The following is a 56674-nucleotide window of genomic DNA, read 5'->3' as shown; positions in this document are numbered from 1 at the left end:
CATTCACAAAAGCCTGGTATCGCACGGAAATGGGCGGGACCCGTCCGGCCCCTGGCCGAGGGTTCCGCAACGCGGTATGCCAAGGACATGGGCACACGCCGCGCCTACGACAGTGATCTCACCGACGACCGGTGGGCCCTGGTGGAACCGGTGTTGACCGAGTGGCGCACCTAGCGCCGCCAGGCCGGCATCCCCGGCGGACGCCCGCCGAAGTACACCCTGCGAGACCTGCTCGATGCGATCTTGTACGTGGACCGCACCGGCATACCCTGGCGCTACCTGCCCCATGACTTCCCGCCCTGGGAGACCACCTACCACTACTTTGCGTACTGGCGCGACGAAGGCGTCTTCGCCAAACTCAACGGACTGCTGCGGCACCAGCTACGCGAGCAGGCCGGACGGAATTCCGAGCCCAGTGCCGGGGCCCTGGACGCGCAGAGCGTGAAGACCGGACACACCGTCCCGCTGGCCATTCAGGGCACAGATGCCGCGAAGAAGATCGTCAGCAGAAAGCGCAGCATCCTGACCGACACGCTCGGCATGCTGCTGTCCGTCCTGGTCACCACCGCCAGTGTGCAGGACTCCACCGCCGGCATGCCCCTGATCGAGCACACCTCCCGAACTCTGCGGCGACTGCGCAAGATCTGGGCCGACGGCGGCTACCGCCAGCACCTCGTCGAAAGCGCCGCCGCCTCGGCATCGGCCTTGAAATCGTCCAACGCAAGCCTGGGAGCAGGGGATTCGACCCCATTCCCCACCGCTGGCCAGTCGAGCGAACCTTCGGCATGGATCATGCTGCACCGCCGACTCGCCCGCGACTACGAGGCCCTGCCCGCCAGCTCCGGAGCCATGATCTACCTCGCGATGATCGACACCATGGCCCGCCGGGTCACCGGAGAAACCGTCCTAACCTGGAGAAACCCCACCCCTCAGGATGAGACACCCCGTCCGAGATGAAACCTCCTCTGATGCCACAGCGATTCCCGGCCTCCCCGCTGTTTACATCGATGTACATCCGGCTCTAGCCTGGCGCGGATTTCGTCCCCAGGAAGTTCCGCAGGAAGTTCCACTGAAAAGGAGAACGGTGTTGACGCTCTACCTGCTCCACACCTTTAGACGTCTTCGCTCCCACGTGGCACTGCTTGCCCTGATGGCGCTGCTCGGCACGGTGCTCACCGCCCAGGCGGTCGCGTCGCCTCCCACTTCGCCCGCCCCAGCGGCGAAGGCCGACCACTCCGTCACAGCCACAGGTACACCGTTGCGTGACGACACGGGGCTCTACCCGCGCACCGTCCGGCTCGCCCACAGCGGTGCCGCGAACGGCCGCATCCTCGCCGGCGTCACCACCTTCGACGGGAACAACGGCGTCGGCGCCATCCACGAGAGCACCGACAACGGCGCGTCGTTCCACGAGGTCGGCCGGGTCTCGGACCCCGACTCGGCTGCCGGCCAGGGACTCTGCTGCACCACCCTGTTCGAACTCCCGCAGCAGGTTGGCGAGTTGCCCGCCGGCACCCTGCTCTGGGCCTCCGCAGCCGGCCAGGACGAGCAGGACCGTCGAATGGCGCTGCGGATCTGGCGGAGCGACGACGTGGGCCGCACCTGGTCCCACCTGTCGTCGTGCGCCGTCGCCACCGGCACCGGCGGCCTGTGGGAACCGGAGTTCTCCATCGCCGCGGACGGCGCCCTCGTCTGCCACTACGCCGACGAGACGGACTCTGCTCACAGTCAAAAACTGGCGGCCGCGCGAAGTTACGACGGCATCCATTGGCAAGAGCGTCACGACACCGTGGCCAGTGCCCTGCAGACGGACCGGCCCGGCATGCCACTGGTGCGCAAGCTGCCCAACGGCACCTACTTCATGAGTTACGAGATCTGCACCCCCGGCGGCCAGTACCAGTGCGTGGTGCACTACCGCACCTCCGCCGACGGCTGGAACTGGGGGAACGTCACCGACCTCGGCGTCCGCCCCGAGACCGCTGACGGCAAGTACTTCCGCGCCACGCCGACCATCGCCTGGGCACCCGCACCGGACGGCGCGGCGAACGGGCGACTGCTACTGATCGGACAGCGCCTTCTCAACAAGGACGGCAGTGTCGCCGCGGAGAGCGGACGGACGATCCTCGCCAACACGCAGAACGGCAGCGGGCCCTGGTCGGAGATGGAAGCACCGGTCAACGTGTCCGACCCTCAGGTCAACTACTGCGAGAACTACAGCTCCCCGCTGCTGCCCTCGGCGGACGGCCGACAGGTTCTCCAGATCGCCACGGACTTCGACGGCACGGTGTGCAAGCCGTACTTCGCCACCGGCGCCATCACTCCTCGGTGACGGGTGTGACGGGTGTGACGTGAACGACGGGGGCCACGGTCACGACCGCGGCCCCCGTCACAGCGTCACACCGTCACCCCTGCTCTTCGATGGCGGCGGGTCGCGTCTGTGCTGCGCGGATCCGGGCGACATCGAGCTTGGTGGAGCGGTCGAAGCGGTAGACACCGTTCTGTTCCTGGAAGACGTCGGTCAACTGGGTGTAGCAGTAGCCGAACATGTCAGGATCGCGCAGCAGCGCCTCGGTGAGGCCACTGAACCTGGCGTGGAACTCGCCCTCGTCCCGGACCCGTTCGCCGTAACCCCAGGACTGCGTCCGGTCCTCGCCGGACAGCTCGGCCGCCGCCTCGGGATCCCACCAGATGCCGCCGAACTCGCTGACGAAGTACGGTTGCCCCGCGTACGGCAGTGAATAGGCCGCGCCGCTCTCGTGGGCGTTGACGAACGGTTCGCCCTTCGCGAGCCCGGACATCAGTTGCCGGAAGGCCGCCGGGTCCTGCTCATAGTGGTGAGCGTCGTAGATGTCGGTCTCGGCCACCCTGTGGGCGTAGCCGGACGCGTCGATCACCGGCCGGGTGGTGTCCATGGCCTTGGTGGCCAGGAACATCGCCCGCGTGACGTCGTCAAGCTGGGTGATGCGGTCGTGCAGCTTCTGATACGTCTCGTTCAACGGGCACCAGCCGATGATCGAGGGGTGTGAGTAGTCGCGTTCCAGGGCCTCCAGCCACTGGGCGACGTAGGAAGCGTCGGGCTTCTGGTTGTCGCCCGAGGAGCCGCCGGTCTCACAGCCCCAGTCGCCGAACTCGCCCCAGACGAGGTAGCCGAGGCGATCGGCGTGGTGCAGGAAGCGCTCCTCGAAGACCTTCTGGTGCAGCCTGGCCCCGTTGAAGCCGGCGGCCAGGGCCAGTTCGATGTCACGGATCAGTGCCCCATCGGTCGGCGCGGTCATCAGCCCGTCCGGGTACCAGCCCTGGTCGAGAACGAGCCGCTGGAAGACCGGTCGACCGTTGAGCAGGACGGCCTTGCCCCGTAGTCCGACGGCGCGCAGTCCGGCGTAGCTTTCGGCGCTGTCGACCACCTCCCCGCCGGCGTCGAGAAGTTCGAGGCGCAGGCCGTACAGGTGCGGGTCGTCCGGGCCCCACTCGCGGCGCCGATGCTCGGGCACCGGCAGGTGCAGGCGCGGGGCGAGGTCCAGGTCCGCACGTGCCTCGGCCCGGCTCACCTCGCCGTCGCCATCGGTCAGAACGGCGCGCACCCGGTGGCCGGGCCGGTTACCGGACAGCGGTAGTTCGAGGAGGAAGGCAGAACCGGCGAGGTCCGGCGTGATCCGAGGTCTCCGCAGATGCGTCTCCGGCACCGGCTCCAGCCACACGGTCTGCCAGATGCCGGTGACCCGCGTGTAGTTGCAGTCGTGGTTGGCGTACTGGACGGCCTGCTTGCCGCGTGCCTGCGGGCCGGACCTGGGGTCGCGGGCCCGGACGGTGATGACGAGCTCCGCGCCCTCGCGGGTGATGTCGCCGAGGTCGGCGGTGAACGGAGTGAAGCCGCCCCGGTGCCGGGCGACCTCCTCGCCGTTCGCCCAGACAGTGGTGTCGTGGTCGACCGCGCCGAAGTGCAGCAGCACCCGCCGCCCTGCCCACTCCGGCGGGAGGGTGACGGTCCGCCGGTACCAGACGGCGTGGAGGAAGTCCGTGTCACCGATGCCCGAGAGCTCGGACTCGGGCGGGAAGGGAACAAGTATCTCGTCGCGCAGTTCCCGGCCGAGGAGACCTCGTTCCAGGCCGCTGTCCCCCCGGTCGCGCTCGAACTGCCAGGCGCCGTTCAGGTTGAGCCAGTCGCGGCGCGTGAACTGCGGTCGCGGGTACTCCGGGCGCGGTACGGAGTGAGTGGGCACACATGCTCCAGTCGATCGATGGGGTGTCGGTGGGAAGTGGGGTCAGGAACCGCCGAGGCCGGTGGTGGCCACGGAGTTGACGATGCGGCGCTGGAAGAAGAGGAACACCACGATCAGCGGCAGCGCGGCCAGCAGCGCGGACGCCATCCCCGGTACGTACTGGACGCCGTGGGAGTCCCGCACCGTGGCCAGACCGACCGGGAGGGTCATCAGGTCCGAGTCGTTGGTCACGATGAACGGCCACATGAAGTTGTTCCACGCCCCGATGAAGACGAAGATCGCCACGGCGGCCACGATCGGCCGCGACAGGGGCAGGATCACCGACCAGAAGACTCGGAATTCGGAGGCTCCGTCGATGCGGGCCGCCTCCTCCAGCTCCTGGGGGATGCCGTCGAAGAAGCGCTTGAGGATGAACACCATCATGGGGGCGACCACTTGCGGCAGGATGACTGCCGCGTAGGTGTCCACCAGGTCGAAGAGCAGCATCTGCTTGAACAGCGGCACGATGAGCAGTTGCGGCGGGACCATGATGGCGGCCACGGTGACGGCGAGCAGGGCCCGGCGCCCGCGGAACGTGCCGCGCGAGAAGCCGAACGCCGCGAGCGTGGAGACGGCCACCGTGACGAGGGTGACCAGGCCCGCGATGAGGACGCTGTTGAAGGCCCAGACGGGCACGTTCCCGCGTTCCAGGATCTGTTGGTACGCGTCCAGGGTGAAGGCGCCCTTGAACGGGGAGAGTCCGGGCTTGGAGACGTCCTGTTCGCTCTGTACGGACGTGGCGATCGCCCACACGAACGGCAGCAGCCAGACGGCCGCCAGGACGACGAGCGCGGTCCCGGCCAGGGCTCGGGGCAGCCGCCCGTGGCCGAGGAGGAGCGGGGAGCCGGCCGCCTCCCGGGGACGCCGCGACTGGAAGGGCGTTGAGTAAGCGGACACGGTCAGTCCTCCGGGCGGAAGAGGCGGAGCTGCACGAGCGAGACGATGATGATCAGCGCGAAGAAGAGGTAGGAAACGGCCGAGGCGTAGCCCAGCCGGTAGCCGGTGAAGCCGACGTCGTAGACGTATTCGAGGATGGGACGGGTCGAGCTGTTGGGGCCTCCCTTGGTGAGGATGTAGATCTGGTCGAACACCTTGAGCGAGGCGAGGATCTGGAGCATGGCCACGAGTCCCGTGGTCCGGCGGAGCTGCGGCAGGGTGATGGACCACAGCCGTCGCCACGCCCCTGCGCCGTCCAGCGCGGCGGCCTCGTCGAAGGTCGTGGGCAGCGACTGGAGGGCGGCGAGGTAGAGCAGGAAGTTGAAGCCGACCGTCCACCAGACGGTGAGCGCGGCGATCGCCCACATCGCGACGGACTCGTCGGAGAGCCAGCCCACCGGCTCCATGCCGAGCGTGCCCAGGAGCTGGTTGGCGAAGCCCAGGTCCGGCTGGTAGAGCCAGGACCAGATGAGTGTCACCACGGTCACCGGCAGCAGGTAAGGGGCGAAGAACGCCAGCCGCCAGGCCCACTGCCCGGCGATTCCGCTGTGCACCAGCAGCGCCATGGCCAGCGCGACAAGAATCAGCGGCACGCTGGAGACGGCGGTGAAGAAGACCGTGTTGCCGAGGCTGCTCCAGACGTCCGGATCACCGAAGGCCTCGACGTAGTTGTCGAAGCCGACGAAGGCCGTGTCGCGCAGCGTCAGTGAGGAGTCGGTGAAGCTCATCCAGAGTCCCTGGACGATGGGCCACACCAGGAAGAGGACGAACAGCAGGAGGAACGGCAGGACGAAGACCAGGCCCGAGCCGGGGGCGCTCAGGGAGCGCCGCCGTCCGGTGCGGCGGGAGCGGTCGGCGCGGCGGGGCGCCGGTCTGGTCTGCGGACCGGTGCCGGGGGGTGCGGTGGTGGTCATGGGAATGGCTCCTTCGACTCGTCAGGCCACCGGGTTGGGTTGCTTCAGCAACGTGTCCGCCTCGCGGACCATCAGCCGCACCGCCTTCTCGGCGGTGATGTCGCCCAGCAGCGCCGACTGGAGCGGCTGGCACATCCCGACCTGGAAACTGGAGGCGGCCCCCGTGAACCAGTTCGGCGGATCGAGGACCGCCACCTTCCCGGCATCCGCGTACGAGGCCTGCGGCTTCAGGGCGGCGTACGCCGGCTTGGCGAGCACCGGCTGGTACGCCGGGATGTGGCCGGCGCTCGCCCAGGTCAGGCTCTGCTTCACCATCTCGGCGACGTACCGGTGCGCCTCGCGCCGCCGGGCCGGATCGGGTGCCTTCTGGTGCGGGAGGACGAAGCTGTGGCTGTCCGCGTAGACGGCGGGCCGGTCGAAGACCTGGGGGAAGGGCGCGGCGCCGAGCCGGATGTCGGACTCCTTCAGCGTCGGCAGCTCCCACTCGCCGAGCATGGCCATGCCGCCGCGGCCGGAGGTGAACATGGTGAGACCCGCGTAGTAGTCCAGGTTCCTGGGATTGGTCTTGCCGTCGAAGAGCCGCTGCATGAACGACACGACCCGGGTCGCGGCATCGACGTCGATCCGCGGCGGGCCGCCTTCGGGGAGGGTGAAGGCGGCGCCGGTCTGGGCGTAGAGGGCGGCGAACAGGCGCCAGTTCTGCGCGGTGTCGTTGATGTGTCCGAACACGATGCCCGCGTGGCCGGTCGCCTCGGCCAGCGCCTTACCGGCGTCCAGCATGGCCTCCGGCGACCCCATGGGCGCCAGCTCTCCGGAGGAGTCGAGCAGGCCCGCCTTGTCGGCGGCGTCCTTGTCGTAGAAGACGATGAAGGGGTGGACGTCCAGCGGGATCGCGTAGACGGACCCGTCGTGCTGGGTCCGCTTCCACACCGCGGTGGTGAAGTCCGTCTGTGTGACACCGAACTCGGCGAGCAGGTCCAGGTCGAAGGGGTCGAGCAGGCCGCCCGGGGCGTAACCGGCCAGCCGGGACAGGTGCAGCACCGCGACGTCCGAGGACCGGCCGCCGGCGGCCGACATGGCCAGCTTGGTGTAGTAGGACGGCCCCCAGTCCAGGATCGTCCGGTCGACGTCGAAGCCCCGTCCACTTCTGGAAACGGCTTTGATCATGTCGTCCATCAGCAGGCCGTCGCCGCCCTGGAACAGATCCCAGACGCTCAGGGCGGTGGAGCCGGAGGCCGAGGCCGGGGAGGCACATCCGGACAGCGAGCCCGCGCCGAGCAGCGCGCCCGCTCCGGCCATGCCCGCGCCCAGCAGGCGACGGCGGGAGAAACGGCCGGCGGCGGACGCCGGAGGTGGAGCGGTGACAGGGGGTCGCGCAGTCATCATTGACCTTTCGACGGCCGGACACGCGTGTGGGACCCGGCGGCGGACCACTGCCGAGGTGGCCCTCCGGGCCCGGCAGGCAGGGCGCGCACCTGCTGACGCGGTGCGGTGGCATGTTTTTACATCGATGTACATTGGCTGTAAAGAGTCCGCGGCAGGGAGCCGGTACGGAGGGGCGACGCACAGCGGGCCCCGGCCCGCCACGATCTAGACTCGGGGCCGACGCGGGGCAGAGAGGTGGCCGGTGGTACGACCGAAGATCAAGGACGTCGCACGACACGCAGGGGTGTCCGAGAAGACGGTGTCCAATGTGATCAACGACTACGTCCATGTCTCGGCGCGGACCCGGCGAGTGGTCCAGGAGGCCATCGACCAGCTCGGCTACAAGGTGAACCTGGCCGGCCGCCACCTGCGCAAGGGCCGCACCGGCATCATCGCGCTGGTCGTCCCCGAACTCGACGTCCCCTACTTCGCCGAACTCGCCTGGCACGTCATCCGCGAGGCCGAACAGCGCTCCCTCACCGTGCTGATCCACCAGACCGGCGCGGACCGCGACCACGAACTGGCGGCCCTGACGGGCTTCGACTCCACCTTCGTCGACGGAGTCATCCTCAGCCCGCTCGCCCTGACCGCCGACGACCTGCGGGACCGCACGGGCACGCCACCAACCGTGCTGCTCGGCGAGCTGCTGGAGGAGGGCGCGGACCACGTCGCCATCGACAACGAGAAGGCCGCGCGGGAGGCGACCGAGCACCTCATCGGTCTCGGGCGCCGTACGATTCTCGCCGTCGGCGGCCGGGACGACGCGGGCCTCGGCACCGCGGAAGCCCGCACTCGCGGCTACCGCGCCGCCCTCGCCGGGGTCGGCCTCGCCCTCGACCCGGCCGCACTGCTGCCCGTGCGTTCCTTCCGGATGCCCGACGGGGCCGAGGCGGTGACCCGGGCGCTTCGCGAGGGCGCCCAGCCGGACGCACTGCTCTGCCTCAACGACCAACTGGCGCTGGGAGCGCTGCGAGCCCTCTACGAAAACGGGGTGCGGGTGCCCGAGGACGTCGCCGTGATCGGCTTCGACGACGTGGAGGGCGGACGGTTCAGCACGCCGACGCTGAGTACGGTGGCTCCCGACAAGGCCGCAATCGCCAGGATCGCCGTCGAACTACTGGCCCGCCGAATGGACGAGGCCACCGACCGCACCCCCACGGAGACCTCCTCGGCCGCGGCCCGCTCCCCCCAGGACCTGGTGGTGGCCCACAGGTTGGTGCTGCGCGAGAGCACCGAGGGTGCCGTGCGGCACCCACAGGGTCCGTAGCGGGTGGTGGCGGTGAGCGTCGCGGTCTCGGGGTCGTGGTGGCACTCGATCGTGCAGCGGCCCAGGTGGGCACGTAGTCCTCGCCGTGGCGGGCGCCGTAGCCGCCGTGCGGCAGAATTTCGTTGATTGCGGCCACATCGGCTTTGCTCAGCGTGAGATCGGCGGCACGGCGTGCGCCCTGCGGACGGTTTCGGGGCCGGCGACGTGTCGGCGACCTTGCGGATGTTGTCCGGGCGGCTGTCGAGGGCGACCCCGATCTCCTCGGGGGCAGCGACATGTCGAAGCCGAGCTTGGTGGCCAGGACGACCCTCCTCGCGGAAGTTCTTGACGGCCCCACCGAGCAGCTTCTCGTTGGAGCCGGTGCCCCAACCGTAGAACTCGGGGGTGTCGAGGAAGGTGACACCCAGGTCGTGGGCGCGCTGGATTGCGGCAATGCCTGTGGGGGGTGTGAATTCCACACTCATGGACGCGACGCACGAGAGGGAGGCTGCACGAAGGGGGGCGCCGCACCCAGGCAGGCCTGATGTCCTGTGCGGAGGCCGCACCGGGACGCCGGGGAGATGAAGCGCCATGCGCGGCCTGCGGTCTGGACCGCGCCGGCGGCTGTGCGCTGGGGCGCGCCGGCTTTGACCGAGAGCGATGCGAAGACGGTCCGTCGCCAGGCAGGTTCCTAGATTCCGGCGAGGACGGTGGGGTCTCCCTGGGTCCAGGCGTTGTCGACGGTGACGTGGTGGATGAGCCAGACCTCCCCGCTCCTGACAAGTTCGACGTCGTAGCGGTTGGTCATGAGGACGTGGCGTGAGTGGTCCTCTCGGGGCAGGTGCTGGCACGCCACGATCGCCTCGAGGCTCGCCCTGTCGCCGTCCAGGCTGACGCGCGGGTTGCTCACGGAGTGCGTGGTGTCCAGGTGGCCGAGCGAGGCCAACAGGGCTGCGGCGATGATCTCGCGGCCTTCCACCGGCGGGTACTCCTGGCCGGCCTTCTTCGTGGCCGGACCGAAATCGGCTACTGCATCGTCTGTGAACGCGGACGAGAGAAGTTCCTTGTCACGCAGGTCGAGGCCGGCTGCGTAGCGGTAGATGGTCTCCACCACGGCGAACTTGTCCGTGATTGCCGCGGTGGAGGTGCTGCTGCCTGTTGTCGACATGGTGCTTCCTTACTTGGCGGGCCGATACACGATCAACCGTAGACCGCTAAACGACAGGTGTCGAATAGCGGTAGCGTCGAGAACGAACCCGACCGAAGGAGCGACATGTCCGACGTGAATCCCCTCCCTCGCCGGCGCCTGCGACGCGCCCTTGGCGTACCTGCCGATGGCCGGTTCTCGGCGACTGCCCCAGCGACCCGGGGGTGCAGCGCTGTGATCACCCTCGAAGTAAAGTGCGCCCATGGTGAGTGATCAGCCCCCGGCAAACGACGCGGACCCGCGCTTCACGCGCTCGCGACGGGCGATCGCCGATGCACTTGCCGACCTCATGCAGCGGACACAGTCGTGCCCCTCGGTCTCCGCCCTCTCGGAAGCTGCCGGCATCCACCGCGCCACCTTCTACAACCACTTCGACTCCGTCGAAGAGGCGGCAGTATTCGTGATCGCAGACGATTTCCGCTCCCTTCACGACCTGAACATCAGCGATCGGCGGATGGGCGCGGACCCGACCGCCGTGGCAGTGGCGACGCTGAACGCCATGCTCGACTCCCTCAGGCAGCGCAGAGGCCTCTTCCTGCTGGCTTCGACCTGGCAATCGCCGAGCGGACTGATGGGGATCGGCGACCTTCTCCTGGAGCAGCTCCGCGCTCTTCGGCGCGACCTCGGCGCCGACGAGCGGGAATCCGGCCCGCACAACTCCGTCGAGGACGTGTTTACCGCCTCCGGCGTGCACGGAGTCTTCTCTGCCGCCGTCGGGGGCATCACCGACTGCGACCCGGAAGAGATCGCTGTCCGTCTGTACGCCCTCCTCCCCGACTGGATCCGTCAGCCACCGCAGTCGCCGACGACCTGAGCCGACGGCTCGGCGCCGTTCGTGAACCACGACGGCCCGCCGCCCGCCTGAACCCCGGGCGGCGCCTGGTCGTCCGGTCGGAGCGGACCCGCCCCTGCCCTGTCGGCGCCCCCGCGGCTTCCATCAGAAAAGGGACTGGCCTACGCCCACTACATCCCCGTCAGTCAGCACAGCTGAGGCGCCGGCGGAACGAGAGCGTGGCCTCACAGAATGATGCAGAAAGGGTGCCCCGCCGGGTCCAGCATGACTCGCCGGCGCTCGGGAAGCGGTTGCACCTCCGCTTCGACGGCTCCCAGCGCGATGAGCCTGGCCTGGGTGGCATCCAGGTCCTCCACGCCCAGTTCGAGGTGAGCCTGCTTCGGTACGGAGGAGTCCGGCCAGCTGGGGGGCTGGTAGTCCTCGACGCGGTAGAAGCCCAGCCCGGGTGCCCCTTCACGGCCCAGCAGCACGAAACCGTCGGTGGAAAGAGTGACGGGCAGGCCGAGTGCCTCACCGTAGAAGCGGGCCAGCTCGGCAGGGTCGGGACAGTCAAAGGTGACGGCCAAATAGCGGATCGCAGGATCGGTATCGGTATGGGTGCTCATCAGAGGACTCCTTGCTGGCGGGGCAGGCCACGCGCGGTGATGCCTGCCGTTCGGCGGTGCCGGGCTGGGCCGGCCTGTGATCGGTGCGACACCGCGCTCACTGTGTGCCCACTTCACCGGTCGGAAAGTCCGGGTTCGGGCCCTCGGGCATGCTCTGCAGGGTCCGCTGCAGGCCGTCGCCGATGCGGTCCATGGTGGCCTCGTAGGCTTCCGGCATGTCGACGTCGAGCCGGTCGGCGAGCACGAAGACCCACCACAGGCACTCGGCCAGCTTGTGCCGCAGTTCGGCGTCCACGTCACCGTCGATGCCCCAGGTGCGCTCAGCGGCGAGCACCAGGCGCCCGACGTAGGCCGCGTCGTTGGTGAAGCCGAGCGCGAGCTCGGGCAGGGTCCAGGTCCGGCCCAGTACGCGCTGCTCGATCTGCTCGTACTGGGCTCGGACCTGCAGTGCTTTCTCATCGGCCTCGATGAGGCCGGCCTTTTCGTCGCGTTCCGGCGTCTCGTTCACTAGGTGTCCCTCCGGGGAGATGGTCGGTGTCATTGACGACGCTAAAGGCAGGTGGACGTAGCCGGTGATCGCCTACAGGGGCCCGGAGACCGCCCGGCTTCCCTCCGTGCCGCACGTCACGGTGTGTCTGTGGGAGCCAGTTCGAATTCGGACCGCTCGGACTCGACTCCGTTGATCTGGAGGGAGATTGCATGTCGCCCGGGGTAGTAGCGGCGTGTCGTGATCGGCCGGAACGAATGCTCCCGCATCACCTCCATCTGTGCGCCCGGTTCGAGGGTTCGGGTGGTCAGTTTGAAGGTCTTGCCGGTCCGGTTTCCGTTGGCCTTGCGGTGATGCACGATGTAGGCGATCGTCAGCCGCGCCGCAGTATCACCTACGTTGCGGATCGAGGCGGTGAGCTGGACGCTCTCACCAAGAGGGACGATGTCCCGGTCCAGCCGGGGCCCGACCACGTCCAGGACGGCGGGAGCGAAGCCGAGCAGTTCCAGTGCCCCGAGGTGGCCGCGCTTGATGAGCGTGCGCAGCCCGTGCCGTACCAGGCGTTCCGTGGTGGCATCAGGACTGTCCAGCCAGCGGCGCGCCGTGTCGACGACGAGCTCGGGGTGGTCGCGGCTGAGGTCGTTGAGGTGGTTGGCGACCGAGCGGCGTACGTATGCGCTCTCGTCCCGGTAGAGGGCGTCCAGGATGGGGACGGTCGCTCCGGGACGGGCCAGGATCTGTGGCACACGTACCGCCCAGGGCAGATAGGGACGGGTGCCTTCGGAGGCGAGCCTGCGCACGTCGGGGTCCGCCGATCCCGTCCAGTCGTCCGCGATGGCGCGGAGTGCCCGGTCGAGGTCGTGTCGCAGCAGTGTCCTGATCGCGAACTCGGAGGAGAGCCGCCCGGTGAGGTCGGCGAGGAGCGCCATGGCGTCGTCGAAGGGGGCGGTCTCGCCTTCCTGGACGGCGCGGGTGGCGAGCGCGCTGGTGACCGGCCAGATCAACCATCCGGTGAACTGAGGTGCATTGTCGCGGGCCGTTCGTACTGTCCGGGCGAGTGTGCCGTAATCGCCCGGTAGGTCTGTCAGCAGTGCGTCGCGCAGCAGGTCGGCGCGCTGTCTGAGTGGCAGCGGGCCGATCTGCCGTGCTGCCGCGTGCAGTGCCGTGAGGGTGGCGTCCGGAGCGGCGGCCCGGATGGCGTGCGTGAGGTTCTGCACGGTGTGGCGGCTGATGAGTTCGTCGGCGAACGGCATGCTGGTCTCTCCGTCATGTGACGTGGTGCAGCGCGGTGGTGAGCTGCCGGTCCATGCTGTCGTGGTCGATCGTGGCGCGGACGTGAGAGTCGATAATGCGTCCGTCGCCGGTCTCGACGATGCGTCGCCACAGGAAGCCGAACTGTCGCTTCAGGTAGGCGTCGATGTCTGCGTTCGCCTTTACGAAGTCGGCGGCGGAGAGGCCCGGGACCGGGCGCAACGTGGTGATCTCAAGTGTCTCGGCCATGATGTGTTCCGTTCTCGTCACGCAGTGCTGTTGATGGCGGTCAGCGGACGAACGCCTTGGCGGACAGGCCGTTGACCGTGGTGTCACCCTGCTGGAAGCCGACCATGGACTCGATCATGCTGTGGGGGTAGTCGAGGGTGACTGCCGTGAGGCTGTTCAGTTCGGTGATCTGCGCGTCGGTGAGCGTGACGTCGAGCGAGGCGAGATTGGCGGCCAGCTGCTCCTGTGTCCGGGCGCCGACCAGGGTGGACGTCACCTCGAAGCGCTGCCGCACCCAGGCGAGCGCCACCGCTGCCACTGTCGTACCGAGGCTGTCGGCGATCTCCTGCAGGGCGTCGAGGAGGACGAAGGTCGGTTCGCTCAGGTAGGAGGCGGCGTACGCGGTGCGCCCTGAACCGGCCACCTGGGTGGCGGTGCGCGAGTACTTGCCGGTCAGGACCCCGCTGGCCAGCGGACTCCATGGTGTGATGCCGAGTCCGAAGCGGCGGGCGGCTCCGAAAGTCTCGCCCTCGACGCTGCGGGCGAGCAGGGAGTACTCCACCTGGAGTGCGGCGACGGGCTCCCATTCCCGCAGCCGGGCGGTGGTGGCGGCCTCGGCGACCCACCAGGCGGGCGCGTTGGACAGGCCGATGGCGTGGATCTTTCCCGCGCGGACCAGATCGGTGAGGGTGGACAGGGTCTCCGCGACGGGAGTGTGCCGGTCCCACTGGTGCATCCAGTAAAGGTCGATGTAGTCGGTGTTCAACCGGCGCAGAGACGCGTCCAGTTGGGCGCGGATCGCCTTGCGGCCGGCACCGCCGGAGTTGGGATCGTCGGCCGCCATGCTGCCGCCGAACTTCGTCGCCAGGACGACGCGGTCACGGCGGCCGGGACGCTGGGCGAAGTAGCGGCCCAGGGTCTCTTCGGAAGCGCCGCTGTTGTACATGTTGGCGGTGTCCACGAAGTTGCCGCCGGCGTCGAGGTAATGGTCCAGCAGCCCGAACGAGGTTTCTGGGCCGGAACCCCAGCTGCCGTCGTCGAAGTTCATGGCGCCGAAGGCCAGAGGGCTCACGCGGAGCCCGGAGCGGCCGAGGGTGCGGTACGAGGTGAGTGACATGGTGTTTCCTTCTGGGTCTCGCAGTCTCAGAACTACGGATGCGGACGATGGTCCGCGGTGGGGCGTGGACTCCACACTCGCCGACAGGGCCCCGAAGAGGGAGGTTGCGCGAGGGCGGGTGTGCCACACCCAGGCCATTCGGTGAAGCAGGTCCGTGCCCCGGGGTGTCCCCTACAGGTCCTTGATCTGCGAGTCGCCGACGGCGAGAGCCAGTTCGGGCCCGTAGGCGGAGGAAGGCGACTGGAAGCCAGGCGTGAAGGAACCGGCCAACACACGGCGGGCGATCTCCACGGAGGAAAGCTGGGTGAACCGGTAGCCGGTCGGTGTGTCGATCAGGGAACGGACCACGCTGCCGTCCCGGCCGGTGACCTCGGCCACGACCTTGCTGCGTCCGACTTCCCTCTCCTGGGCGGTAGGGCCGTCGGGCAGCGTCGAGAGGTCCAGGTCGATGGGGAGCGGCCGGCCGACCTGCACGTACACCTCGATCGAGGGGATGCCCGTGGCGTAGTGGCTGGTGATCAGGTCGCCCATGGACACGGATACGCACTCTTCCGGACCGTCGTCACCGAAGTCGAACGAAGCGGCCTTGGGCTCCGGCAGCGCGACGATGTCCCCGTCCTTGCGGACCAGCACGCCCAGGTCACCGATGCCCTCGGTGGCGCTGACGATGGACCCGCGGGAGAAGAGATTCAAGCCTTCCGACTCCTCGGGGGTCGCGCTGAGGAGCTTGAGCGCCAGGCGCAGACCGATGGGCTCGTCGACGCGTGCCGCGGCATGCGCGGCCACGCAGTCGCTGGGCACGACGTCCCAGCCGGCGCCGGACATGACCATCACGCCGGCGGCCGCGGCCTCGGCGTGCCGGGAACGCGCGGTGGCGAACACGTCGTATTCGGCGGTGGTGTCGAGGTAGTGCACACCCTTGTCGATGCAGGCGTCCATCAGCGGGCCCGCGGTGCGCTGGAAGGGGCCGGCGACGTTCAGGACCACGGTGATGCCGTCGAGCGCGTCTCGCAGGAGTGCGGGGTCATCGACCGTGAATGCCCGGCTGTCGACACCAAGTTCCTCACCGAGTGCCTTGACGCGCTCCTGGTTGCGGCCGGCCACGACGACGTCGAGGCCCGACTCCTTGGCGTGCTCGGCGACGAGCTTCCCGGTGTAACCGGTGGCTCCGTAAATCAGCAGGCGGGGGGTGGCTGACATGATGCGCTCCCATGAACAGGCAATGAGGTGGGACTGCGGGAAAGGCCCGTCCCGAGCGGTGACGCGCTCGGTGCTGTGTGCCTCGCATCCAGGCTAGGAGCAGATCCGGACACATACGGTCCTGGTCTCCCACCGGTCGCCGCGTGACCCTCCCGGTCGTCACGAGCGGCTCGTCACGGCTGCTCGTCGGCTCCCTGCCGGCCCGCTTCGTTCCCTCGGTACAGAGCGTCGAGCCGGGCGAGCAGCGCCTCGCGAACGGAGGCGGGGGACAGCACCTCCAGCGGCGTGCGCAGGCTCAGGAGGTAACCGGCGAGCTGGTCGGGGTCGGACCCGCCGATGCTGATGACCGTCGCGTTCGGCCCGTCGGGTTCATGGGTGGCGACGATGGGTGCCACCAAGCGCCGGGCGTCGTCGTGGGACAGCGGAAGCCGGACGCGGGCGAAGAAGGGATATCCGGTGCGGGTGATGGTGTCGGAGACCAACTGCGCGGCGTCCGGGGTGTCCGGCACCTCGACCACCTCCCCGGTGGACTCGGCCTCCACCACCCGGTCCGCACGGAACGTCCGCCAGGCCGACCGTTCGACGTCGCGGGCCACGAAGTACCAGTGGACGCCGGTGTACACCAGGCGGTACGGATCGACGCACCGGACCGTGGTGGTGCCATGCATGTCGCGGTAGGTGAGTGTGGTGCGCTCGGAGGCCCGGCAGACGGAGGCCAGCAGCAGGAGCACGTCGGCGGACGCCCGGGGGGTCTCGCAGCGCGGGGTGTGTTCGACGGTGGCATCGAGCCCCTCCAGCCGCCTCGCCATCCGGGTGGGGAGGATCTGCCGCAGCTTCAGCAGTGCCGACAGTGCTGCCGGGTCGGCACCCAGTGCCGCTCCGTGTGCGGCTTCCCTGAGCGCCACGGCTACGGCGAACACCTCGTCGTCGTCCAGGTTCAGCGGCGGCATGCGGTTGCCCGCGCCGAAGCGGTAGCCGCCGCCCGGCCCCGGTACGGACTCCACGCCGTAGCCGAGCTCACGCAGCTTGTCGACGTCCCGGCGCACCGTGCGCTCGGTGACGTCCAGCTGTCGCGCCAGCTCCGCATTGGACCAGGTGGGCCTGCTGGACAACAAGGACACCAACCGAAGCAGCCGAGCGGAGGTGGTGATCATGGAACGAACCTATCCGGAAGCCGTGAGCGGGGCGGCCCCGCGTGGGTCGGAGCTGGCGCGGAGCTCTCGCACACCGCGGTCGCGGCGCCGGCAGGACATCACGCGATGGTCGCGCCACGCTCGGCGGGCGCCACGAGGGACGCGACCGCCGCGGCGCTCGCGCTGCCGGGCTCGGGAACGCCGACCAGGAGCTGCTGTCCTGGAGCGTCGTGGACGTCGAAGGTCTGGTACGTCAGCTCGATACGGCCGGCGCCGGGCAGCACGAAGACCTTGTACGCCCGGGGCATGCTCTCGACCTCGTTCTCCTGCCACACCCCGCGGAAGTCCGGTGATTCCTGCGACATTTCCGCCACGAGACCGCTGATGCCGGGGTCGTCGGGGAACCGGCCCGCGTGCAGCCGCAGCGCGTGCACCGTGGCGCGCGCCACGACGGGCCACTCGACGAAGACCTCTCGTGCACGAGGATGCTGGAACAGCACCCGGACCGTGTTCGAGGTGCCCTCGAAGGGTGCGAGAAGTGCGGTGGCGACGGCGTTCTTCGCGAGTACGTCGAAGGCGGGGCTCAGCACATAGGCGGCGGCTGCGGGAAAGGCGTCCAGCAGGTTCAGCAGAGAAGGATGGGCCAGGTCACGGCCCCCGGCCGAGGTGAGCGCGGGGTGAAGGCCCGCCAGCCGGAAGAGATGGGTCCCTGCGTCCGGCGTCAGGCGCATCACCCGCCCCACCGCGTCGACCACCTGCGGTGAGGGGTGGCGCTCGCGCCCCTGTTCCAGGCGCGCGTAGTGGTCGACGCTCACGCCGGCGAGCACAGCCACCTCTTCCCGCCGCAGGCCCTTGACTCTTCGGCTGCCACCACCGGCGAGCAGACCCACGTCGGTCGGTTCGGTGCGGGCGCGGTTCGCGCGCAGGAAGGCACTGAGTTCGTTCCACGGCTGCCGCATTTTCCGACCTGCCGGTTGGGGCGAACGGAAGGGTGACGTAGGGACCGGAGCGGCGGACACCGCCCCCACTACCGGGCTTTGCGCCCGTCCTCAAGGAGGGCGGAGACAGTCCGCATCAGTGCTCACGCACCGATTGCGGATCATCCAGGTCTCCCCCAGCCATCGCACCGTCCCGCAGGAGGATCAGCACCGCGGTGGTGTGCTCGCTGTCGGTGCAGCCCGCAGCGGTCGCGAGGTTCAGGACCGTCTGCCGGAACCAGGTCCGGTGGGCCTGGACCGCCCGCCGGACATGCCCCGTGCCTACCCCGCTGAGTTCGCACCCTTGCCATCAATTGGTGCGGTCGGAGACGGTCTGGACAACGCGATGATGGAGTCGTTCTGGTCCTCGATGCAGATCGAGCTGTTGAACCGCAAGCGGTCGAAGCCCGGGACGAGTTGGCGAACGGGGTCTTCGAGTACATCGAGGTCTGCCACAACCGACAGCGGCGCCACTCAGCACTGCGTTACCGCACGCCGGTCGAGTAGAACCACTCTCCGAGAACGACACCACCCACGCCTCCAGTTAGCCACCATAGCTGGAACCCAAACCGTGGGGCAGGTGGTCGGCCTCGACGGCTCCGGGCCGACGGCGACGCAGCTGGTGGCCGGAACCGGCAACCCTAAGGTCGAGCGGCACGGGCCCCGCCTGGCGCATGTACCGGCCCAGGACGTTGTCGGCAAGACCGGGTTCCCCGCAGCATCCGGATGGATCACCCCAGGCTGGGGTATCCCCTGGGCGAGCTGCAGCCGACGCAGCGCATCGCGGAGTGCGAAGTTTTCGGACCCTACGCCGAGTTGGATCCAGGCGAGACCATGCGCCTGGACACGTCCGTCCTCCTGGGTCCACTCGGTGGAGCGGTGACCGAGGTCGGGCCGTGGGGCTGGTGGCACCTGCCGCCCGCCGCCGAGACCCTGCAACCGGGAGCCGGGACACAGCTCGGCGGCCGTGCTCGCGGGGATCCCACTCGACCTCGGCGCGTTGCCACCGCTGCCCGACGTAGCTGCTCCTGAGCCTTCGGGCGGGGACGGCACCAGTCGTCCAAGGCCCCGCGCTCTGCGAGCTGTTGCTGGTCACCCGGTGGGCGCCAAGTCCTCGAGGCTCCGGCCTCGCGTCTCGGGGACGAGCGTCGCCGTGAAGACCAGGGCGAGCAGGCAGATGCCGGCGAAGAGGAAGAAGGTTCCGGAGGCCCCGATACCGTCGACGAGGACGGGGAAGAACTGCGAGACCAGGTAGTTGCCGCCCCAGAGCGCGAAGGTCGCCACGGAGGCGGCGACGCCGCGGACCCGGGTGGGAAAGATCTCCGAGATGATCACGTAGGCGACGGTGCCGAAGGAGACCGCGAAGAACCCCACGTAGGCGAGGATCAGAACGAGAAGCAGGGCGGCGTTCGGGTGGGCGGCACGGAAGACCATCCCGGTACCGGCGAGCAGCACCGTCATCGCGGTGGAGCCGACCAGCAGCAGTGCGCGGCGGCCCACCCGGTCGATGAGGCGCATGGACACCAGGGTCGCCACGACCAGGACGACGCCGATCAGGACGGTACTCATCATGGCGCCGTCGGAGCCGAAGCCGGCGGTGCGGAACACCTCGGGGGCGTAGTAGAAGATCGCGTTGATGCCGGTGATCTGCTGGAAGAGTGCCACGCCGACCCCGACGACGAGCATGCGGCGCAGTGCCGGTGCCAGCAGCTCGCGCAGTCCGGCGTGTTCCTGGGAGAGTGCGCCCTCGATGGCGGTCAGTTCCGAACGGGCGTCCTCCGGCGTGGCGTTGACGTGTTCCAGGACGGTCAACGCCTCGTCACTGCGGCCCTTTCGGGCCAGCCAGCGCGGACTTTCGGGCACCAGGAAGAGCATCAGGAAGAAGGCGACCGCGGGGATCACTCCGAGGGCGAATATCCAGCGCCATCCCTGATCGATGTTCCACGCTTCGCTGTTGACGTGCGCGATGACCGCGCTGACGGCGAAGACCACCAGGTTGCCGATGGTGTTGAAGAACTGGTTGAACGAGACGAGGCGTCCGCGGACGGCGGCGGGGGCGACCTCGGCGATGTAGAGCGGGGCCACTGTTGTCTCGGTGCCGATCCCGATGCCGACCAGGATGCGGAAGAACACCAGCCATCCGGAGGTCGGGGCGAGTGCCTCGCCGCAGGCGCCGACGAGGAACACGAGGGCCGTGCCGAGCATGACCTTCTTGCGGCCCACCACGTCGCTGAGGCGTCCTGCGATCACCACGCCGATGACGCAGCCGACGACGATGCTGGATGTCACCCAGCCCAGGCCGCCGGGGGTGAGGTGGAAGCGGTCCTGGATGAAGCCGGTGGCGCCCGAGATGGCGCCGTTGTCGAAGCCGAACAGGAATCCACCGACGGCGGTGACCATGGTGATGACGACGACGTTGGCCATGTGTCCGCGCCCGTTTCGGCGGCGGGGACCGTCGATGGAGCCGGTGCCCCGAGCCGTGGTGGAGCCGGCCGGGGAGGATGTACTGTCCATCAGGACCTCCGTCCTGGAGGGCCGCAACGGCCCTGGGGTGGTTGTCGGTGTCACATGTGGCGTGGGTGCTCGCCGCGTGCGCAGGTCAGTCGTCGATGCGGCGGACGGTGACCCGGTCGTAGAGGGAGCGGACGGGATGGTCGCTGGACAGTCCCGCGGTGAGTGAGGCCGCATTGGAGGCACCGCAGGCGGCGGCGACGCGCAGATGACGTCCCCAGCCGCGGTCGGCGGCGGTGAGCAGGCTGTGCACGAGCCCGGCGCAGAACGCGTCGCCGGAACCCACCGCGCTGCGGGTCGGGACGTCGGGGGCGGTCACCTCGTACGTACCGTCGGGGGTGAGTGCCAGCGTGGGGCGCGGTCCGTCGGTGACGATGACGCATCCGGTGCCACGGTCCCGCCAGATTCGAGCGGCGGCGAGCGCCGAGCTGCCTGCGTCGGACACGGCGGCGAGTTCCTCGGCGTTGACCTTCACGACGTCCGGGCAGGCGCGGATCCCGGCGGCGAGGGCCGGGCCATGGGCGTCGAGGACAGTCAGTACGTGTCCAGGTGCTTTCGCGGTCCACTGTGCGTACAGGTCGTACGGGGCGCCTGGGGGCAGGCTGCCGGTGCAGACCAGCGCCGCGGCGTCGTTGGCTGCCCGTACGAACACCGCCTCCAGGGCCGCGAGTTCACCCTGGTCGATCTCCGCGCCCGTGGCGTTGTACACCGTCGCGCCCTCCGGGTCGGCGAGGTCGACGAGGACCTCGTTGACCCGGGTGGCGCCGCGGGTGGTGACGAGGCCGGCGGCGAGTTCCTCGGTGTCGAGGAGGTCGCGCAGCAGCTGTCCGGTGGGTCCGCCCGCGAATCCGAACAGGTGCGGCGTCGGGTGCGCGGCGGGAGTGACCGGCGGGTCGGTGGCGAGGCTCGCGAGGACCCGTGCCACGTTGACCCCTTTGCCGCCGGCGAGAGTCTCGCTCCGGGCGAGGCGGTGCACGCTGCCGGGCTGGTTGCGGTCGACGACGAGGAGCCGTTCGATCGCGGGGTTGACGGAGGCGATGGCGATGACGGTGTTCACTGCGGGCCGACTTCCTTGTTCTCGGCGGAGTTCAGGGGTGGTGCGCCTGCCGCGCCGGGCAGTACGGCGTCCAGGGCGATGCGTGCGGCGGACTCCGCCACCGGCTCGGGCACCGTGCGCACGTCCAGGTCGATGCCCCACCGCGCCTGACGGTGGGCGGCCATCTCAGGGCGGCGCCACAGTGATCCGGCGAGCGCCACGGTGTCCGGCTGGATGCCGGCCAGGGCGCACATCTCGCCCAGGACGGTGTGGGTGTGGTCGGCGACCCGGTCCAGGGCGTGGCGGACGAGATCGGCGGCGCGCAGACCGGGAGCGAGCCCGGAAATGCTGAGCAGGCCCTCGTCCGAGGTGTCCGGGCCGGCGAGGTCGACGTGCAACGCGGTGTCGGGACCCGGGGGTTGGGTGGCCAGGGCGACGAAGAGGGCGTCGAAGTCGCCGTCGTAGAACAGGTCGGCGAGCAGCTGGACCAGCTTGCCGGTCGGAGTGGCGCTGCCCAGGAGGTACCCCTGGGCCGACCAGGAGCGGCTGTGGTCGATGCCGAGATCCCAGGCGCGGCGCTCGGGCGCGTAGCTGTCGGAGGCGACCATCAGGTACTCCGAGGTGCCGATCGAGTCCAGTACGCGGGCCCCGCTGTCGCGGTGCACACCGTGGGCGGCGACGACCTGGTCGTGGCCGCCGATGACAACGGGGACCTCGCCCGCAAGTGTCACTCCGGGTAGTACGTCGGGTCGCAGGGCGCCGGCGATGGCCCCCACCGGCAGCGGCTCGGGGAACATCGTCGGAGTGAGGCCCAGGCGGTGCATGACGTCGGGCAGTGGCTCCAGTGTGACCAGGTCGAAGCACTGGCTGTGCGTGAGCTGGGCGGCGGCCGATGTCCAGCGACCGGTCATCCGGTGCACGGCAAGGCTGCCGAAGTCCACCCAGCGGGCCGTGGAGCGCCATACCTCCGGTTGTTCGGCCCGCAGGTGTGCAGTGCGTTCGGGAGTCTGGGCGGGGCGGTGGCGCATGCCGGTCGCCGTGTAGTGCTCGTAGGAGTCGAGGAGTTCGGCGGTGTCCGGTGTCAGAGCGGTCCGCGGCGGGTTCTGCCACCACGCCAGAGACGGATGGAGCGCCTGCCCACGCGTGTCCACCGGCACGGCCTCTTCTTGTCCGAAGCTGGCGACGCACACCCCGGCGAGCGCTCCGTGGGGGTGTGCGGTGGTGGCCGCGTATCGGGTGACGAGTTCTCGGGTGCGGGTCCACACCTCCTCGGCATCGTGGAAGGTGAGCCCGTCACGGGTGACGGTGGGGGTACGGATGCGGCCCGCGGGCAGGACGGCTCCCTCGTCCGTGACGCCGACCGTCTTGAGGTGGGTGGTGCCGATGTCGATGCCGAGAAACCACATTGTTTCCGGGCCTCCTCACGCGTCGGGGTGCGGGCCCGCCGGTGTAGCGGCGGCGGGGTGGGAAGAGCGGATACGGCGTCAGTTCAGTCCGAGCTTGCCGGGGTTGAGGACGCCATCCGGGTCGAGGGTGTTCTTGAGCCGGCGCAGCAGGAGGTGGCTCGCGCCGAGGGACTGCCGGGTGTACGGGGAGCGTGCAAGTCCCCCGCCGTGGTGGTGCGAGAGTTCGGCGCCGTGCTCGAGGGCCACGTGCATCGCCGTCGCCCAGATCTCACGGAGCCGCTCCACCGCGGCGCTGTCGGATTCCGCGTGGCCGCGCAGGATGAGGTACAGGGAGGTGCCCTGGGTGTACACGTGGGAGAAGTGGCCCAGGACCTCGTCGGCGAGCGGGGCCAGCGCCTCGGCCAGCGCGTGGTACAGGGGCAGGATGCCGCGCCAGGTGTGGGCGACCTCGATGGTCTCGGCGAATCCGCCCTCCTGGTCCAGCAGCGTCTCCACGGAGGAGAAGTCGAAGCGGCGTCCCATCCACTTCTGGGCCCCTTCGGGTCCGGTGGGGGTACCGCCGTACTCGGCGGCGATGCGGCCCAGGGCGTCGAGTTCGGCGCGGGCGACATCGTTCGGCCCTTGCGTCCCGGCGAACATCACGGCGGTGTCGACGGTCTCGTCCTGCAGTGCGTGGCGCGCCTCCACGGGGTCGTACAGGCGCAGCAGGAACGGGCGCAGTCCGGCGGCCGCCTGGGCGCGCATCACCGCGACGCCGGCCTCCACCGAGGGCAGGGTGTACGTCTCCAGAAGACGGGTCTCGGGCAGCGGGAACACCTTGAGGGTGACGGAAGTGATCACGCCCAGCGTCCCTTCGGATCCGAGGAAGAGACGGCGCAGGTCCGGGCCCATGGCCGCGCGCGGCGACGCCGTCAGGCGCAGTGTTTCACCGGTGGCGAGGATGACGGTGTAGCCGGTCACCAGGTCTTCGATGCCGCCGTAGTACGAGGAGAACTGGCCGGTCGCGAGTGTCGCGAGCCAGCCGCCGACGCTGGAGCGGTACAGGGACTGCGGGGAGTGACCGAGGGTGTAGCCGCGAGCCTGGAGCGCGTCCTCCAGCTCGCCGCCGTTGCAGCTCGCCGAGGCGGTGACGACCAGGTCTTCCTCGTCCAGCTCGTGCGAGACCGGAAGCGCCGAGAGGTCGAGGACGATGCCGCCTCGCACGGGCAGCGGCTGGCCGGTGACGGACGAGCCGAGGCCGCGCGCGGTGACGGGAACGTCGTGCTGTGCCGCGGTGGCCAGCACGGCGCGGATCTGCCCCTCGTCGGCGGGACGGACCACCACGTCACCGCGGTGCTCGTGCCGCTCCAGCCTGGCGAGCTTGGTCGACAGGGGCCAGGAGTCGTGACTGGAGGAGGCGAGGGACGTGTCGTCGGTGCGGACGGCCTCCGGCCCCAGCACGCTGGTCAGCGTGGCCAGAGTCGTGGACAGGGCTGCCATGAGAGCTCCTGGGTTGCGGGAACCGGCGTTCGTTGAGGGCGGGTCGGTCTCGGCACCGCCGGTGGGCCGGAGCGGCTCGATTGACAGCCGCCGTTCCGGATCCTAGGCTCAAAATGCAATTCTCCGCAAGCTGCATATTCAAGGAAGCGAGTCACCATGGACGCACGGACCGGCAAGAAGATCAGGCTCGGACGGCTGGTGCGCCCCGAGAGCGGACGGGCCGTCGTGGTGGCCGCCTCGCACAGCGTCAACAGCGGCCCCACCGAAGGACTGCGCACTCTCGACGAGATCCGCGCCGTCTTCGCCCGGATGCGCGGCGCCGACGCGATCATGGTGACGCCGGGCATGGTGCCGCACGTGGAGTCGACCTTCATCGGGCGCGACCGGCCGGGCCTCGTCCTGCACCTGGACTGGAAGAGCCACGCCCGCGGCGTCTACACCCCGGGCGCCGACGGCCGCAGCGAGGGCGTGCTCGCCCAGCTCTCCGACCTGGAGTCGGTCGCCGCGGCCGGCATCGACGCGGTGATGACGTACCTCTACCTCGGCCAGCGCGACAGCCGCTTGGAGCGAGCGGAGATCGAGCGCAACGCCCGGATCGTGCGCGACTGCGAACGCCTCGGCCTCGGTGTCATCATCGAACCGCGCTCGGCCCTGGAGGGCGACGACCCGGACGCGCTCAGCGCCAAGGTGATGAGCGCCTACTGCCGTATCTCCGCAGACATCGGCGCCGACCTCGTCAAGGCACTGTGGCCCGGATCGGCCGAGGCCTGGCAGGAAGTCACTTCCAGCACCTATGCGCCTGTGCTCCTCGCCGGCGGCAAGGGTGGCGAGGACCCCGAGGACACCCTGCGCCTGGCCGCCGACGCGGTGGGAGCCGGCGGCGGGGGCGTGATGTTCGGACGGCGGGTGTTCCGCGCGCCCAGCCCCGAGGCTGTGTTGTCCGGGCTTGCGGCGGTCGTCCATGATGGGATGTCCGCCGACGCGGCCGGGAAGTTCCTCGGCTGACCCACCATCAACCGTCCCGTGGCCCGTCAACTCGGGCCGCGGGAACCGGAATACGCGAGAGCACACGCAGACCTGATGACAGTGACCCCCAGCACAGCCGGTGATCCGACGGCAGCCATCGCCCGTGACGCGCTACGCGTCGGCACCGGCGGCCGGCTCCCCACCACCACGCACTACCAAGACACCTTGGGCGTGGGCTCCGGGACCGTGCAAAAGGCACTACGCACCCTGCGCGACGAACACGCCCTCGCATTGGTGGCCCGGGGACACCAGGGCACCTTCGTCACCGCCCTGGACACCGGCAAGCTGTGGTCGGCGGCCCGCCTCGCCCCCGTGCACCTGCTCCTGCCGCCGAACGCGCCCCTCGAAGCGACCCATGTCGCCCGGGCGGTGGCACGAGTCTTCGCCGACTCGGGCATCCTCACCACCATCGGCCATCAGCGGGGCGCGGAAGGCCGGTTGGCGGCGCTGGGCCGCCAAGAGGCCGACCTCGCCCTCGTATCGGCGGGCGCCGCCGATGACCTGCTCCGGCCCGGCAGTACGCAGGGGCATCGCTCAATCAGTCTTGGCGAGTGCACCTACTACGCTCCAGGCACCCTGGTCACGGTCTCCCGCACGGACAGCACGGCAGGCCACCGCACCGGTCCCCTGCGCGTGGCCCTCGACCCGGCTTCCGACGACCACCGTCGACTCACCGAGGCCCAATTCCCGCCGAACGGCGTGCAGTACGTGGAGACCGACTTCACCCAGGTGCCTCGGGCCGTACTGCTCGGCACGATCGACACCGGCGTGTGGCACACCGTGGACACCCTGATCCCGCTGGAGGCGGCCGGGCTGGGCACGACGCCGCTCTCCACCCCCGAGGCGCTCCAGCTGGCCGCGGCCATCTCCGCCGCGGTCCTCGTCTCCACCGAGGACAACCTGCCCGGGATCCTCCTGGAGCGCGCGGCCCCCGAAATCGCGGCGCCTCGCCCTTCTGACAACTTCACTGCCGCCGTGCCCCATCCGCCCATCCGGCTCGACGCAGCCCAGTAGCTCCGTCAGACGGGTACATACGGCCCGCCGGCCGTGGTCGATGCCGCTTCACGACAGCGACGGAGGCCGTCGTCCGACCGCTCGGCCGCTGGTGTCAGCGCTGCAGACCGGCTGCCGTCGGCAGGAACGGCGCGGCGGCGGACGCAGCGGCAGCGCAGGTGGCGCGCGGTACGGCGCCGTCCCACGGTGTCCCGCCCGGAATTACCATTTCGGCTCTGGCCTGCAGTTTCTTCACGCGAGGCAACAGCCTCAACGGCGCCTGGGATGGATCCTGACCCTTCAGTGAGAGTAGACAGTGACGGCATTCCCTTCAGGCGATCGTTCGATGTTCCCGCTGACCCCTCGGGCACTTACCCGCCTGACCGCCACCGACCTTTCACGCGTGGCCGCGCGTGACCGTCAGCGCCTTAACGTTGAGCGCAGCCGGGTGAGTCCTGCAGCGGCCGAGAAAATGACCACTCCGACTCAGTCCATTGAAAACATGCTGATGGAGCGGGAGGGGCTGGTGAACGTGCTGGAATCGGGGTGGGCCTCGGAGCGCCAACTCCGCATTGATGACTACCTTTTCGCACTCGACATGCGTGCCGCCCCGGAAGAGGGCCTGCAGGAAATCGAGGGCGCCCCCCCGATGGAAATCATCGAGGTATCGGGGCAGCTCGACAGCCGGTTCCTGACTTGCACAGTGAAGGAAGCGAGCGGGCCCGGAGCAGGTATTCTTGGCGACTTCCTGCAGGCGTTCGCCCGGCGTTCCCCGGAATGGCTTTGGGATCGTCGACCGCGGCTGCTGCCCTGACCACCCCGAACGATCTGACGCCGGCCTTGCCGGAAACCACGCAAGCGATGCCATGGTGCGGGCGGTGGGAGTTGTGCTCTTCGTCCTCAACCAACGTGGCCCACCCCACAGCTGACCTCTGACAGGTGATCCTGACAGGTTGCCAGTTGACCTTGACCGTTCCTAGTCACCGCCGCCGCTGGTGGAGCTCCGGCGTCGGTCCTTCTGGGAGTGACGCACCAGCTCGCCCGCGGCGAGAGTTGCTGTCGCTACGCCGCGGACCCAGCGGGGTCCGCCGCGCGCCGCCCACACCACACATGCACACCCACCGACGGTGAGCGCCAAGATGCATAGCAGCACCAGAACAATCATGTTCTTCCCCTCCGCGTCCAGCCCTACGGTCTTACCGATCGTCTCAGGCCTGGAGAGCCTCAGACAATGCCCGAGCGACGGCGTGCGGCCACAAGGCTCCGGAGGCCACGACTCGGTCTCGCAAGACTCGCAGACTGATGCGCTGCCCCTCGTCCTCGACGTGCCAGGCGTTCATGCCCTGACAGGTCTTGGCGCCTCGGACCACGGCTCCTGCCTCGTCGGCCCTCCTGTAGGGGGTGCCGCCGGTTTCCGCAAGAATGATGCCGCCGCCTTCCCGTGCGTCGGCGTCTCGCTCCTCCCTCTGCCCGGGGTCCGTACGGTGAGTGGTGTAACTCCCGTGTAGGCAGCGACAGTTGATGACTGACGTGACAGGTGGCACCGAGGCGAAGGCCGACGGGGTGAGCCTGACCGGCGAGGGCGGGCTGCTGCAGCAGCTGACCAAGCGGGTGCTGGAGTCCGCGCTCGAAGATGAGTTGACCGCCCACCCGGGCCACGAGCCCGGCGAGCGGGCCGAGGGCGGCCGGGAGAACTACCGCAACGGACGGCGTGCGAAGAAGGTGACGACCGAGCTCGGGCGATGCCCAGCGTGCGTTACGACCCCCGCGGCCTCCGGTCGCCGATCGCCGCCCTGGGCGTCGCCCTGCGCGTCGCGGCACGCGCGCCGGCGGCGGACCTGGCCGCGACGCACTGAGCCCCTGCCGGCACCGCCGCCGGAACAGGTGTCGCCCCGCCGAAGCAGCCCGACCCTTACGCTGTGAACATTTTGCTTAAACAGCGAACATTTTATTGACGCGACGTAAAGCGAGATGCCATTCTCCACGACACCGCGCCTGACTCCTGCCGTGCCCCTCCACCTCGAGTACGACAGCGGCTCGCCACACCTGCCCCTCCAGGACAGGCCCGCAGCGCTCGACGAGAAGCCCGTCGGCGCGCCCGGGTCCCGGCGAGAACGGTGAGCGACCGCAACTCTCACGCTCTCCTCGCTTCGGCAGTCGGCCGAAGCGGCCCCGCCCGACGGCGGGGCACTTCACCTTCACAGTCAGGGAGAAGTAATGACTGGCAACAACGGGACGACGACGTCCCACAGCCCCACAGCGGGGGCGGCCCGGAAGGCGGGCTACGCGGGGACGCTGGCTGCCACCTGCTGTGCGGTGTTCGTGGCGCAGGTAGCCAACGCACTGCCGGTGTCCCTCCTCGGACTCTTCCAGGAGGACCTGAACACCCACGGCTCCCAACTGACCTGGATCACCGCGGCTTTCATGGTCGCGGTGGTCTGCTTCGAATTCACCTTCGGCGTGCTCGGCGACCTGTTCGGCCGCAAGAAGCTGATCTCCGCGGGAGCGGGCCTCGTTGCCATCGGCAGTACCGTGGCCGCGGTCGCGCCCAACGTGCAGGTCCTCTGGATCGGTGCCGCGCTGAACGGTCTCGGCGCCGGCGCCTTGTTCCCCGGCTCGCTCACCATGCTCGTGTCGGTCACCCGCAACGCCCGGGAACGCGCTCACGCCGTCGCTCTGTGGAGCGGGTTCCTCTCCGCGGGCGCCGCCGTCTCGCCCTTCCTCGGCGGGGCGTTCGCCAAGGTCGGCTCCTGGCGTGGCTCCTTCTGGGTGCTCGTCGCGGTCGCCGTGCTGAGCATCGCGCTCACGCTTGCGCTGACCTCCGAGTCCCGATCGCCCGAGGGCCGCGAGCTCGACATACCGGGCCAGATCACCTTCGCCATCGGCCTCATCCTGGTGCTGTACGCGGCCGTCGAGGGACCCGAGTCGGGGTGGGCAACCCTCCCTGTCATCATGTCCGCCGTCCTCGGGCTCTGCTTCCTCGCAGGCTTCGTCCTGGTCGAACTGGGCGCCAAGTCCCCGATCTTCGACCTGACCCTGTTCCGGAACCGGGCCTTCACGGTGGCGTCCGTCGTCGCGGTCATCGGCATGCTCGCCTTTCTCGGCGCATGCTTCGCGACGGCCATGTGGCTCGGACCGGTGCAGCACCAGGACCCGCTTCGCGTCGCCATCCCGTTCCTGCTACTGCAAGGGCCCGCGTTCGTCCTCATACCGGTCGTCTCCCGGCTGTTGCACCGGGTCGCCCCGACCTGGCTGCTGACCTCGGGCTTCGTCCTGATGGCCGTCGGCTGCCTCCTGTGCACCCGGCTCGATATCACCGACCTCGGCCTGACCCCGTTCGTCGCGCCCGCACTGCTGATCGGTGTCGGCTTCGCTCTGTGCGTGAGTTCGGTGACGGCCGTGGCGCTGGACAGCGTGCCCCCGCGGCTGGCGGGCATGGCGAGCGCCACGACCAACATGCTCCGCGATCTGGGCTTCGCGCTCGGCCCGGTCGTCGTCACCTCGGTCGCCCTCAGCAACGCGGGAACGGCGTTCGCGTCGAAACTGAACGTCGCGGACCTGCCGGCGGAGCAGCTGGGAGCCGCGCGCGGGATCGCCGCGGAGGGGGGACCCATCGCCGTGAACAGCCTGCCGCACGGCGCTCCGGGGTCGGCAGCGCACGGCCTCGCCCTCGACGCGCTGGGCAGCGGCTTCAGCACCGCCTTCCTCATCTGCGGCACCGCGGCCGCCCTGGCCGCGGTCCTTACCGCCGTCGGCATGATCGGCGTCCGCCCCCACCGCACCCCCACTCGGTCCCCGGCCGAGCCCTCCGCCACCGGTCGGGGCGACGCCCCCGAACTCGCAGCGAAGTAGCAGCCCTTCCCGGCCGGTTCGGGCTTCCGACTCCTATCGGAAGCCCGAACTGGCACCTCCACGTCAGGTCAAGGGCATGTAGCGCGCTCGTGAGCGCTCCGGCTGCCGGCGCCTCTCACGCGATCTCGCCGCGGCCCCGGGAAATCAAGATGCGCACCCACACTCCCCACCCGCGATGAAGGACTCCGGGCCGCCGAGTCCTCCCGCGAACTCACCCGCCGGTGCCTCCTTCGAGGCAATCGCGAGCCTCGACTCCATCGACCGCACGAGCAGCGACAAGGCTTCCAGAACCTTGAGCCGGTCGTCGCCGAGCGCGGCCAGCAGGGCCGACTCCACTCTCAGGACGCACACCCACCCCACCCCCACGAACACCTTCCTGCACCGCCTGCGGGCCGGTGAACGACAGGTCGGCCTCTGGCTGGCGCTCGCCGACGCGTACCCGGCGGAGATCCTCGCGGGCATCGGCTACGACTGGCTGCTCATCGACGCCGAACACGCCCCCAACGACGTGCGCTCCGTGCTCCGCGAACTCCAGGCGATCGACAGCGCCGCAGCGAGCCTGCCCGCCGGCCGCCCCCGGACCGAGGCCGTGGTGCGCCTGCCGTCCGCGGACCCCGTCACCGTCAAGCGATACCTGGAGATCGACGCCCGTACCCTCCTCATCCCAATGATCGACACGGCCGAGGACGCCGCCGCAGCTGTCGCCGCGACCCGCTATCCGCCGCACGGCATCCGCGGCATGGGCAGCGGCCTCGGGCGTTCCTCACGGTGGCGCCGGTTCGAGGACTACCAAGCCGCCGCCGACACCACGACAGGTGTGATCGTGCAGATCGAGTCGGCGACCGCTGTGAAGAACGCCGCCGCCATCGCCCGTACTCCCGGAGCCGACGCCGTCCTGCTCGGCCCCTCCGACCTGGCCGCGTCCATGGGCCACGCGGGCAACCCCGGTCACCCCGATGTCGTCGCGGCATCCTGCGCAGCGATCCGTGCGGCCCGCGCCGAGACGTCTCCCGCCGGAGTAATGGGCTCTGCCGCCCACCTGCCCGACTGGCTGGCCGCCGGGGCGCGTTCTTCGCCGTCACCTCCGACGTGGCACTGCTCGCGAACGCCGCCGCTGACCAGTTGCAGCAGGCACGCACGGCGGCTGCCGCGCCGGACACCGGCCGGGCGTCCACCGCGGTGTGGCGCGCCAGGCTCCTGATACCCCAGCCCGGGTCTGTGTAGCGATCGGTGGAACTCGGTCGGGTTGATCTAGCTGCGACCGGCGGTGAGTCGGCCGTCGAAGGTGATGTCGAAGGCTTGGAGCGCGGCCTTCCAGCGCATGGTCCAGCGTTTGCGTCCGGTGCCGGTGGGATCCAGGCTCATGACACGGCCAGGTAGACACACTTCAGAGCGGCCTGTTCCGTGGGGAAGGGCCCACGGGCCGTCACAGACCCGTACGGATGTGAACGTCCTCGCGCTCGGCCAATAGCCGCCGGATCCGCTCGGACGCCACCGCGCCAGGCGCGTCCGAGCACATCCGGCCCAGTCACCTGCCGAACCCGGCCGTCAGGCCGCTGAGCAACTGCCGGCGGCCGAACGCGTACAGGATCAGGAGCGGCAGCGTGGTGAGGACGACAGAGGCGAGAACGGCGGGGACGTTGACGCCGTGCTCGCCGCTTTGGAAGGTCCACAGGGCCAGCGGCAGGGTCCGCATGTCGGGGCTCTGCGTGAGGATCAGCGGGAGCAGGAATCCGTTCCAGATGGTCAGCGCGTTGAAGATGCTCACGGTCATGATGGCGGGGCGGGTGAGCGGGGCCGCGAGGCGCCACAGGGTGCCCCACTCGGTGGCGCCGTCGACCCGCATCGAGTCGAACAGTTCCTTGGGCACGTCCCGGATGAAGTTGGCGAGGACGAGCACGGACAGTGGGATGGCGAAGGCGATCGACGGAAGGATCAGCGCCAGCAGGCTGTCGTACAGATGCAGCCTGATGATGATCAGGTACACCGGGATCACCGTCGCCTGCAGCGGGATGGCCAGGCCCATGAGGAACAGGCCGTTGACCGCGCGCAGGTAGCGGGCGCGGCCGCCGCGCACGATCGCGTAGGCGGCCATGAAGGAGATCGCAACCGCCGGCACCACCGCGCCGACGGTGACCACGACGCTGTTGACGAAGTAGCCGACGAAGTCGTTTTCGAGGACGAGGCGGTAGTTGTCGAGAGTGGGGTCGCCGGACGGGACCAGCGGGTTGCTCGCGTAGTAGGTGCTCTGGGCCTTGAAGCTGGTGATGAGCGTCCAGTACAGGGGAACGGCGACTATGACGAGCCAGAACCAGCCGGCCAGGCCGCCGAGCCAGTTGCGGCGCTGAGTGGCTGGGCGGGGGCGCCGCTCGCGACGGGCGGTCTCTTCCTGACGCTGTGCCTTGGTCAGTGTGGTCGTCACGTCAGGCTCCCTCGAGCTGGCTCGCGGCGGCATCCCTGCCGCCGAGCCGGCGCAGCAGCAGGGCGAAGGCGAGACCCACCAGGACGAGGATGACCGCGATGGCACTGGCCGGACCCATCAGGTTGGCCTGGAAGCCCCGCTTGTACATGTCGAGCGCGAGGACCCGGGTGGCGTCTCCTGGTCCTCCCTCGGTCAGGACGTAGATCAGGTCGAAGAAGGTCAGCGATCCGACCACCATCAGCGTCGACGACGTGATGATGGTGTATTTCAGCTGGGGCAGCGTGATGCTGAAGAACTGCCGGATCCGCCCGGCGCCGTCCAACTGGGCCGCCTCGTAAAGGGACTTCGGAATCTGCTGCACACCACCCTGGTAGATCAGCGAGTGGAAGGGGACGAACTGCCAGGAGACGATGAAGATGACGACGCCGAAGGCGAGTCCGGGCCGTCCCAGCCAGTCCTTGCTGAGCCAGTCGACGCCAAGTCCCGCGCCGAGCCCGAATGTCGGGTTGAGCAGTGCCTTGTACGCGACGGCGATCGCGGCTGAGCTGAGCATCAGCGGGATGAAGTACACCACTCCGAGCAGCGCCCGGTAGCGCTGGCGTCCCGCCATGAACGTACCGAGCAGAATACTGATCGGCGTCTGGAACGCCCAGGACGCGATCATCACCCCGAACGTCACCAACACCGCGTGCGGCAGGCCGGGGTTGCTGAGCACGGACCGCCAACTGGTCAGACCCGAGGGGTGGATGGCGCCGATGCCGTCCCACGTGGTGAAGGACAGGGCGAAGACGCCGACGAGCGGGATGACGGCGAAGCCGACGAAGACCACCAGCGCCGGCGCGGTCAGCCACGGCAGGATGCTGCGCCGACCGCGACGCGGCGGGTGGGCGGTGAGCGAGGTCATGTACCGATGACCTTGTTCATGTTGGTGGCGAACTGCTTGGGCGAGATGGACAGTTGGAACAGCTTGGCGATGTTGTCGAGCAGCGTCTCCGCCGCCGTCGGGCTGAGCGCCTGGTCCCAGGACTGGCTGAACGTCTTGGCCTTGGTGGCAATGTCGTACGTGAACTGCAGGAAATCGGCGTCCTTGGAAGCGGCGAGCAGTTTCTCCGTGCCCACCTTGACCGGAACGCCGCCGCCGTCGATCCACGCCTTCACTTCGGCATCCTGCAGCATGCCCTTGGCGAAGAACTCCTTGGCGATCTTCTTCTCCTCCGCGCTGGCCTTCGAGGAGATGGACAGGTACTCGCCGGGGTTGCCGACGGTATTGCTCGGATCGCCCTTGCCGCCCGCGACGGACGGGAAGTTCATGTAGCCCAGGCCGCCGCTGGAGACGAAGTCACCGCCGTCGTGCTTCTGGATGCCGTACGACCAGGAGCCGTGCAGCATCATCGCGGCCTTGCCGGTGTACAGGAGCGCCTGGTCGGCATTGGAGTCCGCGGTGATCGACGAGAAGCCCTTGACGAAACCCTTGGCCTTGACCAGGTCCTGCACCATGCCAAGGGCCTTGATGGCGGCGGGGTCGGACCAGGCGTTCTTCTCGCCGTCGAAGATGGCCTGGAACACCTCGGGGCCGCCGATGCGGTCGAAGAGGAACTCCAGCCACATCATGTTCGTCCACCGGGACTGCCCGCCGAGCGAGAACGGGGCAATGCCCTTGGCGTTGAACTTGGGAACCAGGGACATGATGTCGTCCCACGACTGCGGCGGCCTCACACCGGCCTTTTCGAAGACCTTCTTGTTGTAGTAGAGGAAGATGGGCTGCACCCGCTCGACGGGCATCGCGTAGATCTTGCCCTTGACGGTCGCCGCGGGGAACGAGGTGGGGAACAGGGTCTTCTTGACCTCGGGGTGCTGCTCGAACCACGGGGTCAGATCCTCGACCTGGCTCGCCGCCACGTAGCTGCGCAGCGTCCCGCCGCCCCAGCTCTTGATGATGGTGGGCGCCTTCCCGGCGCCGATGGCGGTCTTGATCTTCGTCTTGAACGCGTCGTTCTGGAAGGCGGTGCCGGCGATCTGGCTCTTGGGGTGGGACTTGTTGAAGGCCGCCACCGTATCGGCCCTGACGCCCTCGTCGGGCTGGCCGCTCAGGTACCAGTAAGTGGCTCCCTTGCCGCCGGCACCGTTCTTGCTGGGCCCTGAGGAGCCGCAGGCCGCGAGCGCCGCGGAGAGCGGGACGCCGGCGGCGATGCCGAGGGCGGTCCGTCTTGAGACGGGACGTCGTGAGAGGGGGATTTCCATATCTGTTCTCCGCACTCGGGAGCCGTCGGCAGCTCATGAGCCACCGTGAAAACTTTTCGAAATCCAACCAGCGTTTAGCTCTGTGAGTGCAAATTAGGTAGCGGGCACGGGGGTGTCAAGGCATGCGCAATAACGTTGTGGGGCAAGGCACTTGTGCGTAGCGTCCGGCAGACACGACGCACACAGAAGCCGCGACAGACATCGAAAATGTTTCGACACGCTGCGGCTGAGGACAGAGGAGGATGCGCATGTCCGCAGCTGATTCACTTGCCGGGAAAGGGCAGGTCTTGCCGCGCTGGCAGGACCCGGTGCTGCCCGTGTCCGACCGGGTCGACGCACTGCTCGCCGAGATGACGGTGACGGAGAAGGTCGCACAGCTCGGCAGCCGCTGGCTCGGCAACTTCGTGGGGCGCAAAGCGGCCGACGACGGCGACACCGGTGACGGGAAGGCCGGTGACGGGAAGGCCGAGCGACCTCAAGTGGCCCCTTTGGAGGCCGTGTTCGAGGAGGCGGGGCGGGTTCCGCTCGAGGAGGCGGCGCAGGACGGGCTCGGCCACCTCACGCGGGTGTACGGCAGCCGTCCGGTGAGCGTACAGAAGGGCGCGGACCTGCTTGTCGCGCAGCAGCACGCGGTCGTCAAGAGCTCCCGGCTCGGCATCCCGGCCCTGGCCCACGAGGAGTGCCTCACCGGGTTCAACACCTACGGCGCCACCGTCTACCCCGCTCCGCTTGCGTGGGCGGCGGCCTTCGACCCGGACCTGGTGCACCGCCTCGGCGGGGCGATCGGGAGGGACATGCGGGCGGTCGGAGTGCACCAGGGGCTCGCACCGGTCCTGGACGTGGTGCGGGACTACCGGTGGGGCCGGGTCGAGGAGACCATGGGCGAGGACCCGTACCTGGTGTCGATGCTCGGTGCCGCGTACGTCAGCGGGGTGGAGGGCGCGGGTGTCATCACCACCCTGAAGCACTTCGCCGGGTACTCGGCCGCCCGCGGCGCCCGCAACCACGGCCCCGTACCGATCGGCCGACGCGAACTGATGGATGTCATCCTGCCACCGTTCGAGACGGCGATCGCGGTGGGCGGTGCCCGCTCCGTGATGAACTCCTATTCCGACATCGACGGAGTACCGGCCGGAGCCGACCCCTGGCTCCTGACCCAACTGCTGCGCGAAGAGTGGCAGTTCACCGGCACGGTCGTCTCCGACTACGGGTCGCTGGCGTTCCTCTCCGGCCTGCACGGGGTCGCGGCCGACTTCGGCGAGGCGGGCGTGATGGCGCTCGGCGCGGGCATCGACGTGGAGCTGCCGGACACCCTCACGTTCGGCCGGCACCTGGAGGAACGGGTCCGTCGTGGCGAGCTTGCCGAGTCCCTGCTCGACCGGGCGGTGCGCCGGCTGCTGACCCAGAAGGTCGAGCTCGGCCTTCTCGATCCCGGTTGGACGCCCGAGGGTTCGGTCGCCTCGGCCGCGGCAACGGACCTGGACTCACCGGACAACCGGGCCCTTGCGCGGGAGTTGGCCGAGCGATCCGTCGTGCTGCTCGACGAGGGCAGCGCGCTGCCGCTCCTCGACGCGGATGCGGGGCGTGCGGCGCCGGGGCGAATCGCCGTGGTGGGGCCGTGCGCGGCCGACTCGCGCACCCTCATGGGCTGTTACGCCTTCCCGAACCACGTTCTGCCCCGCCACCCCGGTCTGCCGCTCGGCATCTCCGCGCCGACGGTCGTGGACGCGCTGCGCGGCGAACTCCCGGACTCCGAGATCGTCTTCGAGCCGGGGTGCGACGTGCGCGAGGAGGGCCGGTCCGGCTTCGCCGCGGCGGTGGCCGCGGCCCGCGAGGCGGAGCTGTGCATCGCGGTGGTGGGCGACCGCGCGGGTCTGTTCGGAGCAGGCACGTCCGGCGAGGGTTGCGACGTGGAGGACCTACAACTGCCGGGTGTTCAGGCCGAGTTGCTCGCGGAGCTGTTCGCCACCGGGACGCCCGTGGTCGTGGTCGTGCTGTCCGGTCGCCCGTACGCGCTCGGCGAGGTGCATCCCCGGGCGGCCGGCCTCGTCCAGGCGTTCATGCCGGGACAAGAGGGTGCGGCGGCGATCGCGGGTGTGCTGACCGGGCGCGTCCAGCCGGCGGGCCGGCTGCCGGTGCAGATTCCGCGCCGCCGGGGCGGACAGCCCGGCACGTATCTGCAGCCGCCGCTCGGCGCACACACGCAGGGCATCAGCAGCGTCGACCCGACGCCGCTGTTCCCCTTCGGATTCGGCAGGTCGTACACCACGTTCGAGATCGGGGACCTGCGCGTGAGCGCGCACGACATCCCCACCGACGGGGAGTTCACGGTGTCGGTGCTTGTGCGCAACACGGGTGCCAGGTCGGGGCGCGAGGTCGTCCAGCTGTATCTGCGCGACACCGTCGCCCAAGTCACGCGACCCGTACGGCAGTTGACCGGCTTCACGCAGGTCGACCTCGATCCGGGGGCGAGTGCGCGCGTGAACTTCCGGGTGCACGCCGACCGGACCGCGTTCACCGGACGCGATCTCACCCGGATCGTCGAACCCGGCGAGGTCGACGTGCAGGTCGGCACCTCGTCGCAGGAGCTGCCCTGCCGGGCTACCGTACGGTTGACGGGCCCCACCCGGGAGGTCGGCCACGACCGGCGGTTCACCACACCGGTGGACGTCACCCCGGAGTGGACGTAACCCTGGAAGAAGCCGATGCCACCGCACGCTAGACGCACCACCCTGGCGACCATCGCCCGCGAGGCGGGGGTCTCCGTCGCGACCGTGTCCAAAGTGGTCAACGACCGCAGCGACGTGGCGCCGGGGACCCGTGCCCGGGTGCAGGTGCTGCTTCGCGAGCACGACTACCTGGCCCCGGTGTTCCGGCACAGCGAGGCCGCGAAGAACCCGACGATCGAGGTGCAGTTCAACAACGACCTCAAGACGTACTCGGTCGAAGCCCTTGAGGGCATCATCGAAGCCGCCGCCGAACTGGGCACCTCGGTCGTGATCAGCAAGTCATCACCCGCCCCGCACTGGGCGCGGGACCTGGTGTCGGCGGGGCGGCACGCTCTCATCGCGGTCACCAGCATGTACACCTCCGCACATGTGAAGCAGCTGGCCAAGGCCGGACTTCCGCTGGTGGTCCTCGACCCGCTCCACCTGCCGCACAGCCAGGTTCACAGCGTCGGAGCGACGAACTTCGCCGGCGGCCTGGCCGCGACCGGGCATCTGCTCCGTCTCGGCCACCGCCGCGTCGGCTATCTCGGCGGACCGACCATGGCCGTGTGCAACCAGGCCCGCATGCACGGCTACCGCGCCGCCCTGGAGGCAGCGGGCGCCCCGACGCCCAACACCTACGTCCGGCACGGAGCGTTCACGCACCGAGCCGGCCTGCTCGGCGCCACCGCGTTCCTTGGACTGGACGAACCACCGACGGCGATCTTCGCGGGCAACGACGAGATCGCCCTCGGCGCCATCGAGGCTGCCCGAACGTGCGGCCTGCGCATCCCCGAGGACCTGAGCGTGGTGGGCTTCGACGACACACACCTGGCCCGGATGGCGTCACCGCCGCTGACCACCGTGCGCCAGCCACTGCGCGAGATGGGCGGCGTCGCGCTGCGCACCGCGCTGCGCCTCGCGAACGGCGAGCGGGTCGAGTCCCACCACATCGAACTCGCCACGGAACTCGTCGTACGGGCGTCGACCGCGCCGCCTCAGGAAGAGGCGTCGACGCGAACGTAGGTACGCCTGGCCTGCATCAGCCCCTCGTTCGGTGTTCACCGCTTCGCTGGTCGATTCACAAGCAACGGAAGCATCGACGCGCAGCTTCTCGCCCGGCAGGACTGGGACCCTCGCCGACGCCGACGGATGCGACCGTGCAGATACTGTCCGACCGGTTCTCGATCTCGGCGGCGTGGCGAGCACTGCGCGATCTTGCGGCTGATCCAATTCACATACGGTGAGCCGGAGTTGGTCACTGAGGAACGACGATTCCTGCGGACGGGATCATGCTGGTCGCTGGTCTTGTCGTGCTTCCTTGGAGATCGGAGTGTGTCGTGCCGATGCAGCGACAGTCCTGGCCTGAGCCGGATCCGCAGGTCACGGCGGCGATCCGGGCGACGTACCGGGGCAGGCGGGAGGCGCCGCTGGCGGTGCAGGTCCATGACCGGCTCGGCGAGCCGTTCCCGGACGCCGCCTTTGCTGACGCGTTCGGCCAAGTGGTCACGGTGGTGCACTAGGTGTCGTGTCTCACCAGGTTGGTTACACGAGGTCCTCGAAGGTGAGCTGTTGCGGGATGCCCGCGATCGGTTCTGGCGGCTGGTCGAAGACGAGGCGGTAGTCGCTTCCGGCAGTCCGGCTGATGGGTGGTCGGCCGCCGAGCGCGGCGTGTGGTCTCTCGTGGTTGTAGTAGTTCACGAACTCGGCGAGTGCGATGCGGCGTTCGTGCTCGGAGCTGTAGTCGCGGACGTATGCCCACTCGCGGGCGAGCGTCCCCTGGTATCTCTCCACTTTCCCGTTCGTGCGCGGGGTGTAGGGGCGGGTGCGCTTGTGCTTCGTGGCGGTCACGGTGAGCGCGTCAGCCCAGGTCGTGGAGCGGTAGCAGGCACCGTTGTCGGTGAGGCAGCGGCGGAGCGGGGCGATGCCATGGGCGGCGAAGAAGGCGACGGCGCGGTGCCAGAAGGCGACCGCGGTCACGGCCTTTTCATCGTCCAGGGCCTCGGTGTAGGCGAGCCGGGAGTGGTCGTCGAGCGCCGAGTGCAGGTACGCGTAGCCGACTTTGCCGTTGCCTGGACCGGTCCGTTTGGAGGCGCGAGCTGCTTCGGTGCCCATACCGTGCATGCGCCAGCCGCCGCCCTCGGGGATGCGTCCGAGCTTCTTGACATCGACGTGGACCAGGTCACCAGCGTGTTCGTACTCGTAGCGGATGACCTCGCGCATCTGCTCGCCGGTGGGCGGGTCCAGGTCGCGCAACCGGTTGAGACCTCGCCGGACCAGAACACGGTGCACGGTGGCCGGGGAGATAGTGATGCCGTGCAGGCGTTCGAGGTCGGCGGCGAGGCGGACGGGGCCGTACTTGGTCTGCCGTCGCAGCGCCTCCACCAGGTCCGCGACCTCCTCGGCGGTGTGGTCCGGGCTGGCATCCGGCCGGGAGGAGCGGTCGAGCAGTCCGTTCTCGCCGTGCGCCGTCCAGCGGGCGTACCACTTGCCCAGGCAGCGCCGTGAAACGCCGGCCTCGGCCGCAACATGCGCGATCGGGCGTCCGGCGTCCACTCGCTCGCAGAGCCGGCGACGCCCTTCCGGTGTCAGCGGTGCGTTGGGGTGGCCCACCATGTCAGGACGCGGAGTTCATGCGCATCCGGACGCCCTCGGTCTCCCAGCGGCCAGGCCACCAGGACGGCTCCCCTCGGGGATGCCTTGCCAGGCGGCTGTCTGCGGCTGGCCTGTCAGCGTGCGTGGGAGACGTCGGCGTCGCCGTTGCTGCCACTCTCCGTATCCGCGCAAGAGGTGGCCCTACGAGACCAGCACGATCTTGCGCCCGGCAAGGCCACCGCGCTCGAGGCGTTCGTGGGCCTCGCGTGCCTGGGCAAGCGGGAGCGTCTCGATGCGGATCCGGTCGAGGAGAGACGTGGTGAGCAGGGAGGTCAGGCGAGGAGGGTCGGCCTGTACTACGACCTTCTCGACGGCGACGCCGCGCTCCGGCTCGTTCTTGTCGGCGACGTGAATGGAGACGAAGGCGCCGCCGTCCTTCACCGCGCGGATCAGCCCGGGGCCCGCAACTGCGGCGTTGAAGACCGCGTCCATGCCACCCGGCACCACCTCACGGGCCGCAGTGGCCATCTCCTCCGGCGTGCCACGAAGGAGCCCTCCCGCGTAGCCCTGAGCGGCAAGCGCCTCGTCTGCCATCGAGCCGGTGACATAGACATGCGCCCCCGCAGCTGCAGCCGCGGTGGCAGCGCTCATGCCCACCGGGCCGCCAGCACCAACGATCAGGATGTTCGCTCCCTCAAGGGGCCCCATGCGATCGGTGGCCTGCGCGCCAGTCAGGGCGTTCATCGCGAAGACGGCGGCACGCGCCGGATCGAGGTCCGGCGGCAGCGCGGCCACCCACTGCGGCGCGACACTGATGACCTCCGCATAGGTGCCGCGGCCCACCTCCGAACCGAGCCAAGGGACGAAACCAACCACAGCGGAGCCGGCGGGGAGCGTCGGAGCCGGATCGATGAGAGTACCGACGAAGTCCCAGCCCAGTACGGCGGGGAAGGCGAGGCCGAGATCCTTGAGTCGTTGCGGGGTGTCGCCGCGCCGGAGCTCCACATCACTGACGTTGGCGGTGCGGGCCCGGACCCGTACTCGGATGCGGTCTCGGGTCGGCAGCGGTTCCGGCCGCTCCCGCACTTCCAGGACCTCGGGCGGGCCGAAACGATCGAACTCGACACGCAGCATGATGACTCCTCCTGTGCTGTCAGGGCCTTCGGGACGACGAAGCTGCCATCGACCCGTTATGCGGCAAAAGCAGTATTCGCCGCGGTTTCTCCTGAGCGTTAAGGTAGACATTGACATCCGTGTCAAGGTCAAGCGCGCACCGTGCCCATAGGGAGCGTCCTCATGAAGATTGGTGAGCTGGCGCAGATCTCCGGTTCCTCGCCCCGGCAGATCCGCCACTACGAGGCAGCGGGCCTGCTGTGTTCGATTCGCCTGCCCAACGGATACCGCGAATTCCAGGACAGCGACGCCCGCCGGGTGCGCAATATCAGGACTCTGCTCGACTACGGTCTGACCCTCGACGAGATCACCTCTACCGTGCGAGCGGTCTGCGATGCGGAGACCTACGAGGCACTCGATGAGAGCGAATACACCCAGGCCGTCGGAGCCCTGGACGGCCGTATCGCCCTACTCCAAGAACTTCACGACCGCACCGCGCGGCAGCTGGAGGCGCTGCGAGCCCTGCGCGACGGATTCGATGACGCCGGAGAGTGAGAGGCCCTGTCGCGTAACCAACCTCATGCAACAACACAACTAGGCCGCGAATCTGACCGACCGACAGGCTGCTGACGAGGTTCGCGAGAACCTCGCCTGGAAGTACGCACTCGGCCTGGACCTTCAGGATCCGGGCGTCGACCACAGCGTGCTGTCAGAGTTCCGCTCCGGTGTTGCCACCCACGTGTCCCGCTCGGAAATACAGTTTTGATCCTTCAATGTCACTGTCGACCGTCACCACCCTGGTCCGGAGCCTGATCAAGGTGCCTTTCTGCCGTACTGCGCAGCCGCACGGCCAAAGACGCAGAGACTCTCGCGTTACGGCATGAGAACGCGGTGCTGCGCCGTCAGATCGCCCGCGTCCGCTACCCGATCGCCCCGTCCACAGTCCGGGAGATCCTCCACGCAGCCGGCATCTACCCCACGCAGCAGCACTCCGGCCCCACCGCCCACCCAGGGGCCCCGGTTGGAGTCGCAGCGCTTCCTCCTCCGGGACCGGGACAGCAAGTACGCCCGATAGGGAACCCCGTCTTCGGGGCGCACACCGCCAACGACCCGCGCGTGCGTGGAGACGCCTCAAGTGGCCCGGATCGTGATCGTGTTACGAGCCCAGAGGGTCTCGGAGTCCGGCCCTTCCATGAAGAGAGCACTCACACCTGCGCGTAACCACCGTCGGCGAAGAACTCGGCACCATTGACGAAACTCGACGCGTCCGAGGCAAGGAACGTCGTCACGGCGGCGATCTCCTCGGGTTCGGCGAGCCGACCAAGAGGGACTTCACCTTCTGCTTGCTCGAGAACCTCGGGCGGGACCAGCTCAAGCAGGCCAGGGGTGCGTGTACCACCCGGGGATACGACGTTGACCCGAAAGCCATGCGCGCGCGAGCTGTGGGCCCAACCGCGGGCCAGGTTGCGGACCGCGGCCTTCGTCGCTCCGTAGACCTCGAGTCCCGGGTCAGGCCGTGTCCCGGCGGTCGATCCCGTCAGGATCACCGAAGCGTTTGCACTGAGCAGCGGCAGCGCTAGTTGCAGGGTGAAGATCGCTCCCTTGACGTTGGTGACGAACAGCGAGTCGATCAGTTCCTCCGTCACCTCGCCGAACGGAGCTGCGGTGCCGATGCCGGCGTTGGCGCGCCGCGCCCGACCAGGAGCCCACGGACTTCCAGCAGGACATCACCGATCTGGTGCGCCGGGCCCAGGCCGCGGGCGCGCTGCGGCCCGACGTCCACCCGTCCGACCCGGGAATCGTCTGGCTGACCAACGACGCGCTGGTCACCGCACTCCCGGACGGCCCGGCGGCCTCCCGCCGACTCGTCGCGTACCTCCTGGAGTCCTTCCGCAGCCACCCTGCCCGCGGTGTGCTGCCGCCGCCGAGCCCGCTGCGATTGGCGCACCTGCCGGACCGGCTCGAGGCTGCAGCGGTCTCACCCCACCGGTCGGCCGGAGGATTCGGTCGCACCCGGTGCGGTGATGCCTCGCGTGATGGTGTCGGCGGCGAAGGCGATGAAGTCCTGCGGATCGAGGTGCTGGGCCCAGTTGTTGGCGAGGTTTTCGCTGACGCCCATCAGCGCGGCCACCACGAAGCGGACGAGTGCGGGATCCTCGCGCAGGGTGCGGCCCTCCCGGTCGGCCGCCTCGATGAGAGCGGTGTGCAGCGCCTCGTCGTAGCGGCGTGCCGTCTCGCGCAGTTCGAGGACCGACTTGCGATCGTACCGAGCGTCGCCTTCGGAGTTGCTCCAGGTCGCGGTCAGGCTGCCCACCCGGCTCCACTGACGGGCGGAGTGGGGGATCACCGACGCGAGCAGCGCCGCGACGCCCTGATCCCTGGGGAGAGACTCGACGAAGGCGGTGGATTCGATCTGGCTCTCGCTGAGCAGGGCGATGAAGATCTCTTCCTTGTCCGCGAAGTACTGGTAGATCAGCCCGGTACTGGTGCCCGCGCGCTGGGCCACCGACCGGATGGTGAGTGCCGCGTACCCGCCCTCGTCCAGGAGCTCGGCGGCCGCGTCCAGCGTCATCCGGCGCCGCGCCTCCGCGTCGCCGTAGACGGACTTCTTGTTCGAATCCTTCATGCGCTCACATTAGTCGGCCCTGCCGGCACGGAGAGCCAAGAACGAACGTTGTTCAGAATGGATTGAACGATGTTCATTCCGGGTCTACAGTCCTCCCCATGACGAACCCTGATGCGTCATCAACTGTGCTCACGCACTCCTCCCGGAGCGCTCGGCGCCGCGCCGCCGACGGGCGGGCGGCGGCGGAGACCGCCACCGAGGCCGGTGCCCTGCTGCTCGCCCATCGCACGGACCGGGAACGCGCCGGCGCCGATCCCTCCGAGGTGCGCGCGACGGGTGACCGGCTCTCGCACGACTTTCTGGTCGCCACGCTCGCCCAGCGATTCCCCGGCGACGCGGTGCTCTCCGAGGAGGGCGCCGACGACCCCGCCCGGCTCGCGGCAGACCGGGTGTGGATCGTCGACCCCCTAGACGGCACACGCGAGTTCGGTGAACCGGGACGTTCCGACTGGGCCGTGCATGTCGCGCTGGTCGAGGCGGGGCGACTGGTAGCCGGCGCCGTCGCGATGCCCGGCCTCGGTGTCACCTTCTCGACGGCGGACACATTCGCCGCACCCGCCACGTTGCCCGCCGTGCCCCGCGTGGCCGTCAGCCGCACCCGTCGGCCCGAGCCGGTGATGGCCATGGCCGAGGCGCTCGGCGCCGAACTGATCGAGATGGGCTCGGCGGGGGCCAAGGCGATGGCCGTGGTGTGCGGCGAGGCCGACATCTACGCCCACGCCGGCGGCCAGTACGAGTGGGACTCGGCGGCGCCCGTCGCGGTCGCCCGCGCCGCCGGACTGCACGTGTCCCGGATCGACGGATCCGAGCCGCACTACAACCAGGCCAACCCCTGGTTGCCCGATCTGCTCATCTGCCGTCCCGAACTGACGGACCGTGCGCTGGGGGTACTTGGACGATGACACCCACTCTGACCCACCTCGAACGGCTCGAGGCCGAGAGCATGCACATCATGCGGGAGGCGGTCGCGGGGAGCGAGAACCCCGTGATGCTCTACTCGGTCGGCAAGGACAGCGCGGTGATGCTGCACCTCGCGCGCAAGGCGTTCCACCCGTCCAAACTGCCGTTCCCGTTGCTGCACGTCGACACGACGTGGAAGTTCCGCGACATGTACGCCCTGCGCGACGAGACCGCGGCCGCCGCGGATCTGGACCTGCTGGTGTACCGGAACCCCGAGTGCGTGGAGAAGGGGATCAACCCCTTCACCCACGGGTCGGCCGTGCACACCGACATGTGGAAGACGGAGGGGCTCAAACAGGCCTTGGACCTCTACAAGTTCGACGCCGCGTTCGGCGGTGCGCGCCGGGACGAGGAGAAGTCGCGGGCCAAGGAGCGCATCTTCTCGATCCGCTCGGCCGAACACCGGTGGGACCCGAAGAAGCAGCGCCCCGAACTGTGGCGGATGTACAACGTGCGCAAGTCGCCCGGCGAGAGCGTGCGCGTATTCCCGCTGTCCAACTGGACCGAGCTCGATGTCTGGGAGTACATCCGGCAGGAACACATCCCCATCGTGCCGCTCTACTTCGCGGCGAGGAGACCGGTCGTCGAACGCGACGGCACGCTGATCATGGTCGACGACGAGCGGATGCCGCTGCTGCCGGGTGAGGAACCCGAGCTGAGAAGCGTGCGCTTCCGCACACTCGGCTGCTACCCGCTCACCGGGGCCGTGGAGAGCGTCGCCGAGTCCCTGACCGACATCATCCAGGAGATGTTGCTGACCCACACATCGGAACGCCAGGGCCGCGTCATCGACCACGACAGCAGTGCGTCGATGGAGAAGAAGAAGCAGGAGGGCTACTTCTGATGACCCGTTCGTTGACCCGTGCGACCGATCTGATCGCCGACGACATCGAGCAGTACCTCGAGCAGCACGCGAGCAAGAGCATGCTCCGCTTCCTCACCTGCGGCAGCGTCGACGACGGCAAGTCCACCCTGATCGGCCGGCTGCTCTACGAGTCCAAGCTGATCTTCGAGGATCAACTCACCGCGCTGGAGACCGACTCCCGCAAGATGGGCACCCAAGGCGAGGGCCTCGACTTCGCGTTGCTCGTCGACGGGCTTGCCGCCGAGCGCGAGCAGGGCATCACGATCGACGTCGCCTACCGCTACTTCTCCACCGAACAGCGCAAGTTCGTCGTCGCCGACACGCCCGGCCACGAGCAGTACACCCGCAACATGGTGACCGGGGCCTCGACCGCGGACCTCGCGGTGATCATGGTCGACGCCCGCAAGGGCGTGCTCACCCAGACCCGCCGGCACTCCTACCTGGTGTCGCTCCTCGGCATCCGGCACGTGGTGCTCGCGGTCAACAAGCTCGACCTCGTCGGCTACTCGCAGGAGGTCTTCGACCGGATCGTCGGCGAGTACTCCGCCTTCGCCGACGAGATCGGTCTGAGCGACGTCGTGGCCATCCCGATATCGGCGTACGTCGGGGACAACCTCATCGAGAGCAGCCCCAACACCCCCTGGTACCGAGGCCCGACGCTCATGGGGCACCTGGAGACCGCCCAGATCGACGACGACCTCCGCGCCGCCCCGTTCCGGCTGCCCGTGCAGTGGGTGAACCGGCCGGACCTGGACTTCCGCGGGTTCTCCGGTCAGATCGTCAGCGGCGTGGTGCGGCCGGGCGACCGGGTGCGGGTGCTGCCGAGCGGCCGGGAGTCGGCGGTCGCCCGGATCGTCACCAGGGACGGCGACCTGACGGAGGCCACGGCCGGCCGGTCGGTCACGGTCACGCTGACCGACGAGATCGACGTCAGCCGCGGTGACGTGCTCGCCGTGGCGGACGACGCGCCCGGTGTCGCCGACCAGTTCGAGGCTCACCTGGTGTGGATGGGTGAGGAGGAGATGCTGCCCGAGCGCTCGTATCTCTGCCAGATCGGCACCATGACCGTGCAGGCACGGATCACCCGGCCCAAGCACCGGATCAACGTCAACACGCTGGAGAAGGCGGCGGCGAACACCCTCGCGCTCAACGAGATAGGCGTCTGCAACATCAGCTTCGACCGCCCGGTGCCGTACGACGCGTACAGCGCCAACCGGGACACCGGCGGCTTCATCCTGATCGACCGGCTGAGCAACAACACGGTGGGCGCCGGCATGATCGCGCACCCGCTGCGGCGCGCGGACAACCTGCACTGGCAGGTGGTCGACGTCAATGAACGCGCTCGCGCGGAGCTGATGGGCCATCGCCCCCAGGTCCTGTGGCTGACGGGCCTGTCCGGCTCCGGGAAGTCGACGATCGCGAACGAGATCGAGCGCCGGCTGCACGCGCTCGGCGTGCACACCTATCTCCTGGACGGCGACAACGTGCGCCACGGCCTGAACCGGGACCTCGGATTCACCGATGCCGACCGGGTGGAGAACATCCGGCGCGTCACCGAGGTCGCCCGGCTGATGGCCGACGCGGGTCTGGTCGTCATCGCGTCGTTCATCTCGCCCTTCCGCGCCGAGCGGGAGGCGGCCCGGGAGTTGGTCGGGCCCGAGCGGTTCTGCGAGGTGCACGTGGACACCCCGCTCGACGTCGCCGAGGCGCGGGACCCGAAGGGGCTCTACCGGAAGGCGCGCCGCGGCGAGCTGCCCCGTTTCACCGGAATCGACTCGCCCTACGAGCCCCCGCTCTCCCCCGAGGTACGGATCGACACCACGTCCGCCTCGCCGGCGGAGGCGGCCGACCGGATCGTCGACGTGCTTCGCTCGCGCGGCGCCATCGCCTGACAAAGGAGCCCCATGCCCAGTCGGGAAGAAATCCACTCGGCCATCGAGTCCTATGTTAGACACCTCGGCAGCCACGATGTCGACGCGCTCGTGGCGTTGTTCGCCGAGGACGCCGTCCAGCACGAGCCGCTCGGTGTCGCCGCCTACCGGGGGGTCGACGAGATCCGGGCGTTCGACACCGAGAACGCGAAGGTCGACTTCACCGTCGGCCTGCTCTCGCCGATCACCGTGACCGGGAGATTCGCCGCGACACAACTCCGTGTCGAGCGGGCCGGCATGACTCCCTTCGTGGCCACCGACCTGTTCGAGTTCGACGACGCGTGCCGGATCGTCTCGCTCAGCGTGGTCCTCGATCCCCTGGCGCTCGCCGACCCGGTGGAGTGGGCGCCGTGACCCGGATCCCGTTGCTGGAGGGAAAGGTCGTCCTGGTGTCCGGGGTGGGCCCTGGCCTCGGCCGCTCCCTCGCGGTACGCAGCGCCCTCGCCGGAGCCCGGCTGGTGCTCGCGGCCCGCACCCGGTCCAGGCTGGACGCGGTCGCCGACGAGATCCGCGGCCTCGGTGGCGAGGCCGCCGTGGTGCCGGCCGACCTCACCGACGACGCCTCGGTCGAGAACCTCGCGCAGCAGGCGCACGACGCCTTCGGCCGCCTCGACTCGGTGGTCCACAACGCGTTCGTCCAGCCCGCCCAGGTCCGGCTCCTCGACGCGGAACCCGACGACGTACGCCAGGGGCTCGAGATCAACCTGCTGGCGGCCCTGAGCCTCACCCGCAAGGTCGCGCCCGCGCTCGTGGAGGCCCAGGGTTCGATCGTGGTCATCAACTCGATGGTGCTGCGGAACCGGCTGCCGGGGTTCGGCACCTACCGGGTCATGAAAGCGGGGCTGCTGGCCCTCGCCCGGAGCCTGTCCCTGGAGCTCGGGCCGCAGGGGGTGCGCGTCAACTCCGTGGCGCCCGGCTACATCTGGGCGGACTCGGTCCAGGCGTGGTTCGAGCGCCTGGCGCGCGAGCGCGGCGTCGAACCGAGCGTGCTCTACGACGAGATCGCGGCGGAGACCGATCTGCGCCGGCTGCCCGAACCCGACGACATCGCGAACACCGCGGTGTTCCTCGCCTCCGACCACGCGCGGGCGATCAGCGGGCAGTGCCTGGACGTCAACTGCGGGCACGCCCACCACTGAACCGGAGAGACACACATGACCGTCCACCATCACTCCCCCACGGTCGGGACCGCCGACGAACTCCTCGCACTGGCCACCGAGGCGACCGGGCTCACCGACTTCGGCGACGACGACTTCCGCGAGGGCCTCGACGTACTGATCTCCAGTTTCGACAACGACGCGCGGCTCACCCCGCACGGCAGGACCATCGCGCGCGCCATGCTGACGAAGGCTCTGAAGGGCAGGGTGCTCAGCGAGGCGGCGTTCGCCCGGCATCCCGAGCACACCGAGGTACCGATCGAACGGCCGGTCTTCGTCTGCGGCCTCATGCGCACGGGCAGCACCGCGCTGCACCGGCTGCTGTCCGCCGACCCCGGCCAGCAAGGCATCGAGACATGGCTCGCCGAGGCCCCGCAGCCGCGGCCCACCCGCGAGGACTGGCCGGACCACCCCGACTTCCAGCGCGTCCAGGCCCACTTCGCCGCGCGTCGGCGCAACGAGGCGGAGCTGATGAAGGTGCACTTCATGGACGCCGACGAAGTCGAGGAATGTTGGCAGCTGTTGCAGCAGTCGATGCGCTCCGTGGCCTTCGAGTGCGTCTCGTACCTCCCCACGTACTCGACGTGGCTGGCCGGACAGGACTGGACCGACACCTACGCCCGGCACAAGAAGAACCTGCAACTGATCGGCATGAACGACCCGGAGAAGCGCTGGGTGCTCAAGAACCCCAGCCATGTCTTCGCGCTCGACGAGATCATGCGGATCTACCCGGACGCCCTCATCATCCGGACGCACCGCGCGCCGCGCACGGCGATGGCCTCGACCTGCAGCCTCGCGGAGCAGGGCAAGCACGACATGTCCGAGGCATACGACCGGAAGACCATCGGCCGCACCCAACTCGCCCTGTGGTCACGGGGAATCGAGCACTTCGAGACGGCCCGCCGCCGCTACGACCCCCGGCAGTTCCTCGACGTCGACTACCAGGACTTCGTCACCGATCCGCTCGGCACCGTCGAGGACATCTATGGCCACTTCGGCCTGGAGTTCACGGCCGTCGCGCGCGAGGCGATCGAGGCCTCGCACCGCAGGAGCCTGGGCGCCCACCGGCGCCCCGAACACCGCTACTACCTGGAGGACTTCGGCCTGACCGGGGCCGAGGTCGACGAACACTTCGCCACCCACGCACGACCCGGTGTCCGCACACATCCGACCGAGCAAGGGGAATGACCATGAACGCCGTATGGGAGAAGTTCTGCGCCGATCTGCTGGACGCCGGGAGCGTCCTGCAGGACGACATCGTGCCGCAGGATCCGCTGACGCAGGCCGAGGGCGTCCGCTACCTGAGCCGTCTGCTCCGGTACGCGACGATCAACTGCGTCGAGTACACCGACCCGCGCTGGCCGAGCTTCACATCGGCGCCCAACCCGAACATGAGCACCAAGATCGGGGCCGACAACCCCGACAACGTCTACATGCGTGCCAACATCTCCGGCAGGCACACCTACCGGATCACCGGCAGGCGCGGCACCATACCGCTGGTGACGTTCGGGTCACGCGTCAACCGCTACCACATCGACGGCACCATGCTGCAGACCGGCGATCTGCACGCCCACGACCTCACGGTCGACGAGCACGGCGGGTTCTCGATCATCGCGAGCGTGGACAAGCCCGCGGAAGGCGACTGGCTCCCGCTCGCACCGGACAGCAATCTCATCTCCGTGCGGCAGACCCACCAGGACCGCCCCCACGAGATCCCCGCCGAGCTGACCATCGAATGCCTGGACCCGGACGGCGAGTTCACCCCGCTGACCCCCGAGCAGATCGGCGAGCGGCTCACCGCGGCCGTCGGCAACGTCCGCGGCACCGCGAACACCTTCCTCGAGTGGTGCCGCAAGTTCGCGCCTCGGCCCAACGAGATCGTGGACTGGGGCCAGGACTACTTCCAGAAGGCCGGCGGGGACCCGACGATCTTCTATCTCCACGGCTACTGGAAACTGGCGGAGGACGAGGAGTGGGTGATCGAGACCGAGGTACCGAACTGCGAGTACTTCAACTTCGTGCTCCAGAACTTCTGGATGGAATCCCTCGACTACCACCGCACCAACATCTACCTCAACAACCACACGGCGAAGCTCAACGACGACGGCACCCTGACCATCGTGGTGGCGGCGAAGGACCCGGGCCACGGCAATTGGATCAACACGGACGGGCACCGTGAGGGCACCTTCGCGCTGCGCTGGATCAAGGCCGATGCGCATCCCATCCCGACGTCGAAGGTCGTGAAGCTGCCGGGTGCGGGGCTATGAGGTTCACGCTCGCGCCGGCCATGGTGCCGCTGGACCAGCTCGTGCCGCTGGCGAGGACGGCCGAGGAGTGCGGATTCCATGCCGTCGCGCTGCCGGACTCGGTGTTCTTCTCCGAGCGCGCCGCCGCGAAGTACCCCTATACGTCCGACGGTCGGCGCATGTGGACCGAGGAGGCCCCGTTCGCCGACCCGCTGATCGCCGCCGCCGCGATGGGCGCCGTGACCCGGTCCCTCGTCTTCCGGACGAACGTGCTGAAGCTCGGCTCCCGTAACCCGCTGCTCCTGGCCAGACAGGTCGGCACGGTCGCGAACCTCACCCAGGGACGGTTCGAGCTGGGTGTCGGGGTCGGCTGGGCGCCCGAGGAGTTCGAGTGGTGCGGGGTGCCGTACGAGCGCAGGGGTGCGCGGGTCGACGAGATGATCGAGGTGATCCGGCTCGTCCTCGGCGGAGGCATGGTCGAACACCACGGCGAGTTCTACGACTTCGACAGGCTCCGGATGAGCCCCGCTCCGCCGCGCGAGGTCCCCCTCGTCGTCGGCGGCCACACCGACGCGGCGCTGCGGCGCGCGGCCCGGGTCGGCGACGGGTGGACCTCGGCGCTGATGGGATTCGATGAGTTGGTCACGACCATCGCGCGACTGCGCGCCCTGCGCGCGGAGTTCGGCACCGCCGACCGGCCCTTCGACATCCAGGCGTCGGGCGCCGATCGCCACGGCGCCGAGGGCTACGCGGAGCTCGCGGCCGCGGGTGTCACCAACGTGACGGTGTCACCGTGGGCGATGAAGGGGCTGCCGATGGACGGCCCGGTCGAGGAGAAACAGGATTCCCTCAGGGAGTTCGCCGCCGAGCACATCGGCTGAATCCGGTCGGCCGAAGACCACTGTCCCCCGAGGCGATCGCCTCGGGGGACAGTGACACGTGCCTACGGGCCGCTCAGGGCAGGTCCGGCGCCCAGGCCACCCCGTTGATGTGCGCCCCGCCGTCGACGAAGAGCGTGTTGCCGGTGACGTAGCGGGCGCCCTCTCCGGCGAGGAACACCGCCGCGGGGGCGATGTCGCGGTCGGGGTCGCCGATCCGGCCCATGGGGTTCATGGCGGCGGCCTGGGCCTCGAGTTCGGGGTGTTCGCTCATCATCCGGTGGAAGGCGGCGCTCTTCGCACCGGGGCAGATGGCGTTGACGACGACTCCGGTCGGCGCCCACTCGCGCGCCGCGGTCCTGGTGAGGGTGCGCAGGGCCTCCTTCGCGGCGTTGTACTCCAGGGTTCCCATGTGGGCGTTGACACCGTTGAGACTGCACATGTTGATGACACGTCCCCATCCCCGCCGGCGCATGTGCGGGAAGCATGCCTGCATCGCCCAGAACGGCCCGTAGAACCCGATGCCAAGGCCTCGGGCCAGCATCGTGTCGGTCTTGTCCTCGACACGGCCCACGTTCCCGGGCGACCAGGCGTTGTTGACCAGGATGTCCACGCCGCCCCACTCCTCGAGCGCCGTGTCGACCATCGCCCGCACCTGCGCCTTGTCGCCCACGTCGGTGCGGACGAAGCGGCCGCCGATCCGCTCGGCGGTGGCGCGGCCAGTCTCCTCGTTCAGTTCCGCGACCAGAACGCCGGCGCCCTCGGCGGCGAACCACCGGGCCACCGCGGCGCCGATGCCGTCGCCGGCTCCTGTGACGATCGCGACGCGTCCTTCGAGTTGCATGTTCCGGCTTCTCTCTCCCGTCCGGGATCCCGTGCCTTGATGACCGATGACCGGTGGCCGGTGGCCGATCGGGGTGCTTCAGGAAGTCCCCGGCCCGCTGTCCGGCTCGTCGCTTCGGACCCGTATCCGGCCGCCGACCGCGGCCTCGCCGATCGCGGTCATGAGGCTGTGGAAAGAACTCGCCGTGTCCATGATCAGCGTCATCCGCTCGACCATCGACGGCGGAAGCTCCTTGCGAGCGGGCGTGTCCACAGCAGCCACGTCATTGACAACCGTCATGGGCCCTCCTCCTGCTCTCCTGAAATGAATTCTATTTTTGGAAGCTAGCAACGTGCGGGACCAGGAGGAAGAGGTGTGCACGGGATTCCGCCGGAGGCTCTTCGCGCCTGCCGCGGCCGACCTCCCGATCAGCGGGACCGGCCGCCTCCAACTCCCGGTCCTGCGTTACGAATCGCCTGAACAGCACGCACGCCGCCGACGGTACGAGGAGAGACTCCATGCGCATCGGGATCACATCACCCGTGGTGGTGCAGCTGCCGGGCGCCGCCTCCCCCTGGGAGGCGGACGCCGGCATCGACGAGCTGAGCCTGATCGCGCGCACCGCCGACCGACTCGGCTTCCACCACCTCACCTGCAGCGAACACGTGGCGGTCCCCGTCGACGTCGCCCGGGAACGCGGCGGCACCTACTGGGACCCACTGGCCACGCTCGGCCACCTGTCCGCGCAGACCAGCCGCATCCGGCTGGTCACCCAGGTACTCGTCCTCGGCTACCACCACCCGCTCCAGATCGCCAAGCGCTACGGCACCCTGGACCGACTCAGCCACGGCCGCGTCACGCTCGGACTCGGCGTCGGCAGCCTCGCCGAGGAATTCGACCTGCTCGGCGCCGAGTTCACCGCCCGCGGGGCACGCGCCGACGACGCCCTACGAGCCCTGCGCGCCGCGCTGTCCCAGCGGGTCCCGGAGTACCGGGGCGAGCACTACTCCTTCAAGGACTTCGTCGTCGAACCGCACGCCGTGCAGGAATCCGTCCCGCTGTGGGTCGGCGGCCGGACCCCGCGCTCGCTGCGCCGGGCCGCCTCACTGGCGGACGGCTGGGTGCCGTTCGGCCTCGCGCCCGACCGACTGCGCGACATGCTCGCCAAGACCGAACTGCCGGACGGCTTCGAGATCATCCTCGCACCCGGCCGCCCCCTCGACCCGACGGGGGCGCCGAAGGACACAGCCGCCGCCCTGACCCGACTGCGCGACGCGGGAGCCACGCTACTGTCCGCCTCCATCTCCGCACGGTCCGCGGACCACTACTGCGAGCAGCTGGACGCCCTGTACACGCTGGCCCGCGAGCTCTGACGTCCCCTCAACCCGACCGAAGCGAACGGCCGTTGAGCGACACCGAGATGACCGGGCGCACGGAGATCGCGGCCATGGTCCGCTCCCCCAACCACCAACGGTGGATCGCCCAGGGCTACGCCCATGTCTTGGGCGCACCGCGCGTACGCGTGCGCGGGAACGAGGCCGACGCGGTCTGCTGCACCACCATGGCCGTCCGCGATCCGGACACGGGCGCGTTCACCCTGCGCCGCGCCACGGCGAACCACTGGCGGCTGCGCCGGGGCCCCGACGGCGGCCGGCGCGTGACCGTCCGTACGAACCGGGTCCTGGACGGCCGTACCGAGTCCCCGGAACTGCTCGCCTCCGGGGTGGTGGACGGAGCATGACCGCGGACACGGTGCACCAGGGCGTCGACGACCACCGGCTCATCACCGAGGCACTCGCCCGGCTCGCCTCGGCACTCGACACCCGTGACTGGCCGGGTGTCGGCGCCACCTTCACCGCGGACTCGACCGGCTACGGCGCCTCCGGCGTGCGGAACATCCTCGCCAAGGTCCGGGACCATCTCGGCGGCTGCGGCCCCACCCAGCACCTCCTCGGCAACCACCGGGTGACGGTGGGCGGCGACCGGGCCCGGTCCCTGACGTACGCGCGCGTGCACCACCAGGGCGCGGGCCCGTGGGCGGGCCACTTCTTCGAGTGCTGCGGCGAGTACGACGACCGCTGGGTGTGCTCGGACGGCCAATGGCCGTTGTACGCCCGGAAGTTCAGCATGACGATCCAGCTGGGCGACTTCGGCGTGCTGCGTCCGCCGGACGACCCGGAGGCATAGGCGGCCGCCCGACGGCCCGCGCCGTACGGCCGCTGCCGTGAAGCAGCGGCCGTACCGCGCGGGCCTGTTGGCGCGGGATATCCAACAGGGCGGCGCCGGGGAGTCAGCCCGCCGCGCCGCTCGCGGGCACCCGTGCGTCCCCGACCGGCGGGAGCGCCTCCGCCGGCTCGATCAGACCGCCGCGCGCCGGGGCACGGCCGTGCTTCATCAGCAGGGCGACCACCATGCCGACGGCACCCACCGCCGCCGCGTACGCGTACGCATGGGTGAGCGCGCTGTCGGCGTAGACCACGGAGCCGGCGGCCGCGTCGACCGTCAGCACATGGCCGGACATGACCACGCCCGTGAGCGCCGTGGCGATACCGGCGGACAGCACTGTGGTCATGCCCGCGATCGAGTTGCCCACCGCGTTCTGTGAGACGGGCAGGGAGTCCTGGAGCAGGTTGGCGTTGGAGGAGTGCAGGAAGCCGTTGGCGCAGCCGGCGGCCAGGGACACCAGGCCGATCTGCCACTGCACGGTGAACAGTCGGGAACCGAGGAGCATGACCAGGAGGAAGCAGGCGGCGCCGGCGATGAGGACGTTGCGGGCTCCGATCCTCGTGGTCAGATAGCCGCCGAGCGGGCCGACGAACATGGCGACGAGGCCCAACGGACAGGTCCACAGGGCCAGTTCGGTGGCGGAGAGCCCGGCGCCGTAGCTGAGTCCGGGGATGCCTTCCGGTGTCCGCAGCAAGGTGGGGCTGATCAGCGCATGCGCGTTCATCATGTACGACACGCACGCGACGGCCAGCACGGTGGGACCGAACCTCCGGCCCAGCAGCACATCGAGCGAGATCAGCGGGTGGCTGCAGACACGCTCCCACGCCGCGAACGCGATCAGCATGGCGACGCCGAGAATCAGACAGGTGAGCGTGGAGCCGGCCGTCCAGCCCCACGTCCGGCCCTGGGTGATACCCAGCAGCAGCACACCGATGCCCGGACCGAGCAGGATGGTGCCCACATAGTCGACGGGGCGGTCGACGCGCACCGGGCTCTCGGGGATGACGAAGGCGTAGAACGGCAACAGGACGGCTGCGTAGAGCGCGAGGAACCAGAAGACACCCGCTGCGCCGTGGGCCCCGATGAGCCAGCCGGCCATGAAGGGGCCGACGAGCGCCGCCATGCCGACCCCGGTCACCACGGCGCCCAGGGCGATGGGCACGAAGTCGCGCGGCAGGGTGTCGCGCACGAGGCTGTAGGAGAGGTTGACGATCCCGACGATGCAGCCCTCCAGGGCCCGCCCCACCAGCAGCATGGCGAAGGACGTCGCGAGCGCGCAGATCACGCTGCCGGCGAGGAAGATGAGGCCGAGCACGAGAATGACCCGCTTCTTGCCCCACTTGTCCGCGAACTTGCCGATCAGCGGCATGACGGTGGCCCCGGCGAGCGAGACGATCGAGGCGACCCAGGCGATGTTCAGCGTCTTGAACTCACTGGCGATGTCCGGCATCGCCGGGTACACCATCGTGACCTCGAAGGTGGCGGCCTCCGAGAGGAGGATGACCAGGACGAGCACGGCCACCGCCCTCCCTTTGGAGACCACCGCGGGGCGCGGGGTGACGTTGTCTGCCATCGTGTTCCTTTGTCCGGGTGCGGGATGCGAGGCGCGAGGCGCGAGGGTGCGGCGTAGAGGCGCTTCGGCATGCGGGGGGTGGACTGGGGAGAGCGTCAGACCTGCGTGTGCGGCGGCGAGTTGGTGTCCCAGGGCGCTGCCTGTTCCAGCTGTGCGGCCAGGGAGACGAGCAGCCCCTCGCCCCTGGCGGCGGCGAACTGGACGCCCAGCGGCAGCCCGTCACCGTCGT

The 56674-nt window shown here is 69.3% G+C and carries 50 protein-coding genes and 6 pseudogenes; 27 read left to right on the top strand and 29 right to left on the bottom strand.

Annotated elements, in window-relative coordinates:
- Positions 1-87 precede the first annotated feature (87 nt).
- Together ABT004_RS09495 and ABT004_RS09490 are read left to right on the top strand one after the other, a co-directional pair.
- Positions 88-957: pseudogene (locus ABT004_RS09495) on the top strand (IS5 family transposase).
- Positions 958-1132: 175 nt separating this feature from the next.
- Positions 1133-2329: an exo-alpha-sialidase gene (locus ABT004_RS09490; RefSeq protein ID WP_351333328.1), complete on the top strand. Its 1197-nt coding sequence runs from the start codon at positions 1133-1135 to the stop codon at positions 2327-2329.
- A 73-nt stretch (positions 2330-2402) separates the two neighbouring features.
- On the opposite strand, the gene ABT004_RS09485 is transcribed toward ABT004_RS09490, so the two are convergent.
- The 4 genes from ABT004_RS09485 to ABT004_RS09470 are packed head-to-tail and all read right to left on the bottom strand — an operon-like array spanning position 2403 to position 7492.
- The gene (locus ABT004_RS09485; RefSeq protein WP_351333325.1) at positions 2403-4220 is read right to left on the bottom strand and encodes a glycoside hydrolase family 2 protein; all 1818 of its coding nucleotides are present in this window, start codon (positions 4218-4220) and stop codon (positions 2403-2405) included.
- 42 nt (positions 4221-4262) lie between these two features.
- Complete coding sequence (locus tag ABT004_RS09480; protein WP_351333322.1) at positions 4263-5156, bottom strand: carbohydrate ABC transporter permease; 894 nt, start codon at positions 5154-5156, stop codon at positions 4263-4265.
- 2 nt (positions 5157-5158) lie between these two features.
- Positions 5159-6109 (bottom strand): carbohydrate ABC transporter permease, encoded by a 951-nt coding sequence (locus tag ABT004_RS09475; RefSeq protein WP_351333320.1) that lies wholly within the window; start codon positions 6107-6109, stop codon positions 5159-5161.
- Positions 6110-6130: 21 nt separating this feature from the next.
- Positions 6131-7492, bottom strand: a complete 1362-nt coding sequence (locus tag ABT004_RS09470) for an extracellular solute-binding protein (RefSeq protein ID WP_351333317.1) — start codon at positions 7490-7492, stop codon at positions 6131-6133.
- A 244-nt stretch (positions 7493-7736) separates the two neighbouring features.
- Between ABT004_RS09470 and ABT004_RS09465 the strand changes: the two genes are divergently transcribed.
- Complete coding sequence (locus ABT004_RS09465; protein ID WP_351333314.1) at positions 7737-8801, top strand: LacI family DNA-binding transcriptional regulator; 1065 nt, start codon at positions 7737-7739, stop codon at positions 8799-8801.
- Positions 8802-9471: 670 nt separating this feature from the next.
- Here the strand turns inward: ABT004_RS09465 and ABT004_RS09460 are convergent.
- Positions 9472-9948, bottom strand: a complete 477-nt coding sequence (locus tag ABT004_RS09460) for a nuclear transport factor 2 family protein (protein ID WP_351333311.1) — start codon at positions 9946-9948, stop codon at positions 9472-9474.
- 241 nt (positions 9949-10189) lie between these two features.
- Between ABT004_RS09460 and ABT004_RS09455 the strand changes: the two genes are divergently transcribed.
- Complete coding sequence (locus ABT004_RS09455) at positions 10190-10801, top strand: TetR/AcrR family transcriptional regulator (protein ID WP_351333308.1); 612 nt, start codon at positions 10190-10192, stop codon at positions 10799-10801.
- Positions 10802-11004: 203 nt separating this feature from the next.
- On the opposite strand, the gene ABT004_RS09450 is transcribed toward ABT004_RS09455, so the two are convergent.
- The 8 genes from ABT004_RS09450 to ABT004_RS09415 all read right to left on the bottom strand — a co-directional run bounded on the left by ABT004_RS09450 (position 11005) and on the right by ABT004_RS09415 (position 17760).
- Complete coding sequence (locus tag ABT004_RS09450) at positions 11005-11385, bottom strand: VOC family protein (protein ID WP_351333305.1); 381 nt, start codon at positions 11383-11385, stop codon at positions 11005-11007.
- 97 nt (positions 11386-11482) lie between these two features.
- Positions 11483-11893, bottom strand: a complete 411-nt coding sequence (locus ABT004_RS09445) for a nucleoside triphosphate pyrophosphohydrolase family protein (RefSeq protein ID WP_351333302.1) — start codon at positions 11891-11893, stop codon at positions 11483-11485.
- Positions 11894-12009: 116 nt separating this feature from the next.
- Positions 12010-13125, bottom strand: a complete 1116-nt coding sequence (locus ABT004_RS09440; RefSeq protein ID WP_351333299.1) for a DNA alkylation repair protein — start codon at positions 13123-13125, stop codon at positions 12010-12012.
- 13 nt (positions 13126-13138) lie between these two features.
- Positions 13139-13372: a hypothetical protein gene (locus ABT004_RS09435; RefSeq protein WP_351333297.1), complete on the bottom strand. Its 234-nt coding sequence runs from the start codon at positions 13370-13372 to the stop codon at positions 13139-13141.
- Positions 13373-13412: 40 nt separating this feature from the next.
- The gene (locus ABT004_RS09430; protein ID WP_351333294.1) at positions 13413-14468 is read right to left on the bottom strand and encodes an aldo/keto reductase; all 1056 of its coding nucleotides are present in this window, start codon (positions 14466-14468) and stop codon (positions 13413-13415) included.
- A 171-nt stretch (positions 14469-14639) separates the two neighbouring features.
- Positions 14640-15668, bottom strand: a complete 1029-nt coding sequence (locus tag ABT004_RS09425; protein WP_351333292.1) for a saccharopine dehydrogenase family protein — start codon at positions 15666-15668, stop codon at positions 14640-14642.
- Between the two features lie 173 nt (positions 15669-15841).
- Complete coding sequence (locus ABT004_RS09420; RefSeq protein WP_351333290.1) at positions 15842-16822, bottom strand: helix-turn-helix transcriptional regulator; 981 nt, start codon at positions 16820-16822, stop codon at positions 15842-15844.
- 98 nt (positions 16823-16920) lie between these two features.
- Positions 16921-17760 (bottom strand): helix-turn-helix domain-containing protein, encoded by an 840-nt coding sequence (locus ABT004_RS09415; RefSeq protein ID WP_351333287.1) that lies wholly within the window; start codon positions 17758-17760, stop codon positions 16921-16923.
- A 322-nt stretch (positions 17761-18082) separates the two neighbouring features.
- On the opposite strand from ABT004_RS09415, the pseudogene ABT004_RS09410 reads away from it, so the two are divergent.
- Positions 18083-18285, top strand: a pseudogene (locus tag ABT004_RS09410) (integrase core domain-containing protein); the annotation flags it as partial.
- A gap of 585 nt (positions 18286-18870) precedes the next feature.
- Here ABT004_RS09410 and ABT004_RS09405 read toward each other — a convergent pair.
- From ABT004_RS09405 to ABT004_RS09390, 4 genes are all read right to left on the bottom strand, one after another.
- Positions 18871-20292 (bottom strand): sugar porter family MFS transporter, encoded by a 1422-nt coding sequence (locus ABT004_RS09405; RefSeq protein WP_351333284.1) that lies wholly within the window; start codon positions 20290-20292, stop codon positions 18871-18873.
- Between the two features lie 85 nt (positions 20293-20377).
- Positions 20378-21346 carry a 1-phosphofructokinase family hexose kinase gene (locus ABT004_RS09400; protein WP_351333281.1) on the bottom strand — a complete coding sequence of 323 codons (969 nt, stop codon included), beginning with the start codon at positions 21344-21346 and terminating at the stop codon, positions 20378-20380.
- Entirely contained in the window at positions 21343-22731 is a 1389-nt protein-coding gene (locus ABT004_RS09395; protein WP_351333278.1) for an FGGY family carbohydrate kinase, read from the bottom strand. The genes ABT004_RS09400 and ABT004_RS09395 overlap by 4 nt, the downstream gene beginning before the upstream one ends.
- Before the next feature lie 78 nt (positions 22732-22809).
- On the bottom strand, positions 22810-24210 hold the full coding sequence (locus tag ABT004_RS09390; RefSeq protein WP_351333276.1) for an FAD-binding oxidoreductase: 1401 nt from the start codon (positions 24208-24210) through the stop codon (positions 22810-22812).
- 156 nt (positions 24211-24366) lie between these two features.
- On the opposite strand from ABT004_RS09390, the gene ABT004_RS09385 reads away from it, so the two are divergent.
- The 3 genes from ABT004_RS09385 to ABT004_RS09375 all read left to right on the top strand — a co-directional run bounded on the left by ABT004_RS09385 (position 24367) and on the right by ABT004_RS09375 (position 27043).
- Positions 24367-25215 (top strand): class I fructose-bisphosphate aldolase, encoded by an 849-nt coding sequence (locus tag ABT004_RS09385; RefSeq protein WP_351333273.1) that lies wholly within the window; start codon positions 24367-24369, stop codon positions 25213-25215.
- Positions 25216-25290: 75 nt separating this feature from the next.
- Positions 25291-26250 carry a YhfZ family protein gene (locus ABT004_RS09380; protein ID WP_351333270.1) on the top strand — a complete coding sequence of 320 codons (960 nt, stop codon included), beginning with the start codon at positions 25291-25293 and terminating at the stop codon, positions 26248-26250.
- A 325-nt stretch (positions 26251-26575) separates the two neighbouring features.
- The gene (locus tag ABT004_RS09375; protein WP_351333267.1) at positions 26576-27043 is read left to right on the top strand and encodes a hypothetical protein; all 468 of its coding nucleotides are present in this window, start codon (positions 26576-26578) and stop codon (positions 27041-27043) included.
- 162 nt (positions 27044-27205) lie between these two features.
- On the opposite strand, the gene ABT004_RS09370 is transcribed toward ABT004_RS09375, so the two are convergent.
- Positions 27206-27394 (bottom strand): hypothetical protein, encoded by a 189-nt coding sequence (locus ABT004_RS09370; RefSeq protein ID WP_351333265.1) that lies wholly within the window; start codon positions 27392-27394, stop codon positions 27206-27208.
- A 383-nt stretch (positions 27395-27777) separates the two neighbouring features.
- Between ABT004_RS09370 and ABT004_RS09365 the strand changes: the two are divergent.
- The 3 genes and pseudogenes from ABT004_RS09365 to ABT004_RS09355 form a co-directional block, all read left to right on the top strand.
- Positions 27778-27969 (top strand): annotated as a pseudogene (locus ABT004_RS09365) (transposase); the annotation flags it as partial.
- 477 nt (positions 27970-28446) lie between these two features.
- Positions 28447-30081 (top strand): MFS transporter, encoded by a 1635-nt coding sequence (locus ABT004_RS09360; RefSeq protein WP_351333263.1) that lies wholly within the window; start codon positions 28447-28449, stop codon positions 30079-30081.
- 175 nt (positions 30082-30256) lie between these two features.
- Positions 30257-31282 carry an HpcH/HpaI aldolase family protein gene (locus tag ABT004_RS09355; protein WP_351333260.1) on the top strand — a complete coding sequence of 342 codons (1026 nt, stop codon included), beginning with the start codon at positions 30257-30259 and terminating at the stop codon, positions 31280-31282.
- Positions 31283-31332: 50 nt separating this feature from the next.
- Here ABT004_RS09355 and ABT004_RS09350 read toward each other — a convergent pair.
- The 4 genes and pseudogenes from ABT004_RS09350 to ABT004_RS09335 all read right to left on the bottom strand — a co-directional run.
- Positions 31333-31514 (bottom strand): annotated as a pseudogene (locus ABT004_RS09350) (IS256 family transposase); the annotation flags it as partial.
- 95 nt (positions 31515-31609) lie between these two features.
- On the bottom strand, positions 31610-32503 hold the full coding sequence (locus ABT004_RS09345; RefSeq protein WP_351333258.1) for a carbohydrate ABC transporter permease: 894 nt from the start codon (positions 32501-32503) through the stop codon (positions 31610-31612).
- 1 nt (position 32504) lies between these two features.
- On the bottom strand, positions 32505-33407 hold the full coding sequence (locus ABT004_RS09340; protein ID WP_351333255.1) for a carbohydrate ABC transporter permease: 903 nt from the start codon (positions 33405-33407) through the stop codon (positions 32505-32507).
- A complete protein-coding gene (locus ABT004_RS09335; protein ID WP_351333253.1) occupies positions 33404-34744 on the bottom strand; it encodes an extracellular solute-binding protein in 1341 nt (446 codons plus the stop codon). Before ABT004_RS09335 ends, ABT004_RS09340 begins: the two co-directional genes overlap by 4 nt.
- A gap of 248 nt (positions 34745-34992) precedes the next feature.
- Here ABT004_RS09335 and ABT004_RS09330 point away from each other — a divergent pair, with 248 nt between their 5' ends.
- The 3 genes from ABT004_RS09330 to ABT004_RS09320 all read left to right on the top strand — a co-directional run bounded on the left by ABT004_RS09330 (position 34993) and on the right by ABT004_RS09320 (position 38975).
- On the top strand, positions 34993-37434 hold the full coding sequence (locus tag ABT004_RS09330; RefSeq protein WP_351333251.1) for a glycoside hydrolase family 3 N-terminal domain-containing protein: 2442 nt from the start codon (positions 34993-34995) through the stop codon (positions 37432-37434).
- A gap of 15 nt (positions 37435-37449) precedes the next feature.
- Positions 37450-38478 (top strand): LacI family DNA-binding transcriptional regulator, encoded by a 1029-nt coding sequence (locus ABT004_RS09325; protein WP_351333249.1) that lies wholly within the window; start codon positions 37450-37452, stop codon positions 38476-38478.
- A gap of 314 nt (positions 38479-38792) precedes the next feature.
- Positions 38793-38975, top strand: a complete 183-nt coding sequence (locus ABT004_RS09320; protein WP_351333246.1) for a hypothetical protein — start codon at positions 38793-38795, stop codon at positions 38973-38975.
- Between the two features lie 22 nt (positions 38976-38997).
- Here ABT004_RS09320 and ABT004_RS09315 read toward each other — a convergent pair whose 3' ends face one another.
- Together ABT004_RS09315 and ABT004_RS09310 are read right to left on the bottom strand one after the other, a co-directional pair.
- On the bottom strand, positions 38998-40065 hold the full coding sequence (locus tag ABT004_RS09315) for an IS481 family transposase (protein ID WP_351333348.1): 1068 nt from the start codon (positions 40063-40065) through the stop codon (positions 38998-39000).
- A gap of 183 nt (positions 40066-40248) precedes the next feature.
- A complete protein-coding gene (locus ABT004_RS09310) occupies positions 40249-41181 on the bottom strand; it encodes an alcohol dehydrogenase catalytic domain-containing protein (RefSeq protein ID WP_351333244.1) in 933 nt (310 codons plus the stop codon).
- 162 nt (positions 41182-41343) lie between these two features.
- Here ABT004_RS09310 and ABT004_RS09305 point away from each other — a divergent pair, with 162 nt between their 5' ends.
- Together ABT004_RS09305 and ABT004_RS09300 are read left to right on the top strand one after the other, a co-directional pair.
- Positions 41344-41715, top strand: coding sequence for a MerR family transcriptional regulator (locus tag ABT004_RS09305; RefSeq protein WP_351333241.1), 372 nt, complete (start codon positions 41344-41346; stop codon positions 41713-41715).
- 49 nt (positions 41716-41764) lie between these two features.
- Positions 41765-41881: pseudogene (locus tag ABT004_RS09300) on the top strand (transposase); the annotation flags it as partial.
- Between the two features lie 484 nt (positions 41882-42365).
- On the opposite strand, the pseudogene ABT004_RS09295 reads toward ABT004_RS09300, so the two are convergent.
- Positions 42366-42845 (bottom strand): annotated as a pseudogene (locus ABT004_RS09295) (SDR family NAD(P)-dependent oxidoreductase); the annotation flags it as partial.
- A 293-nt stretch (positions 42846-43138) separates the two neighbouring features.
- Positions 43139-43786, bottom strand: coding sequence for a TetR/AcrR family transcriptional regulator (locus tag ABT004_RS09290; protein WP_351333238.1), 648 nt, complete (start codon positions 43784-43786; stop codon positions 43139-43141).
- A gap of 98 nt (positions 43787-43884) precedes the next feature.
- Between ABT004_RS09290 and ABT004_RS09285 the strand changes: the two genes are divergently transcribed.
- Genes ABT004_RS09285 through ABT004_RS09250 form a run of 8 tightly spaced genes read left to right on the top strand, consistent with a single transcriptional unit; the run spans position 43885 to position 51826 of the window.
- Positions 43885-44688: a 3'(2'),5'-bisphosphate nucleotidase CysQ gene (locus ABT004_RS09285; RefSeq protein WP_351333235.1), complete on the top strand. Its 804-nt coding sequence runs from the start codon at positions 43885-43887 to the stop codon at positions 44686-44688.
- The gene (gene cysD / locus ABT004_RS09280) at positions 44685-45590 is read left to right on the top strand and encodes a sulfate adenylyltransferase subunit CysD (RefSeq protein WP_351333233.1); all 906 of its coding nucleotides are present in this window, start codon (positions 44685-44687) and stop codon (positions 45588-45590) included. Before ABT004_RS09285 ends, cysD begins: the two co-directional genes overlap by 4 nt.
- Entirely contained in the window at positions 45590-47503 is a 1914-nt protein-coding gene (cysN, locus tag ABT004_RS09275) for a sulfate adenylyltransferase subunit CysN (protein WP_351333230.1), read from the top strand. The genes cysD and cysN overlap by 1 nt, the downstream gene beginning before the upstream one ends.
- A 12-nt stretch (positions 47504-47515) precedes the next feature.
- The gene (locus ABT004_RS09270) at positions 47516-47896 is read left to right on the top strand and encodes a nuclear transport factor 2 family protein (RefSeq protein WP_351333227.1); all 381 of its coding nucleotides are present in this window, start codon (positions 47516-47518) and stop codon (positions 47894-47896) included.
- Positions 47893-48681, top strand: a complete 789-nt coding sequence (locus ABT004_RS09265) for an SDR family oxidoreductase (RefSeq protein WP_351333224.1) — start codon at positions 47893-47895, stop codon at positions 48679-48681. Before ABT004_RS09270 ends, ABT004_RS09265 begins: the two co-directional genes overlap by 4 nt.
- 15 nt (positions 48682-48696) lie before the next feature.
- The gene (locus ABT004_RS09260; RefSeq protein WP_351333221.1) at positions 48697-49887 is read left to right on the top strand and encodes a sulfotransferase family protein; all 1191 of its coding nucleotides are present in this window, start codon (positions 48697-48699) and stop codon (positions 49885-49887) included.
- Positions 49888-49889: 2 nt separating this feature from the next.
- Complete coding sequence (locus tag ABT004_RS09255; RefSeq protein ID WP_351333219.1) at positions 49890-50966, top strand: DUF1214 domain-containing protein; 1077 nt, start codon at positions 49890-49892, stop codon at positions 50964-50966.
- Positions 50963-51826, top strand: coding sequence for a TIGR03619 family F420-dependent LLM class oxidoreductase (locus ABT004_RS09250; RefSeq protein ID WP_351333216.1), 864 nt, complete (start codon positions 50963-50965; stop codon positions 51824-51826). The genes ABT004_RS09255 and ABT004_RS09250 overlap by 4 nt, the downstream gene beginning before the upstream one ends.
- A 73-nt stretch (positions 51827-51899) precedes the next feature.
- Here the strand turns inward: ABT004_RS09250 and ABT004_RS09245 are convergent, their stop codons facing one another.
- Together ABT004_RS09245 and ABT004_RS09240 are read right to left on the bottom strand one after the other, a co-directional pair.
- The gene (locus tag ABT004_RS09245; RefSeq protein WP_351333214.1) at positions 51900-52667 is read right to left on the bottom strand and encodes an SDR family NAD(P)-dependent oxidoreductase; all 768 of its coding nucleotides are present in this window, start codon (positions 52665-52667) and stop codon (positions 51900-51902) included.
- A gap of 78 nt (positions 52668-52745) precedes the next feature.
- Positions 52746-52946 carry a hypothetical protein gene (locus tag ABT004_RS09240; RefSeq protein WP_351333211.1) on the bottom strand — a complete coding sequence of 67 codons (201 nt, stop codon included), beginning with the start codon at positions 52944-52946 and terminating at the stop codon, positions 52746-52748.
- A gap of 218 nt (positions 52947-53164) precedes the next feature.
- On the opposite strand from ABT004_RS09240, the gene ABT004_RS09235 reads away from it, so the two are divergent.
- From ABT004_RS09235 to ABT004_RS09225, 3 genes are read left to right on the top strand one after another with little or no spacing between them, the layout of a single operon-like run.
- Positions 53165-54019, top strand: coding sequence for an LLM class F420-dependent oxidoreductase (locus ABT004_RS09235; RefSeq protein WP_351333208.1), 855 nt, complete (start codon positions 53165-53167; stop codon positions 54017-54019).
- Positions 54020-54051: 32 nt separating this feature from the next.
- Positions 54052-54387 (top strand): nuclear transport factor 2 family protein, encoded by a 336-nt coding sequence (locus tag ABT004_RS09230; protein WP_351333205.1) that lies wholly within the window; start codon positions 54052-54054, stop codon positions 54385-54387.
- The gene (locus ABT004_RS09225; RefSeq protein WP_351333202.1) at positions 54384-54833 is read left to right on the top strand and encodes a nuclear transport factor 2 family protein; all 450 of its coding nucleotides are present in this window, start codon (positions 54384-54386) and stop codon (positions 54831-54833) included. The genes ABT004_RS09230 and ABT004_RS09225 overlap by 4 nt, the downstream gene beginning before the upstream one ends.
- A 103-nt stretch (positions 54834-54936) precedes the next feature.
- Here ABT004_RS09225 and ABT004_RS09220 read toward each other — a convergent pair whose 3' ends face one another.
- Positions 54937-56445, bottom strand: coding sequence for an MFS transporter (locus ABT004_RS09220; RefSeq protein ID WP_351333200.1), 1509 nt, complete (start codon positions 56443-56445; stop codon positions 54937-54939).
- Between the last annotated feature and the right edge of the window lie 229 nt (positions 56446-56674).

The organism is Streptomyces sp. NPDC002790 (genome assembly GCF_040295505.1).
GTDB lineage: Bacteria > Actinomycetota > Actinomycetes > Streptomycetales > Streptomycetaceae > Streptomyces.
The sequence above is the reverse complement of the archived record's forward strand: the minus strand, read 5'-3'. Positions and strand labels throughout refer to the sequence as shown.

Coding starts and splice junctions, on each gene's coding strand:
- ABT004_RS09475 (WP_351333320.1), bottom strand. CDS start 6,109: ATGACCACCACCGCACCCCCCGGCACCGGTCCGCAGACCAGACCGGCG.
- ABT004_RS09470 (WP_351333317.1), bottom strand. CDS start 7,492: ATGACTGCGCGACCCCCTGTCACCGCTCCACCTCCGGCGTCCGCCGCC.
- ABT004_RS09460 (WP_351333311.1), bottom strand. CDS start 9,948: ATGTCGACAACAGGCAGCAGCACCTCCACCGCGGCAATCACGGACAAG.
- ABT004_RS09455 (WP_351333308.1), top strand. CDS start 10,190: ATGGTGAGTGATCAGCCCCCGGCAAACGACGCGGACCCGCGCTTCACG.
- ABT004_RS09450 (WP_351333305.1), bottom strand. CDS start 11,385: ATGAGCACCCATACCGATACCGATCCTGCGATCCGCTATTTGGCCGTC.
- ABT004_RS09440 (WP_351333299.1), bottom strand. CDS start 13,125: ATGCCGTTCGCCGACGAACTCATCAGCCGCCACACCGTGCAGAACCTC.
- ABT004_RS09435 (WP_351333297.1), bottom strand. CDS start 13,372: ATGGCCGAGACACTTGAGATCACCACGTTGCGCCCGGTCCCGGGCCTC.
- ABT004_RS09430 (WP_351333294.1), bottom strand. CDS start 14,468: ATGTCACTCACCTCGTACCGCACCCTCGGCCGCTCCGGGCTCCGCGTG.
- ABT004_RS09425 (WP_351333292.1), bottom strand. CDS start 15,668: ATGTCAGCCACCCCCCGCCTGCTGATTTACGGAGCCACCGGTTACACC.
- ABT004_RS09420 (WP_351333290.1), bottom strand. CDS start 16,822: ATGATCACCACCTCCGCTCGGCTGCTTCGGTTGGTGTCCTTGTTGTCC.
- ABT004_RS09415 (WP_351333287.1), bottom strand. CDS start 17,760: ATGCGGCAGCCGTGGAACGAACTCAGTGCCTTCCTGCGCGCGAACCGC.
- ABT004_RS09405 (WP_351333284.1), bottom strand. CDS start 20,292: ATGGACAGTACATCCTCCCCGGCCGGCTCCACCACGGCTCGGGGCACC.
- ABT004_RS09395 (WP_351333278.1), bottom strand. CDS start 22,731: ATGTGGTTTCTCGGCATCGACATCGGCACCACCCACCTCAAGACGGTC.
- ABT004_RS09390 (WP_351333276.1), bottom strand. CDS start 24,210: ATGGCAGCCCTGTCCACGACTCTGGCCACGCTGACCAGCGTGCTGGGG.
- ABT004_RS09385 (WP_351333273.1), top strand. CDS start 24,367: ATGGACGCACGGACCGGCAAGAAGATCAGGCTCGGACGGCTGGTGCGC.
- ABT004_RS09380 (WP_351333270.1), top strand. CDS start 25,291: ATGACAGTGACCCCCAGCACAGCCGGTGATCCGACGGCAGCCATCGCC.
- ABT004_RS09375 (WP_351333267.1), top strand. CDS start 26,576: ATGTTCCCGCTGACCCCTCGGGCACTTACCCGCCTGACCGCCACCGAC.
- ABT004_RS09370 (WP_351333265.1), bottom strand. CDS start 27,394: ATGATTGTTCTGGTGCTGCTATGCATCTTGGCGCTCACCGTCGGTGGG.
- ABT004_RS09360 (WP_351333263.1), top strand. CDS start 28,447: ATGACTGGCAACAACGGGACGACGACGTCCCACAGCCCCACAGCGGGG.
- ABT004_RS09355 (WP_351333260.1), top strand. CDS start 30,257: ATGAAGGACTCCGGGCCGCCGAGTCCTCCCGCGAACTCACCCGCCGGT.
- ABT004_RS09340 (WP_351333255.1), bottom strand. CDS start 33,407: ATGACCTCGCTCACCGCCCACCCGCCGCGTCGCGGTCGGCGCAGCATC.
- ABT004_RS09335 (WP_351333253.1), bottom strand. CDS start 34,744: ATGGAAATCCCCCTCTCACGACGTCCCGTCTCAAGACGGACCGCCCTC.
- ABT004_RS09330 (WP_351333251.1), top strand. CDS start 34,993: ATGTCCGCAGCTGATTCACTTGCCGGGAAAGGGCAGGTCTTGCCGCGC.
- ABT004_RS09325 (WP_351333249.1), top strand. CDS start 37,450: ATGCCACCGCACGCTAGACGCACCACCCTGGCGACCATCGCCCGCGAG.
- ABT004_RS09310 (WP_351333244.1), bottom strand. CDS start 41,181: ATGCTGCGTGTCGAGTTCGATCGTTTCGGCCCGCCCGAGGTCCTGGAA.
- ABT004_RS09305 (WP_351333241.1), top strand. CDS start 41,344: ATGAAGATTGGTGAGCTGGCGCAGATCTCCGGTTCCTCGCCCCGGCAG.
- ABT004_RS09290 (WP_351333238.1), bottom strand. CDS start 43,786: ATGAAGGATTCGAACAAGAAGTCCGTCTACGGCGACGCGGAGGCGCGG.
- ABT004_RS09285 (WP_351333235.1), top strand. CDS start 43,885: ATGACGAACCCTGATGCGTCATCAACTGTGCTCACGCACTCCTCCCGG.
- cysD (WP_351333233.1), top strand. CDS start 44,685: ATGACACCCACTCTGACCCACCTCGAACGGCTCGAGGCCGAGAGCATG.
- cysN (WP_351333230.1), top strand. CDS start 45,590: ATGACCCGTTCGTTGACCCGTGCGACCGATCTGATCGCCGACGACATC.
- ABT004_RS09270 (WP_351333227.1), top strand. CDS start 47,516: ATGCCCAGTCGGGAAGAAATCCACTCGGCCATCGAGTCCTATGTTAGA.
- ABT004_RS09260 (WP_351333221.1), top strand. CDS start 48,697: ATGACCGTCCACCATCACTCCCCCACGGTCGGGACCGCCGACGAACTC.
- ABT004_RS09255 (WP_351333219.1), top strand. CDS start 49,890: ATGAACGCCGTATGGGAGAAGTTCTGCGCCGATCTGCTGGACGCCGGG.
- ABT004_RS09250 (WP_351333216.1), top strand. CDS start 50,963: ATGAGGTTCACGCTCGCGCCGGCCATGGTGCCGCTGGACCAGCTCGTG.
- ABT004_RS09245 (WP_351333214.1), bottom strand. CDS start 52,667: ATGCAACTCGAAGGACGCGTCGCGATCGTCACAGGAGCCGGCGACGGC.
- ABT004_RS09240 (WP_351333211.1), bottom strand. CDS start 52,946: ATGACGGTTGTCAATGACGTGGCTGCTGTGGACACGCCCGCTCGCAAG.
- ABT004_RS09235 (WP_351333208.1), top strand. CDS start 53,165: ATGCGCATCGGGATCACATCACCCGTGGTGGTGCAGCTGCCGGGCGCC.
- ABT004_RS09225 (WP_351333202.1), top strand. CDS start 54,384: ATGACCGCGGACACGGTGCACCAGGGCGTCGACGACCACCGGCTCATC.
- ABT004_RS09220 (WP_351333200.1), bottom strand. CDS start 56,445: ATGGCAGACAACGTCACCCCGCGCCCCGCGGTGGTCTCCAAAGGGAGG.